Source organism: Agrobacterium rubi TR3 = NBRC 13261, from assembly GCF_000739935.1.
Classification (GTDB): Bacteria; Pseudomonadota; Alphaproteobacteria; order Rhizobiales; family Rhizobiaceae; genus Agrobacterium; species Agrobacterium rubi.
In genome coordinates this window covers 115,344-173,014 of the sequence record NZ_BBJU01000016.1, presented here as the reverse complement: position 1 = coordinate 173,014, position 57,671 = coordinate 115,344, and the positions used below count along the sequence as shown (strand labels likewise).

Here is a 57,671-nt window from a genome sequence, read left to right as displayed (position 1 = left end):
CAAAGGGCAGGCCGACGAGGAAGGCGTTGTCGCCTGGAAGGGCTGCAAAGGCGAGGCCGATAAGCGCAACGACGGGCGCGTGCCACATCTGCCGGTAATAATCGAGAATGCTGCCCTGAGCGCTGCCCTGGATGCTGGCTGCGGTGCGCCATTCCAGCATCAGCTTGCCGCTGACGAAGAGGCGATAGAGCGAGCGGACAATGGCGTCGGCCATCATGCAGGCGCTGTCGGCGATGAAGACGATACGCAGGGCGACCTGCGCGTTTGTCGCGCGGATTTCAGACCACAGCGTGTGGAAATGCGCCTGCGGCACGATATCCGTGGAGCGTGGTACTAGACCGGCAAGCAAGGAAATCGTCGGTGCGACGAAGAGCGAGAAGATCAGCAGGATCTGCCAGATCAGCGCGCCGACCGGACCCATGAAGTACCAGCCGAGAACGGACGCGGCAAACCAGGCAATCGGTGTGAGCGAACGGCGCAGGTTGTCGATCATCTTCCAGCGACCGATGCCGGTCACGCCGCGCTTCATGTCCATGATGTAAGGCAGAAGCTGCCAGTCGCCACGCGCCCAGCGGTGCTGACGCGAGACTTCGACTTCGTAACGGGTCGGGAAGTCTTCGACCAGTTCCACGTCCGTCACCAGAGCGCAACGGGCGAACGAACCTTCGAGAAGGTCGTGTGAGAGCACGGCGTTTTCATCGATGCGACCCTTCAAGGCAGCCTCGAAAGCGTCCACGTCATAAAGGCCCTTGCCGGTGAAGGTGCCTTCCGAGGTCAAATCCTGATAAACGTCCGACACGGTGAAGACGTAAGGGTCGATACCGCGGTTGATGGAAAAGACGCGCTGGAAGACCGAGGCGTCCTTGCCGGTGGTGAGCGACGGTGTCACACGCGGCTGGAGCAGGCCGTAACCATGGACCACGCGCCCCGTCTCAGGGTCGTGGACCGGACGGTTGATCGGGTGGTGCATCTTGCCGACGAGCTTGGTGACGGCGTCGCGCATCAGGCGCGTGTCGGCATCCAGCGTCATGACGTATTTGACGTTCGGCGGCACCATGTTGGCGCCGTTGAGGAAGGTCGTGTCCTTGTCGCCGCGCAGCAGCATGTTCAGTTCATGCAGCTTGCCGCGCTTGCGCTCCCAGCCCATCCAGCTGCCTTCTGCCGGATTGTAGAGACGACGGCGGTGCAGCAGGAAGAAACGTGTCTTGCCATCGAAAGCGTAGCGGGAGCTGAGCGCTGCCACTTCGCGCTTGGCATATTCGAGAATTTCGACGTCTTCGGCCGACTGTTCGTGCGGCGCATCGCGCCAGTCGCTGATCAGCGAGAAGTAGATTTCCCCGTGCGGATTGGCGAGGTAATGGACTTCGATGTTGCGAACCATCTCATCGACGCTGTCGCGGCTGGTGATCATGCAGGGAACGGCGACGAGCGTGCAGGCGTCCTGCGGAATGCCTTCCTTGAATTCGTATCCCACGAGGCGGAACGGTTTGACGAAGGACGTCACGACCGTGTTGAAGAGACCTGTGGCGCCTTCAGAAGCAGGCAGAGCAAACATCAAAAGAAACGCCGTGATGACATACCAGGGCATGCCAGCGTCTGCGAGGAACCAGCCAACGATGACCAGAGCCAGCGCAGTCAGAGCGATAACCGGGACCGCGACGGAGGCCCAGTTGAACTTGCTCATGAAGCGGACGATGCGTTGGGAGACCAGCGGATTGTACTTGATCTTCCGTTCCAGCTCTTCGCGGCGCTCGCCGATCAGGAAACTGCCAACGTTGGGCGCATGCGGTTGCTTTTCGCTGGAGTTGGCCGCTTCGGTGACCATATCGACGGCGGCTTGCGCCACTTCGATTTCCGTCTTTGGCGAACGACGGGCCAGAAGCTCGACCGTGTTGCGATAGGTGTTGCGCGAACCGAAATCGAGCGTTTCATAGTCGGTCTGCTCGCGCAGAACCTTGTCGATGTGGCTGACTTCCTCGAACCAGACGGACCATTCGGTATCGTCGATTTCGCGCAGGCTCTTGACGATGTTGCCCATCGTCACATTGCCGGATGCCAGGCGGTTATGTTCCGCCATCATGATGTTTTCGGCGTCGGTGCCGGTGCTGTGCAGGCGCTCTTCAAGCCAGTTCAGCGCAAAACCGGAGGTCTGCGAACCGTTTCTGAGGCGATACAGGAACTGGGTGGAGAAGGTGGGGTCGCTGACGAGAGATTCGATTTGCTTGAGCAGCGCCGAGGATGTTTCGGCCTCGTTGAGACGAATGATCTCATCGACGACTTCGTTCGCCTTCTGGCGCATGCGGCGCGACCGCTCGACGCGAATGGAAATGCGGCGCAGATTCTCGATAAGGACAAAACGCAGGATCGACGGCAGAGCCCAGAGCTCGCCGATCTGCAGGGTCTTCGATGTCTGGTACCCCTCGACCAGCGCCGTCATGCTTTCGCGGGAAATCGTGCTGTGGGTGTGGGCGACATAGAGCCAAGCCAGCGCCATGACGCGCGGTATTTCGGACTTGCCGACCTTGATCGTCGGAAGCTGACGATAGAATTTGCGCGGAAAGTCGCGGCGGACTTCCTGAATGGCCTCTTCGATCACATAATGGTTGTCCAGCAACCATTCGGCAGCCGGGGTAATGTTTGCCCCGTTTTCCGAATCCACCGCGGTCGAGCGATAAACCCGCAGGATTTCCTTTTCGTTTTCACGATGGCGGGCGAAGAAGTCGAACTCCATGAACCCGGGTAAATCTTCGGCGCCGGATTTGGAAAGCTCGGCCCCGCAATTCCTCAACTCATCAATCGTGAAGTAGGCGGAACGGATCGAATCATTGTGATCGATCTGCTTTGCTTCTGAATCACGGGCGGCGGCGGTCGGCGTAATATGAAATGACATCGGCTCGTATTCTGCACTCTTGTGAAGGGGTGGCTTGTCTTAACCGGGATTTGTTTCAGATTGCTATTCGGTATTGAAACAACTTGGCAGCTTTATCTCGTGCTGATCCTGAACCTTGTCTGAACCATCGCGAACCAGCGAACGATGATCTGCGTAATCTTGGTTTGCCCATCAACATGGCATTTTTCCGCAACGGACGTTTATGCCGTCAACGCAATCAACTGCTTTAAAAGGATTGGAAAGAGTGTCGCGGGATCGCGCTCTTGCATTCATGAAACACGTCGCAAACTCCCCATCAGCGAAACACGTCATGCCCTGCCTTATCCGATCTTGTCCTGAACCCCGTGGCGGCCGCTTTATAAAAAGAGCGGATGCCGCCTGAGATATGGAATGATTAAAGGCGCTTTCTGTTCCATGCCACCTGTCGCCGTTTCGTGCAAGCGCCGATATGCCTGTACGTGTCGTGCCTTCCGTTGATGGGTCCGTCCTGTTATTAGAAAACGTGCCTCCATGCCCCTCCTGACATAGGCTACCGGACCCGACCATGACGATACAGCCCAGCACCCTGAATGCTTTTTCCAACCATATGCCGGACGTGAAAGCGATCCGTCATCACCTGCATCGGACGCCGGAAATCGGGCTCTCCGAGTTCAAGACATCGGATTTCATCGCCGCGAAACTGGAAGAGATGGGGTATGAGGTGACGCGGGGCCTTGCGGGAACGGGTATCGTCGCCACTTTGCGAAACGGTGAAAGCGGACGCTCCGTCGGCATCCGCGCGGATATCGACGCGCTGCCCATTCATGAAGAGACCGGTGCGGATTATGCCAGCCAGAACCCCGGCGTCATGCATGCCTGCGGCCATGATGGGCATACGGCCATGTTGCTGGGTGCCGCGAAGATCATCGCCGAGCGGCGCAATTTCGACGGCACGCTGCATCTGATCTTCCAGCCGGCGGAAGAAAATTTCGGCGGTGCGCGGATCATGATCGAGGACGGTCTGTTCGAGCGCTTTCCCTGTGATGCGGTGTTTGCGCTTCACAATGATCCCGGCCTGCCCTTTGGGCATTTCGTGCTGCGTGATGGGCCGATCATGGCGGCGGTGGATGAGTGCAAGATCACTGTCAACGGTTACGGCGGCCACGGTGCGGAGCCGCAAAGTGCGCTGGACCCGATCGTTGCGGGTGCCAGCATCATCATGGCGCTGCAAACCATCGTATCGCGCAACATCCACCCGATGACGCCGACGGTGGTGACGGTGGGTGCGTTTCATGCCGGGATAGCCAGCAATGTCATTCCCGAAACGGCAGAGATGCTGCTGACGATCCGCTCGTTCGATCCGCAGGCGCGCGACGAGTTGGAAAAGCGCATCCGGCTGATCGCCGAAGGGCAGGCGGCAAGCTATGGAATGCGTGTCACGCTCGATTATCAGCGCGGCTATAATCCGACCGTCAATCACACGCGCGAAACCGATTACGTCACCGATCTCGCAACCCGTTTTGCTGGCGCCGACAAGGTGGTCGAGATGCCGCGTCCGACGATGGGGGCGGAGGATTTTGCCTATATGCTGGAAAAACGGCCGGGCGCTTATTTCTTTCTCGGGTCAAAGCGCACGGATAACGACCCGCCGCTGCACCATCCGAAATATGATTTCAACGACGATATCCTGCCGATCGGCACGGCATTCTGGGTGGAACTTGCCGAGGATTATTTAAAGGCGGAGTGAGCAGCAAAGAAAAAAGCTTCCCAGTGGGAAGCCTTTTCATGTGATCCGGTCGGGAGGGGTCAGGGGACCAGACCGAAGATGACCGCTGCGACAAAGGCAAAGCACAATCCGACAATGGCGGTGTGGAGTGTGGCTTGCCAGCCGTTGGGCTGTGCAGGCGATGGCGTAAAATCTTTGATTTTTCCAGCCTTGGAATAAGACATCGCATCCTCCCTCGTGAACGTTTGACCGGATCATCCGGTCCTGTTCGCTCGACCAAGAGAATATCGCTATTTCCCAGTCTTTCTGTAGAGATAAATTTCTATATGTTGGCCTCATCGGGGAAAATACAGATCGCGACTTGCCTCCCAACACGCATCGATCTACCCGATCTGTTGATAGCAACGCGCAACCACACGTCCGGTTCAACACAAAATTAACGTTTGGACGAATTGGCAGATATCGACGTCACCATCATCGCAGCAGGGGATCAGATTTCACGACCCGATGATCCGGCCGCCGATTTTCGCATCGACGGGCCGGAGGTGCATGGTGTCAGCGGTCTCGTCAATCTCTTCGGCATCGAAAGCCCGGGGCTGACGGCGTCTCTCGCCATGGCCGAAGAGGTGTTTTTCCGTCTCGGCTGATCAGGCAAAGCGCGACAGTGCCGAGGCCATTATGCTTGGATCGACATTGCCTCCGGACGCCACTGCGATCACCGTTTCCGTTCCCAGTTCCGCGCCGTGAAAAAGCGCTGCCGCCAGCGCGACCGCGCCACCGGGCTCGACCACCACCTTCAACCGCAGGAAAGCCAGCACCATGGCGCGCAGCGCCTCGTCTTCCGTCACCGCAATGCCGCTGCCGCAGCGCGTTTTCATGAGGGGAAAGGTGATGTTGCCGGGTTGAGGTGTCACGATCGCATCGCAGATGGAGCCGGACAGCGCTTTATTCCGTTCGATATTGCCTGACGCCAGAGAGCGGGCAACATCGTCGAAGTGTTCCGGTTCGCAGGGCCTGACGGTATATCCCGGCGTTTTGGCTTCCAGCGCGAGCGCAATGCCGGATGTCAGCCCGCCGCCGCCGCAGGGCACGAGGACATCTGCCGCCTCGATCCCGTATTCGGCACCCTGTTCGGCAATTTCGAGGCCGACCGTTCCCTGACCGGCGATGACCAAAGGTTCGTCATAGGGCTTGATGAGCGTCAGATTGCGCTCCTGCGCAAGCCTCGCGCCGATGGCGTCGCGATCTTCGTTGGCGCGATCGTAGAGAACTACCTCGGCACCGAAAGCCCGGGTGTTGTCGATTTTGATCTTCGGGGCATCATGCGGCATGACAATGACGGAGGGAACGCCGTGCAGAGCGGCTGCAAGCGCCACGCCCTGCGCGTGATTGCCGGAGGAAAAGGCGATGACGCCGCGGTGGCGCGCGTCGGGCTCGATGCCCGAGACGGCAGACCATCCGCCCCGAAACTTGAACGATCCGGTGCGTTGCAGGCATTCGGCCTTCACGAAGATTTTTCGACCGGCGATGTCGTCCAGGAAGGGCGATGACAACAAGGGAGTGCGAATTGCCTTAGAGCCGATGCGCTGACGCGCGGCCTCGATCATCGAAATATCTGTCATGCTGTTTCCGTCTGCTCATGGTCTTCGCAAACCAGCATAAGCAGAAATCGGGATCGTGAAAGAGGCAAAAAAATCCCCGGACGGTGCCGGGGATCATTTTTTCGATCAGTTCGATCAGGCCAGCGTGTAGGCGGTTTTCACCGTGGTGAAAAACTCGCTGGCGTAGCGACCCTGTTCGCGAGGACCGAAGGACGACGCTTTGCGGCCGCCGAAGGGAACGTGGAAATCCACGCCCGCTGTCGGCAGGTTGACCATGACCATGCCGGCTTCCGCATTGCGCTTGAAATGCGTCGCATGCTTCAGGCTGGTGGTGGCGATGCCGGAGGACAGGCCGAACGGCGTGTCGTTGGCAGCAGCCAGCGCCTCATCGTAATTCTTGACGCGGATGACGGCGACGACGGGTCCGAAGATTTCTTCCTGCGAGATGCGCATGCTGTTGGTCGCTTCGGTAAACAAAGCAGGCTGAAGGAAGAAGCCGGGCGTGTCGCGCTTGAGGACTTCACCACCGAAGGCAAGCTTTGCGCCCTCTTGCTTGCCGATTTCGATGTAATCGGTGTCCTGCTTCAGCTGCTTTTCATCCACGACCGGGCCGACATGGGTGTTCTTGTCCAGCGCATTGCCGACATTGATCTTGCCCAGACGCTCGGTCAGTGCCGCCACGAACTTGTCATGGATGCCTTCGGTGACGATGAGGCGCGACGATGCCGTGCAACGCTGTCCGGTGGAGTAGAAGCCGGAGTTGGCGGCGGCCTCGACGGCAACGTCCAAATCGGCGTCATCCAGAACCACAAAGGGGTTCTTGCCGCCCATTTCCAGCTGGAATTTGCGGTTGAACGGCAAAGAGGAGGCGGCAACGCGCTGGCCCGTGCCGGTGGAACCGGTAAAGGTGATGCCGGACAGATGCGGGCTGTCGAGCATGGCCTGACCGACGACCGAGCCGCGACCCATGACGAGGTTCAAGACACCCTTCGGCAGGCCTGCGCGGTGTAGAATGTCGACGATGGCCCAAGCGCAGCCGGGAACAAGATCGGCAGGCTTGAAGACGATGGTGTTGCCATAGCAAAGTGCCGGGGCAATCTTCCAGGCCGGAATGGCAATCGGGAAATTCCACGGCGTGATGATGCCGATGACGCCGAGCGGCTCGCGGGTAACTTCGACGCCGATATTCGGGCGCGCCGACGGAATGACCTCACCGGCAAGACGCAGGGCTTCGCCTGCAAAGAAATCGAAGATTTGCGCAGCACGGATGGTCTCACCGATGCCTTCGGCCAGAACCTTGCCCTCTTCGCGGGCCAGCAGCGCGCCAAGCTCTTCCTTGCGGGCGAGAATTTCATCGGCGGTTTTTTTCAAGATGGCGTGGCGTTCCAGAATGCCGGAGCGCGACCATGCCGGAAAGGCTGCCTTGGCGGCATCAATCGCCTGCTTTGCGTCTTCGGCGCTGGCCTGCGCGTAAAGGCCGACAACCTCATTGGTATCGGACGGATTGATGTTTTTCGAAGTCTCGGCTCCGATCCACTCGCCGCCGATAAGGTTTTGATGGATGCTCATGAACATGCTCCCTTTCACGCTGAAGCGGCCTTATACGCGCCACTTCGCCTTTTATGAACGACCTTCCGGTCATCGATTGATGACGCGACATCACAGAATTCGCTGTCGCCGCACGCGATAATCCCATGTCATATGATCTCTTGACGAAGGCAAGCATATGACAGGATCGTCAAATAATGTCCATCGACATCGATTGGAGACTGTGACTTCGGTAAATTCAAGCCTCACGCGTATGACTATAAATATTGTGGTTGTCATACATTCGCGCGAGTCGGTACTATGGCCGCATCATCACAAACGGGAGGAAGCGTGTGGCTGATAGAGAGATTCTCGATGCGACCTTGATTTTGCCTGAGGACCACGAGCGCGCGGTTCTGATCGGTCGCGTCTGGTCGAAATCAGACGATGGTCCGTGCCCGGTTTTTTACAAGGACGGTGTGCTTTACGATCTGTCGACGCTGGCGCCCACCGTTTCGGAGCTGCTCGAGAAGCCGGATCTGGTCGCGTCGCTGTCGTCGGTGCTGGAGTTCCCGGCGCTTGGAACGCTGGATGCCTTTCTGGACGGCTCAGCCGGCGAGTTGCTGGCGCCCAACGATCTCCAAGCCGTGAAGGCCGCCGGTGTGACCTTTGCGGATAGCATGCTAGAGCGCGTCATCGAGGAGCAGGCGAAGGGCGATCCGCTGCGGGCGCAGGATATTCGCCAGAAACTGGCACCTGTCCTGGGCGATAATCTGAAGGGCGTGGAGGCGGGCTCCGACAAGGCCGCCGAGGTCAAGGCGCTGCTTCAGGAGATGGGTCTGTGGTCGCAATATCTCGAGGTCGGGATCGGCCCGGATGCCGAGATATTCTCCAAGGCGCAGCCCATGTCGTCGGTCGGCTGCGGTGCGCTGATCGGTGTTCACCCGAAATCGCAGTGGAACAACCCGGAGCCGGAGGTGGTGCTGGCGGTGACCTCGGAGGGTCGCATCGTGGGTGCCGCGCTGGGCAATGATGTGAATTTGCGGGATTTCGAGGGGCGATCGGCGCTGCTGTTGAGCAAGGCCAAGGACAACAATGCCTCCTGCTCCATCGGTCCATTCATCCGGCTGTTTGACGACAGCTTCACGCTTGAAGACGTCAAGGCAGCTGATATTTCCCTGTCCGTTAAGGGCAAGGACGATTTTAGCATGACCGGCGTCAGCGCCATGCGGGCCATCAGCCGCTCGCCGGAAAATCTGGTCTCGCAGCTTTTGAACCGCGACCATCAATATCCCGATGGCGCCGTGTTTTTTCTGGGAACGATGTTTGCACCGGTCAAGGACCGTCACGGGCCGGGCTTGGGCTTTACCCATGCCAAGGGAGATCGGGTGGAAATCTCGTCGCCGAGGTTGGGCAAACTCATCAACTGGGTGGCCAGCACATCGGAGTGCCCGCCATGGACGTTCGGCACGGTGGCGCTGATGCGCAATCTGTCAAAGCGGGGATTGCTCTGATTTTATCGGATTTCACCCGAAAAAACACCCGGCGACCGTAAAGTCGTCGGGTGTTTTTGTGTGATGGCAAAAGCCTGCTCTTTACGCCGCCTTTGCCCTATTCTGCCTGTTCTCGATGAGATCATCGACGACGGCGGGGTCTGCCAGTGTCGATGTATCCCCCAGCGCGCCAAAATCATCCTCTGCGATCTTGCGCAGGATGCGGCGCATGATCTTGCCCGAGCGGGTCTTGGGCAGGCCCGGCGAGAACTGGATCTTGTCAGGCGTGGCCACAGGGCCGATCTCGTTGCGGACATGCTTGACCAGTTCAGCGCGCAGCGCATCGTCTCCTGTCTGGCCTGCCATCAGCGTGACATAGCAATAGATGCCCTGTCCCTTGATGGCGTGCGGATAACCGACGACGGCGGCTTCGGAGACCAGATTGTGCGAGACGAGGGCTGATTCCACCTCCGCCGTGCCGAGGCGATGGCCGGAGACGTTGAGAACGTCATCGACACGACCGGTGATCCAGTAATAACCGTCCTCATCGCGACGGCAGCCATCGCCGGTGAAGTATTTGCCCTTGTAGGTTGAGAAGTAGGTTTCGATAAAACGCTGGTGATCGCCATAGACCGTGCGCGATTGCCCCGGCCAGCTGTCGGCGATGCACAGGTTTCCGTCGGCTGCCCCTTCCAGCACCTTGCCCTCGGCATCGACCAGTTGCGGCTGGACGCCGAAGAAGGGGCGGGTGGCCGAGCCGGGCTTGAGATCGGTCGCACCCGGCAGCGGCGTGATCAGAATGCCGCCGGTCTCCGTCTGCCACCAGGTGTCGACGATCGGGCTCTTATCCTCGCCCACCACATGGTAATACCATTCCCACGCCTCCGGGTTGATCGGCTCTCCCACCGTGCCGAGAAGGCGCAGGCTGGAGCGCGAGGAGCGTTTGACGAACTCGTCGCCAGCCCCCATCAGCGAACGAAGGGCCGTCGGGGCCGTATAGAAGATGTTGACCTGATGCTTGTCGATCACCTCCCAGAAGCGGCCCTGATCGGGGAAGTTCGGCACGCCCTCGAACATCAGCGTCGTCGCACCATTGGCCAGTGGCCCATAGACGATATAGGAATGGCCCGTCACCCAGCCGACATCGGCCGTGCACCAGTAGATATCGCCATCATGGTAGTCGAAGACATATTCATGCGTCATCGACACATAGACGAGATAGCCGCCTGTCGTGTGCAGCACGCCCTTGGGCTTGCCGGTGGAGCCTGACGTATAGAGAATGAACAGCGGGTCTTCCGCCTTCATCTTCACCGGCTCGCAGTGTGGTTTAACCGAGGCGATTTCCTGATGGTACCAGAGATCGCGGCCCGGTGCCCATGTGGTCTTGCCGCCGGTGCGGCGCACCACCAGCACCTTGTCGACCATCACCTGCTGCTTGGCGGCGATGTCGATGGCCTTGTCGGTGTTGTCTTTGAGCGGGATCGGCTTGCCGCCGCGCACGCCCTCGTCGCAGGTGATGACGAAGGTGGACTGACAATCGACGATGCGGCCCGCCAGCGCATCGGGCGAGAAGCCACCGAAGACCACCGAATGCACCGCCCCGATGCGGGCGCAGGCCAGCATCGCATAGGTGGCTTCCGGCACCATCGGCATGTAGATCGTGACACGGTCACCCTTCTTGACGCCGTGCTTCTTCAGCACATTGGCCAGACGACACACGGCATCGTAAAGCTGGTTATAGGTGATCTTCCTGTCGATATAGGGATTGTCGCCCTCCCAGATGATCGCGGTGCGCTCGCCATGGGTCTTCAGGTGACGGTCGATGCAATTGTAGGAGACGTTGGTCAGCCCATCCTCGAACCACTTGATCGGGACCTTGCCCTTGAAGGATGTGTTCTTCACCTTGGTGTAGGGCTTGAACCAGTCGATCCGCTTGCCATGCTTGCCCCAGAACGTCTCCGGGTCCTCCACACTCTCACCGTACCATTTGAGATAACGGTCGTTGTCGATCAGCGTGTGCTTCTTGCTGGATTTGGAAACCGGGTAGATTTTGGCAGACATGAATTCCTCCTCAAGGCCGTCTCGTCTTTCATGGTTACCGGAGAACTCCTTCTCTCCAGTCATGTGCCAGATTCATAGCAGTTCGGTGACCTCAGGCAATTAGACAAAGGTCATTTGTGTCGCAAAGAATTGCAATTCTGATGCAATCCGGTTATAGACCGCTCATATCCCGGAAATTAGTGGTTTAACATCCACGTCCCGCGCCCCCGGAGCGGACGGACAGAAGGACTGTATCTATGGCTCAAACATTGCTCATGCCGAAAGCGACGGCCGTCTGGCTGGTGGATAATACCGCATTGTCGTTCGAGCAGATCGCCACGTTCTGCAAACTGCACCCGCTGGAAGTCAAGGCTATCGCCGATGGCGAAGCGGCGCAGGGCATCAAGGGTCTCGACCCGATCTCGACCGGACAGCTGTCGCGCGACGAGATCGCCAAGGCCGAAGCCAATCCTGCCCACAAGATCAAGCTGTCCGAACCAAAGGTTCGCGTGCCGGAATCCAAGCGTCGTGGTCCGCGCTACACGCCTGTGTCCAAGCGTCAGGATCGTCCCAACGCCATTTTGTGGCTGGTGCGCAATCACGCCGAATTGAAGGACGCGCAAATCTCGCGTCTCGTCGGTACCACCAAGTCCACCATCGAACAGATTCGCGATCGTACGCACTGGAACTCGGCCAACCTGACACCGATGGACCCTGTGACACTTGGTCTCTGCAGCCAGATCGATCTCGACCTTGAGGTCGAACGCGCATCGCGTGGCCGCCCACTGCCAACTGCCGAAGAGATCGACGCAACCTTGCAGCCAGCCGCAGCCACCGAAGGCCTTGGCTACAAGTATGAGCGCGAAGAAGAAAAAGAAAAAGAAATCGACGCCAACGCCGTTTTCGCCAAGCTCAGCTCGCTCAAGTCTTCCCGCAAGGATGACGACGAAGACGACACTTACTGATTTCTTTTTTTAAAGACCAGAATAGACAAAGCCCCGGCATCAACCGGGGCTTTGTTCGTTTCAGGGGCTGGGTTTACTCGCCGTAAGCGATCAGCAAATCCTTGGCATCGATCTGATCGCCGGGTTTGACCAGCACCTCGGCCACCTTGCCGTCGCGCTCCGCATGAAGCGCCGTTTCCATCTTCATCGCTTCGATGGACACAAGCACATCGCCAGCTTTCACATCCTGTCCTTGGTTGACGAAGACGCGGGAAATGACGCCCGGCATTGGCGCGCCGACATGGGCGGCATTGCCGGGTTCGGACTTGCGGCGCACGGCGGAACCGGATGCGCCATGGGCGCGATCCGGTACCTTGATGCGACGCGGCTGGCCGTTGATTTCGAAGAACACCGTGACCATGCCCTTGTCATCGATGCCGGAAGACGCCTGATTGACGATGACAAGCGTCTTGCCGCGCTCGATATCCGCAAAAAGTTCTTCACCATCCTGCATGCCGTAGAAATAGGCGGGCGTCGGCAGAACCGAGACCGGGCCGTAGGTTTCAGAGGCCAGCGCGAAATCGGTGAAGACCTTCGGATACATCAGGTAGGAGGCAAACTCGAAATCATCGACCGGACGCTCCAGCTTGGTTTCGATCTCCTTGCGCTCGGCATCCAGATCGGCATCTTCCAGAAGCGAACCGGGACGAACCGTATAGGGCTGCTCGCCCTTCAACGCCTTTTTCTGGATAGCCTGCGGCCAACCGCCCGGTGACTGGCCGAGATCACCCTTGAGCATCGAGACGACCGAATCGGGGAAGGAGACTTCCTTCTCCGGGTTTTCGACATCGGCCACGGTCAGGTCCTGCGAGACCATCATCAACGCCATGTCGCCAACGACCTTGGAAGACGGTGTGACCTTGACGATATCGCCGAACATCTGGTTGACGTCGGCATAGGTCTGCGCCACCTCGTGCCAGCGGCTTTCGAGACCCAGCGAGCGGGCCTGTTCCTTGAGATTGGTGAACTGGCCACCCGGCATTTCGTGCAGATAGACTTCCGAGGCCGGTCCCTTGAGATCGCTCTCGAAGGCCGCGTACTGGCCGCGCACGGCTTCCCAATAGAAGGAAATGCGGCGAATCCATTCCGTATCGAGACCCGTGTCGCGATCGGTGCCCTTCAGCGCTTCCACGATGGAGCCGAGGCATGGCTGCGATGTGTTGCCTGAGAGCGCATCCATCGCCGCATCCACGGCATCCACACCCGCCTCAACTGCCGCAAGCACGGTGGCTGCAGAGATGCCGGACGTATCATGCGTGTGGAAGTGGATCGGCAGGCTGGTCGCTTCACGCAGCGCCTTGAACAGAACCCTTGCGGCAGCAGGCTTCAGCAGACCCGCCATGTCCTTGACGGCGATGATATGCGCGCCCGCCTTTTCGAGTTCGGCAGCGAGGTTGGTGTAATATTTGAGGTCGTATTTCGGGCGGGCAGAGTTTAGCAGATCGCCGGTATAGCAGATGGTCGCTTCGCAGAGCTTGTTCTCTTCTGCGATCGCGTCCATCGAGACGCGCATATTCTCCACCCAGTTCAGGCAGTCGAACACGCGGAACAGATCGACGCCGCCCTTGGCCGCCTGACGGACGAAATATTTGACGACATTGTCTGGGTAGTTCTTGTAGCCGACGCCATTGGCGCCGCGCAGCAGCATTTGTAGCAGCAGGTTGGGCGCGCCTTCACGCACCAGCGCCAGACGCTCCCACGGGTCTTCGGTCAGGAAGCGCATGGACACGTCGAAGGTCGCACCACCCCAGCATTCCAGTGACAAAAGCTGCGGTAGGGCCTTGGCGTAGACGCTGGAAACGCGAGCAATGTCATGGGTGCGGACGCGGGTTGCGAGCAGCGACTGGTGGCCGTCGCGCATGGTCGTATCGGTGACCAACACACGCTTTTCATTGCGCATCCACTCGGCAAAGCCCTTTGGACCGAGCTTGTCGAGGAGCTGCTTGGTGCCGTCGGGTGTCGGCTGGTCGATATAGGGCACGATGGGTGCCGGTGCATTGGCGGCAGGCTTGACGCGACCCTTGGTTTCGGGATGGCCGTTAACGGTGACATCGGCCAGATAGGTCAGAAGCTTGGTCGCACGGTCCTGGCGTTTGACCTGCTCGAACAGCTCCGGCGTCGAATCGATGAAGCGCGTCGTGTAGGTATTTCCGACAAAGCTCGGATGGCTGATGATGGCTTCGAGAAATGTCAGGTTCGTCGCCACGCCGCGAATACGGAATTCGCGCAACGCACGGTGCATGCGGGCAATGGCCTCGTCCGGCTGCGGTGCCCAGGCCGTGACCTTGACCAGCAACGGATCGTAATAGCGGGTGATGATCGCGCCCGAATAGGACGTGCCGCCATCCAGACGAATGCCGAAACCGGACGCCGAGCGGTAGGCGGTGATGCGACCGTAATCGGGAATGAAATTGTGTTCCGGGTCCTCAGTGGTGATACGGCACTGAAGCGCATGTCCGTTGAGGCGAATGTCCTTCTGCGCCGGGACGCCGGATTCCGGCGTACCGATGGTCTCGCCTTCGAGGATGTGGATCTGCGCCTTGACGATATCGATGCCGGTGACGACTTCGGTGACCGTATGCTCCACCTGAATACGCGGATTGACCTCGATGAAATAGAATTTTCCGGTATCGGCATCCATCAGATACTCGACCGTGCCAGCACCGACATAATTGGTGGCGCCTGCGATCTTCAGCGAGTAATTGGCCAGTTCCTGACGGCGTTCTTCCGACAGGTAAGGGGCTGGGGCGCGCTCGACCACCTTCTGGTTACGGCGCTGGATGGAGCAGTCACGCTCGAACAGATGCACGACATTGCCGTGGGTATCGCCGAGAATCTGGCTTTCCACATGGCGGGCGCGTTCGACCAGCTTTTCCAGATAGACCTCGTCCTTGCCGAAGGCGGCCTTTGCCTCACGCTTGGCTTCTGTTACCTCGCGGGCAAGGTCTTCCTTCTTGCGGATGGCGCGCATGCCGCGACCGCCACCGCCCCAGGATGCCTTGAGCATCACAGGATAGCCGATCTCCTCGGCCATGCGCTCGACCTCGGCCATATCGTCGGGCAGCGGCTCTGTGGCTGGAACGACGGGAACGCCAACGGAAATGGCGAGATTGCGCGCGGCCACCTTGTTGCCGAGGCGACGCATCGTATCGGCGGTCGGCCCGATGAAGATCAGACCCGCCTCGTTGCAGGCCTCCACGAATTCAGGGCTTTCCGACAGAAGGCCATAACCGGGATGGATGGCGTCGGCACCCGAAAGCTTGGCGACGCGAATGACCTCCTCGATCGACAAGTAGCTCTCGATCGGTCCCATGTCTTTTGCCAGATGCGGGCCGCGACCCACTTGATAACTTTCATCGGCCTTGAAGCGATGCAGCGAAAGTTTGTCCTCTTCAGCCCAGATCGCGACCGTTTTTATGCCAAGCTCGTTGGCGGCACGGAACACACGGATCGCAATCTCCGAACGATTGGCGACAAGGATTTTCGATATTTTCAAGACGGCCTCCCAAACCTCGCAAGCAAATGCATTTGCTGCATTGCGAAATTAAGCAGTAAATGCAGCGCTTGGAAAGGGCGTTTTTGTCCTCGTCCGTACGGATCGCTCATGGAGCGAAATTTACGAGATAATGCCGTGACGAAGTGCAAGGGCCACAACATGCTGACGATTTTTGGCGTCGAGCTTGCGCTGTATGCCATTGATGTACCAGTCTGCCGTATGGCTTGAGATCGACAGTGTCTTGCCGATTTCAGGTGATGTCTTGCCTTGCGCCAGCAGCATCAACACGTCCAACTCGCGACGCGTGAACTGGGTGATCGACAGGTCGGGAATGGACAGCAGGTCGTTGGATTGGCCTGCAAATTCCAGCAATCGCCAGAACGCCACGCGCATGGCCGTGTCGATGATGAAGAGTTCGGAATCGGAAAACAGCCGCCCTTCGCCCAAAATGAAGGAGCCACCGAGCAATCCGCTGCGCCCATGGACGGGGAAGGCATAGGCTTCGCGCAGGCCGAACCGGGCAGCATCCTGAAACAATTTGGCGGCACGTTTTCGCTGGGTTGCCTGCGGCAAGAGACCGACGACATCACGACAGCGAAACGGTTGATGCAGAAGTCCGAAGGACCGCTTGACCGGATCAATGCCACCGTATTTTTTTTCGACGTAAACTTCCCGCCAGCCCTCCGGCAGATGATCGGCCAGAACGTTTCCCGTCAGCGTCAGGTCGTCGGCATCACGGCGCACGACCCTGTAATATTCATAGCCAAGGCTGCGGGTCAGTTCGTGGAAAATGGTGAGGAACTGGTGCTCCGTTGTGGCCTCGCTGCACACGGTCAAAAACTGAAAAACATTGTGCATTGAAGCTGATACCCTGGAATAAATAAAACAACCTCTAACTGTTGAGAGGGGCGATGAGCCCTGAAACACGCGTGTCACGCGGGTTTATCACCAGCGTTACGTTGTTCCCAATATGGTTAGCAATATTTAAAGCTGTAATGCCAATTGTTGTATTGTGTCCGCATTTTTTCGACAGTCAACCAAAACGACACACATATGCGGCAATTGACGCGCGTAAGGCCCAATTTTGAGACTAAAGTCTCGGTGGCAACCGTTTGTCTTTCCGGGATGCGCTGGATTTGAGCCTGTCTGCTCTTCAAGGCACCCGGAATGCCGGTCTCCGTCTTCAAATTGCTCGATAAATTTAAATCGCCTTCCGGTTTACCCGTGGCCGTTAAGCGCCCATTCATGTAGAAACAGCCATAAAACAATGACTTGAATATCTGCGTCGTTGCATAAAGCGATGCGGGTTTCGCGCTGCAAAAGCGCTACACGACGGATACGAAGACAGGATTTGGGAATTGACACTGTTTCAGGTTTATACTCGCGCCCTGCGATACCTCGCCGATAACAAGTGGCGTGTCACCATCGTCGTCATCGCCAACATTATCCTCGCTGCAATCACCATTGCCGAGCCGATCTTGTTCGGGCGCATCATCGATGCGATCTCGTCCGGTTCGGATGCGACCAATATCTTGATTCTCTGGGCAGCCTTCGGTGCGTTCAACACCGTCGCCTATGTTGCCGTGGCGCGTGAGGCCGATCGCCTCGCCCATGGCCGACGTGCGTCTTTGCTGACGGAAGCGTTCGGTCGGATCATTTCCATGCCGCTGTCATGGCACCATCTGCGTGGCACCTCGAATGCGCTTCACACGCTTCTGCGCGCCAGCGAAACGCTGTTCGGCCTGTGGCTGGAATTCATGCGCACCCACTTGGCGACATTCGTGGCGCTGGTCTTGCTCATCCCAACTGCCATTTCCATGGACCTTCGCCTCAGCTGCGTCCTGATTGCGCTGGGCACCGTCTACTGGTTCATCGGCAAATGGGTGATGGAGCGCACCAAGGAAGGCCAGGCTTCTGTCGAAGAACATTATCACTCGGTCTTCGCTCATGTGAGCGATTCCATCAGCAACGTCTCGGTGCTGCACAGCTACAACCGCATCGAAGCGGAAACCAAGGCGCTGAAATCCTTCACCGAACGCCTGCTGAGCGCCCAGTATCCGGTGTTGGACTGGTGGGCCTTTGCCAGTGCGCTAAACCGCACGGCCTCGACCCTGTCCATGATGATCATCCTCATCATCGGCACGATCCTCGTGAAGAACGGCGAACTGAAGGTCGGTGACGTCATTGCCTTTATCGGCTTTGCCAACCTGCTCATCGGCCGTCTCGACCAGATGCGCGCCTTTGCGACGCAGATTTTCGAAGCGCGTGCCAAGCTTGTTGATTTCTTCAAGCTGGAAGATTCCGTGCAGGAGCGGGAAGAGCCAAGCGGTGCCATCGAACTCGGCCAGGTCTCCGGCAAGGTGGAATTCCGCAACGTCGACTTCGGCTTTGCCAACACCAAACAGGGTGTCCACGACGTGTCCTTTACGGCGAACGCTGGCGAGACCATTGCAATCGTCGGCCCGACGGGTGCCGGCAAGACGACGCTCATCAATCTGCTCCAGCGGGTCTATGACCCCAATGGCGGACAGATTCTGGTGGATGGTACCGATATCTCGACGGTCACGCGCCAGTCGCTGCGCAACTCGATTGCCACGGTTTTCCAGGATGCCGGTCTTCTCAACCGCTCCATCCGTGACAATATTCGCCTTGGCCGCGACAGCGCGACTGACGACGAGATCACCCAGGCAGCTGCCGCTGCTGCTGCGACCGACTTTATCGACAGCAGAGCGAGTGGTTATATGACCCAGGTGGGTGAGCGCGGAAACCGTCTGTCCGGCGGCGAACGCCAGCGTATCGCCATTGCCCGTGCGGTGTTGAAAAACGCGCCGATCCTGGTTCTGGACGAGGCCACCAGTGCGCTCGACGTGGAAACCGAAGCCCGCGTCAAGGACGCCGTCGATGCACTGCGCAAGAACCGCACGACCTTCATCATCGCCCACCGCCTGTCGACTGTGCGTGATGCCGATCTGGTGTTGTTCATGGACAATGGTCGGATCGTCGAAAAGGGCACCTTCGATGAGCTGAGCATGCGTGGCGGTCGTTTCTCATCGCTGCTGCGTGCCAGCGGTCTGCTCAACGACGACGAAAAGACCGGAGCGCCTGTTCTGTCTCTGCCTGCCAAGTCAGCCTGATCGGCGGATTTCCGGCCTGAATATCGACAAATAGAAACCCAGGATGTGGAAGCATCCTGGGTTCTTTCGTTTCAATCATGTCGCTCGTCGGAACGGAGTTTGTCAGCCGTACTGCACCAAGTTGGCGCTTTGTCAGATCATCCGTTCTGTGTCAGCGGCGAAATCAGCACTTCGACGCGGCGGTTCTGGGCGCGGCCGTCTGCCGTTGCGTTGGAGGCGATCGGCTGCGATGGGCCAAAGCCCATGGTGGAGATACGTCGCTGGTCGACGCCGCCACGATCACCGAGATAGTTTGCAACGGATGCTGCACGACGTTCCGATAGGCCCTGATTATGCGCAAGGCTGCCTGTGGAGTCTGTGTGACCGTTGATGTCGATATAGGTCTTGTTGAACTTGTTCAGCACGATCGCGACCGAATTCAGGGTCGGGTAGAATGGCGGAATGACTTGATCCTGATCGGTGGCGAAGGTGACGTTGGACGGCATGTTGAGAACGATGCTATCGCCGCGACGCGTGACGGACACGCCCGTGCCCTGAAGCTGCTGGCGAAGCTCGGATTCCTGATTGTCCATGTAGCCGCCGATGGCGCCACCGGCCAAAGCGCCGATACCGGCACCGATCAAGGCATTGCGACCCTTGTTGCCGCCACCGATGGCAAGACCACCAACAGCACCTGCGAGAGCACCGATACCGGCGCCGCCAGCCATGTTGGATACCTTCTGCTCACCCGTATAAGGGTCGGTGGTGGTGCAGGCGGAGAGATAGGTTGCGGCAAGCGCAAGAACGACAAACTTCTTGATCATGAATTCCAGAGCTCCGTGAGTTTCGGACGGTAAGACACATAAATTCCGGCATTTTCACGGTCGTGATTTATTCCGCCGCGTCCTTTCGGCCGAAACGCTTTTCGATATAGTCGATGACCAGCGCCTCGAAATCCTTGGCGATCTCGGGACCGCGCAGGGTCAGCGCCTTTTCGCCATCGATGAAGACGGGGGCGGCAGGATTTTCGCCGGTGCCGGGCAGCGAAATGCCGATATCGGCATGTTTGCTTTCGCCGGGACCGTTGACGATGCAGCCCATGACGGCGACGTTGAGCGCTTCCACGCCCGGATATTTGTCGCGCCAGACCGGCATGTTCTTGCGAAGGTCGTTCTGAATGTTTTGCGCCAGTTCCTGAAACACCGTGGAGGTGGTGCGCCCGCAGCCGGGACAGGCTGCAACGACGGGAATGAACTGGCGAAAGCCCATGACCTGAAGGATTTCCTGTGCCACCTGTACTTCGCGGGTGCGGTCACCATTCGGCTCAGGGGTGAGTGACACGCGGATGGTATCGCCGATGCCGTGTTGCAGAACGTAACCCATGGCGGCGGAAGAGGCGACGATGCCCTTGGAACCCATGCCTGCTTCGGTAAGGCCGAGATGCAGAGCATGGTTGGAGCGCTCCGACAGCATGGAGTAGACGGCAATCAAATCCTGCACCTGGCTGACTTTTGCCGACAGGATGATGCGGTTGCGGGGCAGGCCGATGTCTTCGGCAAGTTCAGCGGAAATCAGCGCCGACTGGACGATGGCTTCGCGGGTGACCTGACGGGCCGACAGCGGGAAGCCTTGGTCTTTGTTCTTGTCCATCAAGGTCGTCAGCAATTCCTGATCGAGCGAGCCCCAGTTGACGCCGATGCGCACAGGCTTGTCATAGCGGATCGCCATTTCGACGATATCGCCGAACTGTTTGTCCTTCTTGTCCTTGAAGCCGACATTGCCGGGATTGATGCGGTATTTGGCGAGCGCCTCAGCACAGGCGGGATGATCTGCCAGCAGCTTGTGGCCGATATAATGGAAGTCGCCGACCAGCGGTACATCCAAGCCAAGGCGCAAAAGGCGATCACGAATCTTCGGAACGGCAGCGGCGCTCTCATCTCGGTCGACGGTGATGCGCACGATCTCGGAGCCTGCGCGGAACAGGGCCGCGACCTGCTGGACAGTGGCGTCGATATCGGCGGTATCCGTATTGGTCATCGACTGCACGACGACCGGCGCGCTACCACCGACAATCACGCCACCGACATCGACAGCAACGGAGGACCGGCGCGGCTTGGGATCATAATCGGCGTGTGACGTCATGGTTTTCTCTGGCAATTGCGGTCAATCTGATCATTCAGGTGGAACAAGGCGCGCGCCTTGTCAACATCGAAGCGATCAACTCCACTTTTACCGCAATCATGGCGAAATTCGAGACTTGTCGATGGCAGGCATCTCACTTTTGCGAAATTGGGATATCAATGCCCGCTTGCGCCATCCGCATGGCGAGCGAGTTTCGACAGCATGAGAACCACCACATGCAGAAGCGGCAGGCCGATGAACACGGCGGCCAGACCCGTATGCTCGGCAATGAAGCCGATGGCGGACGGTGCGACCAGAATGCCGGAATAACCCATGGTCGTCACCACCGACAGAGCGATGCCCGGTGCCATGCCCGGCATGTTGCCTGCCGCCGAAAAGGCAATCGGCACCATGTTGGAAATGCCGATGCCCGCAATGGCAAAGCCCGCAATGGCAATGAAGGCATTGGGCGCGAAACCGGCAATCAGAAGGCCGACGATCGATATGCTCGAACAGAATTGCAGCGTGCGGACAGCACCGAACCGGTCACGCACCAAATCGCCCGCAAAGCGCATGACGGCCATGGTCAGCGAAAAGGCGGCAAAGCCGAAGCCTGAGAGTGTGACGGATGCGCTGAGCTCATTGCGCAGATAAAGCGCGCCCCAATCGAGGATGGCACCTTCCGGGATCATCGAAAACAACGCCATGATCCCGATGATCCACGGCAGCGGTGTCATCGGAAGGCCACCCTTGGGGCGCTCTTCTTCCGGGTGGGGGCGATCCACCTGCACCCGTGGCCAAGCAACGGCAAGCATGGCGGCTGCGAGGATGGTGAGTGTGATGGCGTGGCCGTAGATGCCGGTTTTGGTGATCAACAGACCGCCAAGACCCGCACCAAGCAGGCCGCCCAGGCTCCAGAATGCGTGGCAGGACGACATGATGGCGCGGCGCATGCTGCGCTCCACCACAACGGCGTTGGCATTCATGGCAACATCCATGGCACCCGTCAGCCCGCCGAACAGGAAGACGGCGATGACACCGGCCCAGAGCGAATTTGCGAGCGTGATCAACAACAGCGTCGGCACCATGATGAGGGCGACGGTCAGGGTCACGGTTCGCGACCCGAGACGGCCGATCTGTGAGCCGGCAACGGGCATGAAGGATAGCGAGCCCAAGCCGTAGACAAGGATGACGAGACCCAGCGTGCTTTCGCTGAGCGCAAAGCGTCTGGCGAATTCCGGGATCATCGGTGCCCATGAGCCCATCATGAAGCCGTTCATCAGGAACAGCAGGGAAACACCGAGGCGTGTTCGCGTCATATAGGGTAGGCGGGCGGTCGTTGGCGTGGCAGTGCCGGTCATCGGGACTGGTCCTTCGATAAGTGCATGGGAGATGACATGCCGGACGTTGATCCGGCCTGATGAATGTTGACGCCGGTGTCCGCCAGACTGCCGATCATGTCGCGATCGGCGTCTTGTTCCAGCACGAGGGTGAGCGTGGAGGACAGCGATGCGACATGAAAAGCCGCAGGCGTGCCCAGCTTCTCCGAGGTGATGGCGGCAAGCGTCTTTGCGCTGGCCTCACAGGCAAGACGCTTGAACGCGGCGTCTTCATAGATATCGGCGCACAACCCGTTCAGCGTCAGGCCGCAGACGCCGACGATGCAGAGGTCGGGCCGGATTTGCTCCAGCTGGCGAATCGCCGTGGTATCGATGGCAGCGCCCACCGCAGGATCGACCCTGCCGCCGATCAGAATGAGTTCGATGTCGGCATGTCCTGCCAGTTCTGCGGCGATGGCGGGCGTGTTGGTGATGGCGGTGAGCTTCAACCCTGTCGTCAGGTGTTTTGCAATCGCCAGATTGGTGGAACCGGCATCGATAAAGACCGTCATACCCTCCTGCAAAAGGGAAGCTGCCATTCGGCCCAACACCGCCTTGCGGTCCGGCATTTCCGTCATGCGGGTTTTCAACGGCACTGTCTTGCCAGACGCCAAAAGCGCACCACCATAAACACGCTCGCATTCCCCGCGCGCCGCCATCTCGCGCAAATCACGCCTGACGGTGTCTTCCGAGACATCAAATGTCTGCGCAAGCTCCTGCGCCAGCACACGGCCTTGCCGTTGCAGCTGGGCATAAATCAACGCCTGTCTCTCGCTGACAAAATGGTCTGGTTTGTTCATTCGGAATCAATCGGCTGAATCGTGCATAAACATGCATAAAGCGGCGCGGGCCATAGATCAAGCACCAATTGCCGTTGGACGATTCGGGGGGCTTAGCGCGTGGTGTCTGGCGGTCAGTTTTTCCGTTCAGCGACGAACTTTGCCGTTTCGATCAGTATCGATGCCCGTTCGCCATAGGGAGCCAGCAATTCTGTGGCTTGCGTCACCAACTCGCTTAGGCGCGTTCGCCCCCAATCGGCGCCCCGCAGAGCCACCAAGGTGCCCTTGCCGCGCGCTGCGTCCTTGCCGGTTGCCTTGCCCATGGTGGCGGCGTCCGAGGTCAGGTCGAGAAGGTCGTCGGCGAGCTGAAAGGCGAGGCCGATTTTTTCGCCGTAGCTGCGCAGACGCTTTTGCTCGGAAATATCGCTTCCGGCGATGATCGCGCCTGCCTCACAGGCAAAACGGATCAGGGCACCGGTTTTCATCGCCTGCAATGTAATGACGCCGTTTTCGTCGGGTGCTTGCTTCTCGGCGGCCAGATCAAGCGCCTGGCCACCCGCCATGCCGCCGATGCCAGCCGCCCTTGCCAGTGCCAGAACGAGGGTGGCGCGGCGGTCATCGGGCAGGGTAGTATCCTGGGATGCGATGATGTCGAAGGCCAGCGTCAGCAGGCTGTCACCTGCCAAAATGGCCGTGGCTTCATCGAATTTTTTATGAACCGTCGGCTGGCCGCGTCGCAGATCGTCATTGTCCATGGCAGGCAGATCGTCATGCACAAGCGAATAACAGTGCAGGCATTCCAGTGCTGCGCCGACATGCAATGCCGCGGTGGGATCGCCACCGAGGAGAGCCGCCGTCTCGATGACGAGAAAAGGCCGTAACCGCTTGCCACCGTTCAAGACACCGTGGCGCATGGCATCCAGAAGGTTTTCCGGTCGGGTTATCTCATCGCTGCGTGGTTTGCTGGACAGGAGATCGCCAAGCAAGGCTTCGGTTCTTGCCGCATTGTCGCGCAGCCGGGTCTCGAATGTCATCTTGCCTGTTTCCTTACCCTGTCAGGTGACGGTTGGCTCTTTCGCATGGGGAAAAAAGGCTGGCAATCGTTTTTGTGAGGAGGATGTGGAACTTCGTTATCGACAGTAGCCTTGATGGCGTATGCGGAATATGAAAGGCTTTGACAGGTAGCCAAGTGGGGGCCAGGTTTTTGAGCAGCACGCCGGATAGCGAGACGGATCACGAGACGCTTTCCGAAAGCGGGAGTAGGCCAAAGGTGGATGTGCGAAGCCTCGTGAGACGTGTTTTGCTGGTCATCATTGCGCTCCTGGTGTTGCCCTATATTATGATTCCGGTCTATGCGCTGCCTTTCATGCGTCCGGTTTCGACGCCTATGCTGGCCGAATTGCTGACATTTCAGGGCTATGATCGCCGCTGGGTGCCGCTCGAGAACATCTCGCCACGCCTCGTGCAATCGGTGATGATGTCTGAAGACGGGCAGTTCTGTTCGCACGGCGGCGTGGACTGGAACCAGATGCAGACGGTGGTCAACAGCGCCTTGGAAGGTGAATCCACCCGCGGTGCCAGCACCATTCCCATGCAGACGGCCAAAAACCTGTTTTTGTGGAACGGTCGGTCCTTTCTGCGCAAAGGCCTGGAGCTACCACTCGCCGTCGTGTCCGATTTCATCTGGTCGAAGAAGCGGATGATGGAGATTTATCTCAACGTGGCCGAATGGGGGCCGGGCATCTACGGCATCGAAGCGGCGTCGCAATATCATTTCAAGGTACCGGCCTCGAAACTCAGCGCGCGACAGGCGGCACTTCTGGCGGTTGCGTTGCCCAATCCTATCGACCGCGTTGCTGGGAAACCCGGCAGAGGCATGCAGCGTCTGGCCGGGCTCATCGAGAGACGAGCCCGCGCTTCGGGCGGCTATGTCGGCTGCGTGCTGGACTAAGTCGCCTCAGCCCTTCGTGAAGATATAGTCGGTTTCCTGGCGAAGCGTTTCGCCGGGGCGCAGGATGGCGTCGGGGAAACCATCGTGATTGATCGCATCAGGCCAAATCTGGGTTTCGAGGCACAGACCTGCGAAAGGCCCGTAGCGGCGACCTTCGAGACCGGGCGCGCCGGTGTTCAGCTTGAAGGCGGAGTAGAACTGCACGCCGGGTTCGGTGGTGTGCACCTCAAGCGCGACGTTCGAGGCGGGCGCATAGACGCGTGCGACCTTGCGTTTGGCAACGCGCTCTGACGAGAGGCAGAAATTGTGGTCGTAGGTCACCTGCTCGCCGTTTTCCTGACGCTCAACGGCAACGGGCTTGCGCAAATCGAAGACGGTGCCTTCAACAGCCCGGATTTCGCCGGTCGGGATCTGTCGCGCGTCGGTCGGCAGATAATGGTCGGCGGCGATTTCGATTTCGTGACCGAGCGTATTTTCCGCACCGTCGAGATTGAAATAGGAGTGCTGGCAGATGTTGGCGATGGTCGGTTTGTCGGTCGTTGTTTCATAAACCACCGACAGAACACCGCCTTCGCGGATCGTATAGGTCGCCGTCACTGTGCAATTGCCGGGATAACCGGCGCGGCCATCGGGATCGATGATTTGCAACACGACATGGTTGGGGCTGTGTTCCATCAGCAGCCAGTTGCGCTTGCCGATGTTGTCGCTGCCGCCATGCAGGTGGGTGACGCCCTTTTCGTTCAGCTCGAGCTGATAGGTCTTGCCGTCGATATTGAATTTGCCGCTATCGATTCTATTGGCGTTGCGGCCCGGCGTGGCACCGAAATAGGACGAGTATTTCGGGTAATCGTCGAAATGATCGAAGCCGAGAACGAGCGGCGGCTGGTGACCTTCGAGGCGCAAGTCCTGGATCACAGCGCCCCAGGTCATGACGTTTGCCGTCAATCCGCCAGCGGAAATGGTGACACGTTCGACCTTTTCTCCCGATGCCGTCAGTCCGAAATTTTCCCGTGTGCCAGCTTCGCTCATCGTCTCATTCTCCCAGTCAATACTCTGGGCCGGACGTTGCTTTATTTTCCGGCCCCACGCAATTGCAGAATTTTCACTCTGCGGCTTGGGCTTGGACTTTTCCGATCTCCTCCAGATCATACGGTGTCGTCTGGTAAATCTCGTTGATCCAGTTGCCGACGAACAGATGCGCGTGGCTGCGCCAGCGGTTGAGCGGGGTCAGAGCCGGGTCGTTGTGCGGGAAATAATCATGGGGCACCTTGATCGGCACGCCTGCATCCACGTCGCGGAAATACTCGTCAGCCAGCGATGTGGAATCATATTCCACATGGTTGAACATATAGAGCCGCTTGCCTTTCTTCTCGTGCACGAGGCAAACGCCCATTTCCTCGGATTCCATCAGGATTTCGAGGTCGGGATGTTTTTCGATGTCGGCGCGGCGCACTTCGGTCCAGCGGGAAACCGGGACCTGAAAGTCGTCCGAAAAGCCGTTAAGGTAGATGGAGGCGGGGGAAAGATTGCGGTGGCGGTAGACGCCAAAGGCTTTTTCCTTCAGCTCGTGCTTGGGCACATCATGGAAATGGTAGATGGCCGCCATCGCGCCCCAGCAGACATTGAGCGTCGAGTGAACGTTGGTTTCCGTCCATTCGAAAATCTTCTGCATCTCGTCCCAGTAGGTCACGTCCTCATAGGTCAGCTTTTCCACCGGTGCGCCGGTGATGATGAAGCCATCGAACTTGCGGTGACGCACCTCTTCCCATGTCTCGTAGAAGGACAACAAATGCTCTTCCGGCGTGTTTTTGGCGCGGTGACCGCCAATGCGCACCAGCGACAATTCGACCTGAAGCGGCGACGCGCCGACCAGCCGCGCCATCTGTATCTCGGTCTTGATCTTGTTCGGCATGAGATTGAGAAGCCCGATCTGCAGTGGGCGAATATCCTGCCGGATGGCCGCCGTTTCGGTCAGCACCCGCACCCCCTCTTGGATGAGGGTTTCGAACGCAGGCAGCGTATCGGGAATTTTAATCGGCATGTCGAACTCACTTCCGTGGTGGCGAGGGCCATAAACACAAAAAAACCGGCAACGAAATCGCAGCCGGTCCTCGGAAATCGACGTGTTTCCTCGACCATTTAGCGACTTCTTTAAAGTGGCTGCAAGCCGGTCGGCAAATCACCACTGACAGGTGTCATAATCCTGTTGGTTCGGAAAATCAATATCGGCGCTCAGCCAAGCGTTTCGGCCTTTCCATCGGCTACCGTTCCGGGCTATGGCAGGGCATGACGACCAGCCATTTCACCATCCTGCTCGGCGGCAACATCACCGTGACGGATCGCCTGCAAAAGGCGGTCGCGGATACGCGCGTAATTGCAGCCGACAGCGGCATGCGGCATGCGGACCCGCTTGGGCTTGCGCCGGAACTGTGGGTCGGTGATTTCGATTCCTCCGATATGGCTTTGCAAGAGCGGTGGCCGGATGTCGAGAAACAACCGTTCCCGGCGGCCAAAGGTGTGACAGATGGCGAGATTGCCGTGTCCGAAGCCTTGGCACGCGGCGCAAAGCGGCTGACACTGGTGGGTGCGTTGGCGGGAGAGCGATCGGATCATGCTCTGTTTCATCTGCTCTATGCGGTCTCGCTTGCCGAGCGCGGCTTCGAGGTGGTGCTGACATCGGGTGATGAAGAGGCGTATCCACTGATGGAAGGCACGTTCGAGCTTGATCTTCCCTCGGGGTCGCTGTTTTCGGTTGCCGGTTTCACGGCGCTGGAGGGGCTCGATATCGACAATGCCCGCTATCCGCTGGCCAATTTCGCGCTTGCTTTCGGCTCGTCGCGCACTATTTCCAACGTGGCGGAAGGGCGTTTAAGCCTTCGCCTTCAAAGCGGCAAAGCCATCGTGCTTGCCCGTCCTTATGATTTGACCGGAGCCTGAACCCTTGGCACCCCCTATTTTAAAACTCGACGACATTACGCTGACTTTCGGCGTCACACCGCTGCTCAACGGTGCGAACCTGCAAGTGGAGCCGGGTGATCGCATCTGCCTTGTCGGCCGCAACGGTTCCGGCAAATCGACGCTGATGAAGATCGCCGCCGGTCTGGTCGAGGCGCAGTCGGGAGAAATCTTCCGGCATCCATCTGCTACCATCCGGTATCTCGATCAGGCGCCGGATTTTGCGGGTTACGAGACGGTTCAGGCCTATGCGGAGGCTGGTCTTGGGCCGGGAGATGACGCTTACCGGGTGACCTACCTGCTCGAACATCTGGGGTTGACGGGCCAGGAGCATCCGTCGAGCCTTTCGGGTGGTGAGGCACGGCGTGCTGCGCTCGTGCGTGTCATGGCGCCCGAGCCCGATATTCTGATGCTGGACGAGCCAACCAACCATCTGGATTTGCCGACCATCGAATGGCTGGAAGGCGAATTGCAGCAGACGCGCAGCGCGCTCGTCTTGATTTCGCATGACCGTCGCTTTCTGGAAAAGGTTTCCACCGCCACCGTCTGGCTGGATCGCGGCCAGGCGCGTCGCCTCAGCCGTGGTTTTGGCCATTTCGAGGAATGGCGCGACAAGGTGCTGGAAGAGGAAGAGCTGGAACAGCACAAGCTCGGCAAGGCCATCGAGCGCGAAGAACACTGGATGCGCTATGGCGTGACGGCGCGCCGCAAGCGCAACATGCGCCGCGTGGGTGAACTGCAGGCAATGCGTGCCGACTATCGTGGCCACAAGGGGCCGACAGGTTCCGTGCAGGCGACGGCGGCCGAGGGACGCGAGTCCGGCAAGCTCGTCATCGAAGCGGACCAGATCACCAAGGCCTATGGCGAGCGCACCATCGTTGCACCCTTTTCGCTGCGTGTTCATCGCGGTGATTGCATTGGTTTCGTTGGCCCGAACGGTGCCGGCAAGACGACACTTTTGAAGATGCTGACAGGTCAGTTGAAGCCAGATAGCGGCTGGGTCAAGCTCGGTACCAATCTGGAAGTCGCGACGCTGGACCAGAAGCGTGAGGATTTGAACCCGAACGATACGCTGGCGCATTATCTGACCGACGGTCGTGGTGAAAACCTCTTGGTCAATGGCGAACTGAAGCACGTCACCGGCTACATGAAGGATTTTCTGTTCCAGCCGGAGCAGGCCCGCACGCCGATCCGCAATCTGTCCGGTGGGGAGCGTGCTCGCCTGATGCTGGCGCGCATTCTGGCCCGTCCGACGAACCTTCTGATCCTTGATGAGCCGACCAACGATCTCGACATCGAAACGCTCGACCTGTTGCAGGAAATCGTCGCGGGCTTTTCCGGCACCGTCATTCTCGTTAGCCACGATCGTGACTTTCTCGACCGGACCGTGACCTCCACCATCGCGCCTGCCAACCCGGATGCACCGGATGGTCGCTGGATCGAATATGCCGGTGGCTATTCCGATATGATGGCGCAGCGCAAGGGTGCGTCGGACGAAAAGAAGAAGGCCGAAAAGCAGGAAAAGGCGAAGTCCGCCTCAAGTGCCGGGTCTGAGCCCGCAAAGGCCAAGGGCAAGCTCTCCTTCAAGCAGAAATTCGCGCTCGAAAATCTGCCCAAGGAGATGGAGAAGACGCAAGCTGAAATCGCCGAGCGCGAACAGCGCATGGCCGACCCCAATCTGTTTGCCAAGAACCCGACGGTGTTCAACACGCTGGCCAACGAGATGTCCAAGCTGCGCGAAAAGCTCGAGACCATGGAAGAAGAGTGGCTGGAGCTGGAAATGCTGCGGGAGGAGCTGGAAAACTAAAAGACCGAAGCATGGTGTCGGAACGACGCCACCTCATCCGTCTTTGACAGGAAAGCGAAATTACGTTTTGCTGCTTTTACACGGAGGAGTTCAGATATGCGCATGATTTTCGTCAACCTGCCCGTCAAGAGTATCGAGATTTCGAAAGCGTTCTTCACGGGGCTCGGCTTCAGCTTCAACCCTGAATATTCGGACGAGCGAGCACTCTGCATGGTCGTGGAGGAAAATATCTTCGTGATGTTGCTTCAGGAGGAGCGATTTCGGGATTTTATCAACGGTGACATTGCCGATGCGACCAGTACCAAAGAGGTATTGACTTGTCTTTCGGCCTCGAGCCGCGAAGAGATCGATACTATGATCGCTACTGCGCTTGCCTCGGGCGGTACCGAATGGAAACCGAAGCAGGATCATGGTTTTATGTACGGCGGCAGTTTTCAGGACCCGGACGGCCATGTCTGGGAATTGGTGCATATGAGCGCGCAGGCTTAGACACCAGCCATCTTGCTAATTCACCGATCACCGATTACACATTTGCCCAGATCTAACGGGGTGCTGTGTCCTATCTGGGACATGGCTGAGAGGCTTAGCCAACCCGAAGAACCTGATCCGGTTAACACCGGCGGAGGGATTAGACGGCTTCCATCCAGACGCCTGTTCCCCGTTGCCCAATTCGAGGAGGTGCTGTTGATGTATCGTCGTTTATTCCTGCATTCGTTGATTGCCGCGTCGTTGCTTGTGCCAGCTGTCGCTGTCGCGCAGGATAAGAAGACGCTGACCGTCTACACCTATGAGAGCTTCGTTTCCGAGTGGGGACCGGGGCCAAAGGTCAAGGCTGCGTTCGAAGAGACCTGCAATTGCACGGTCAATTTCGTCGGTGTCGCGGATGGTGTGGCGCTTCTCAACAGGCTGAAGCTGGAAGGTCCAAGCTCAAAGGCCGATGTCGTCGTTGGGCTCGATACCAATTTGATTGCTGAGGCCAAACAGACCGGACTTTTCGAGCCATCGGGTGTCGATACATCGGCTGCCAAAGTGCCGGGTGGTTTCACAGACGATGTCTTTGTGCCCTATGATTACGGCCATTTCGCCGTTGTTTACGACACGCAGACGCTCAAAAATCCACCCAAGAGCATGAAGGACCTGGTCGAGGGCGATCCCTCGCAGAAGATCGTCATTCAGGACCCGCGTACCTCGACGCCTGGCCTCGGTCTGCTGCTGTGGGTGAAATCCGTCTATGGCGACAAGGCCCCGGAGGCTTGGGCGAAACTCAAGAACCGTGTGCTGACCGTCACCCCCGGCTGGTCGGAATCCTACGGCCTGTTCACCAAGGGCGAAGTGCCGATGGTGCTGTCCTATACGACGTCGCCCGCCTATCACATGGTGTCGGAAAAGACGGATCGCTATCAGGCTGCCAGCTTCGAAGAGGGGCATTATATCCAGATCGAAGTGGCTGGCATCTTGAAGAACGCGCCGGAAAAGGCGCTGGCGAAGCAGTTCCTCGCCTTCATGCTGACGACTGGTTTTCAGGATGCCATTCCGGAAAACAACTGGATGATACCGGTTGCTGCCACGTCTGCGCCGCTGCCGGATGCGTTTTCCAAGCTGGTTCAGCCGTCCAAGACGTTTCTGATGTCGCCGGACGAGGTCGCAAAAAACCGCAAGGCCTGGATCGATGAATGGCTCGCGGCCATGAGCGTGAAGTAATCACCCACGATGATGGAGCGTCGTGATCGTCGCAGGTTTATCTTGACGGGAGCGGTGGCCTCTGCCGCCGTTCTTGCCTTCATGGGCCTTGCAGTGGCGGCGCTGTTGTCCTTCGATACGGGGGCAGCATCCGCGGCGTTGTTCGATGCCTATACGCTGCGCATCTTGCGCTTCACGCTTTGGCAAGCGACGCTGTCGACGGCTTTGTCCATATCGCTCGGCCTGCCGGTGGCCCTTGCGCTTGCCCGGCAACGGGACTTTCCCGGCCGCATCTGGATCATCCGCCTGATGGCTGTGCCGATGGGGCTACCGGTCATTGTCGGTGCTCTCGGGCTCATCGCGATCTGGGGCAGGCAGGGCATCTTCAACACGTTTCTCTTGTCGGCCGGGGTGGAGCAACCCTTCAGCATTTACGGCTTGTCGGGCATTCTCATTGCCCATGTGTTTTTTAACCTGCCGCTGGCGGTGCGGTTTTTTCTGGCCGGGCTGGAGCGGGTACCGTCGGAATATTGGCGAATGAGCGCGAGCCTTGGTCTTGGGGCCGTCTCGACGTTTCGGTTCATCGAGTGGCCCGCCGTCTCACGGTTGCTTCCCGGCGTTGCAGGGCTGATCTTCATGCTGTGCGCCACGAGTTTTACGCTGGTGCTTCTGCTGGGTGGCGGGCCTGCGGCAACCACGATCGAGGTGGCGATCTACCAGGCGCTGCGCTTCGACTTCGATCCGCCACGTGCCATCGCGCTGTCGCTGATGCAGATTGCCATGACGGGCGCTCTCCTGGCTGGTCTTGCACTGCTGCCCTCGACGGACGCCGAGGCGCCAAGCCAAGGCAGGGCCATCAGGCGACTGGATGGCGAGAGGTTTGGTTCACGCCTGTGGGATATCACAGTGATTGTTCTGGCACTGCTGCTTGTCGGGTTGCCTCTGGTTGCCGTTGCAACGTCGGGCATCTCATCCGATCTCTGGCGGCTTTTGACTGCGAATACCTTTCGCCGCGCGGCGTTGACGAGCCTGTTGATCGCGCTCATCTCTGCCTCGCTTGCCCTTTTTGTGTCCGTCGCTCTCATTCGCGCCCGCCAGGCCATTGCCTCCCGGCGACATGTAGGGAAACGGCTGAGCGCACTGTCCACAGCCATGGGTGCTGGGTCTTCACTGGTACTGCTGGTGCCGCCGGTGGTGCTGGGCAGTGGGTGGTTCCTGCTGTTGCGTCCTTATGGCGATGTTGCCCTGTTTGCGCCGGGGCTGGTTGCGGTCATCAATATGCTGATGGCGCTGCCCTTCGTCATGCGCGTGCTGGAGCCCGCCTTCATCACCCATCAGTCCCGCACGGGTCGCCTTTCCGCCAGTCTCGGTCTTTCCGGTTTTTCCCGGCTTCGTATCGTGGATTGGCCGGTTTTGTGGAGGCCTGCGGCCATGGCGTTTTCGTTTGCGATGGCTTTGTCGATCGGCGATCTGGGCGCGGTTGCGCTCTTCGGCTCTGAAAGCTTCGTGACTTTGCCGTGGCTCGTCTATAGCAATATGGGCAGCTACCGCACCCATGACGCGGCGGGGTACGCGTTCATTCTCGGCGTCATCTGCCTGGCATTAGCAGCCGGCGGCGTGTCGCGCCCATCATCGAAAGTCATTGCATGAGCGCGCAGGAATGGAGTGTCAGGCTCGACAATGTGACCCTGACGCTGGGTCATCAGGAGTTCTTGCTCGACTGCGGGTTCGAACGCGGCAAGGTTACCGCTGTCGTCGGTCCCTCGGGCTCTGGTAAATCCACACTTCTCAACCTTGTCGCAGGCTTTGAGGCGCCGGATGCCGGGCGGGTGCTGATCGATGGTCACGACATGCGCGGGCTCGATCCGTCGCAAAGACCGGTTTCCCTCATTTTTCAGGACAACAATCTCTTTTCGCATCTGGATATTGTCACCAATGTCGGGCTGGGCGTCAGCCCGTCCTTGCGGCTGTCTAGCGAGGATAAAGCCAGAATCAGCCAAGCGCTGGAGCGCGTCGGTCTTGGCGGTTTCGAAAAACGTATGCCGTCCACCATGTCCGGTGGGGAGCGGCAAAGGGCGGCGCTGGCGAGAGCCTTGGTGCGTCAACGTGCCGTGATGTTGCTGGACGAACCCTTTGCAGCCCTTGATCCCGGTCTGCGCTCCGGCATGGCAGCACTTTTGAAACAGCTTCATGCGGATATGCAAAACACCGTTCTTCTGGTGACGCATCAGCCCGATGACATCAGACGTCTCGCAGATGCGGTGATTTTTCTTTCGGACGGTCGCGTTTTGTATAAGGGTTCGGTCGAGGATTTCTTCGCTGCAACCCATATCGACGCGATATCGACGTTTCTATCGGGCTGAGGGAAGAGGCTTGCGTCACAATTTCGACGCGGGTCGCTGTCAAGTCTGCAAAATCACATAGACGACGCGCTAATTTTGCACTTGCGAATTTTAAATAACTGCTTGAAAAATAACGATGCGACCACGTATTCACCTTGAAAATGTTTTACAAGATGGATCGTTCTCATTGTTTGAGCATTCAAGCGTCCGCGTGGGTAATATAGTATACTGGTCTGCAGTTAACGGATGATCAGGAACGTTAGGAGCAGACAAGCGTAATGGTGACGTGTGTGAAGGTCCGGAAGGGCCACACCTCCGCTCAAAATCTATGGCAGAGGGGCAAGACGGTGAAGCGCGGTTTGGCGCTGGTTACCGCTGGCCTCCTCTTGTCGTCGTGCCAGTCGCTTTTCAGTCCGTCTTATCAATCTACGCTCAAGCCGTCTGACAATCCGCAGACCGTGGAGCAGGTGCAAAAGGACGACCCGCGCGCGCAGATGGGTGCGCGTGAGCATCCCCGCATCGTCGCAAGCTATGGCGGGGAATATCACGATGACAAGACCGAGCGTCTGGTTGCCCGCATTGCCGGCGCGCTGACGGCGGTTTCTGAAAATCCGCAGCAATCCTACCGCATCACCATCCTCAATTCCCCCGCGATCAATGCCTTTGCGCTGCCGGGTGGTTACCTTTATGTGACGCGCGGGCTTCTGGCGCTCGCCAATGATGCGTCAGAAGTTGCCGCTGTTCTGTCCCACGAAATGGGCCATGTGACTGCCAATCACGGCATCGAGCGGCAGCGTCGCGAAGAGGCCGAGGTCATTGCCAGCCGGGTGGTCGCGGAGGTGCTGTCCAGCGATCTGGCTGGGAAACAGGCTCTGGCGCGCGGCAAGCTGCGCCTTGCGGCCTTCTCCCGGCAGCAGGAATTGCAGGCCGATGTCATCGGTGTGCGCATGCTGGGCGAAGCGGGTTACGACCCCTTTGCCTCGCCGCGTTTCCTCGATTCCATGGCGGCCTATGCACGCTTTACCTCGGCTGACCCCGATAGCGACCAGAGCCTCGACTTCCTGTCCAGCCACCCGAATACGCCGCAGCGTATCGAGCTTGCGCGACGCCATGCCCGTGCCTTCGGGCAGGAGGGGCAAGTGGGCGACAAGGGGCGCGACTGGTTCCTGAACGGAATCGATGGCCTGCTGTACGGAGACAGCCCGCAGGAGGGCTATGTGCGTGGCAACACCTTCCTGCATGGCAGCCTCGGCATTCGCTTCGATGTCCCGGAAGGGTTTCAGATTGACAACAAGGTCGAGGCCGTCTTGGCGACAGGCCCGGGCGAAATGGCTATCCGTTTCGATGGCGTGGCGGATCCCAAGCAGACGACGCTTGCCAATTATCTGACCAGCGGCTGGGTTGCGGGACTGTTGCCGGAAACGGTGAAAGAAACCGAAATCAACGGCCTGCCTGCGGCAACCGCTCGCGCCAGTGCGGATAAATGGGATTTCGATGTCACCGTCATTCGCGTGGGACAGCAAATCTTCCGCTTTTTGACTGCTGTGCCGAAGGGCAGCACGCAGCTGGACAGCGTTGCCAATGTGCTGCGCTCCAGCTTCCGCAAGATGACGCCTGCGGAAATTACCGCACTGAAGCCTCTGCGCGTCAGGGTGGTGACCACCAAGCCGGGAGATACTGTTGCCACGCTGGCGGCGCGGATGATGGGCACGGATCGCAAACTGGAACTGTTCCGCGTCCTCAATGCCATGAGTTCGACAGCGGTCATTCAGCCAGGCGAACGGGTCAAGATCATTGCTGAATGAAAAAACCCGACCTTTGAATTGAAACCCTTGAAGCTTACAATCAGCGTTCGGGGATGCAATTCAAAGGTCGGGTTCTCTAAAAGGTAGTCTCGAAGCTGGTTACGCAGCTTCTTCCTGTGCTTCTTCGTCTTCCACAGACTTGCCGCGCTTTGGTCCCTTGTTGAGGTTGATCTCAACGAGACGAACGGCTTCCGTTTCGGACATCTTGTTCACAGCAGCGATTTCACGGGCCATGCGATCAAGAGCAGCTTCATAGAGCTGACGCTCGGAATAAGACTGTTCCGGCTGATTTTCGGCACGATAAAGGTCACGCACGACTTCAGCGATGGCGATCAGATCGCCGGAATTGATCTTGGCATCATATTCCTGCGCGCGACGCGACCACATGGTGCGCTTGACGCGGGCTCTGCCCTGAACAACTTTCAGTGCGCGCTCGACAAAGTCTTCCTCGGACAGCTTGCGCATGCCGATGCTGACAGCCTTGGCGACTGGAACTTTCAGGCGCATCTTGTCTTTTTCGAAATCAATGACGAACAGTTCGAGCTTCATGCCCGCGACTTCCTGTTCTTCAATGGACGAAATGGTACCGACACCATGAGCGGGATAAACGATCGCTTCGCCGGTTTTGAAACCGTGACGCGCTGGAGATTTTTTTGGCTGGGTCGTCATTCGTTCTAAAAACTCCCTGTTACATACACCCGGGGTTTCCGGGGGTCGGGTCGGTCAGGCCCGGATGAGACGGGGGAACCGTCAAGTGACTTCATACTGGTACAGACGTGCGCTCAAAGATATGTCACCTTGCAACCGGCAGGTTGACAACACAAACAATCGATATGTCACGGAAACCGCGTGCAAGTGATGAGTTGCTTTCGTGGTGTTTTTGGGCACGCAAATGCCACGCTGTGGATCAGTTTCTAAGGTGTACCACAAAAATACGACGAAATCAATAATTTGCTTCCACCGTGACCATCGAGTCACAATAGGGTCGCTTTGACCTTAACACAAACCGGCCGATGGATGCTTTTTGATTCGCCACTGGAAGCTGTAGGTTGCGGTTTCAATCGAATAAAATATGGGTGAAGCATTTAAAGCATTGATTGCCACTTAAACTCTTCATAATTCCGCGCCAATATCCGATTCGAATTTGATGAAAATGAAGATTTTTTTCGATTTTCATTGATAAACCCTCACCCTTTGGGAGGAAAAAGGCAAAATGGGCTACCGGAACAATCCAAAACGCGACAAACAACTCGAAAAAACCAGAAAACTGGCGGAGGTGTCGGGTAAGCCCTTTCTAGACCCGGAGGCGATCTTCGGTCGGGCCAGTACGGATGATATCCAATATTATTCCCCCGACATGCTAGCTGCAGCCGCTCGCCATACGTCGGATGAACTGTCACGCTGGAAAAAAGACACGCCCTATATTGGTATCTCGCAAGTAGAAGGCGTCGCGCCGCGCGATATTCCTGTGACTGTTCTGACCATCATCGGTCGCAACATGCCGTTTCTGTACGATTCCGTCATGGGTGAAGTGACCAACAGCTACCGTAGCCTTTATCTTGCGGTTCACCCCATTCTTATCGCTGATGCGCGTGCTGCCGGTGGATATCGTCTGGCAGATTCCGATATCGACGCGCCTCAGGACAATATCAGCCTGATTCAGCTTCACATCGCGCCGGTTACTCCACAGGCAGGCGAGGCGCTGGAAGAACGTCTCCGCTTCGTTTTGTCGCAGGTCCAGTCCGCCTATAGCGACTGGACGCCGATGGTCTCAAAACTGGATGAAGCGCTGAGCGAATTGAAGGAGCGTGCACCCACCCGTCGCAAGTCGGGGCGCGATGAGGCGGTCGCGTTTCTGGAATGGCTGCGCAACGACAATTTCACCTTCCTCGGCATGCGTGACTACAGCTATTCCGGCAAGGGCAAGAATGCCGTCGTCGAACGCGGCGACGGCAGCGGACTTGGGACGCTGACCGACCCGAAGGTGCGCGTCCTGCGCCTCGGCAAGGACGCGGTGACGACGACACCGGAAATTCTGGCCTTCCTCGACGGTCCGGATTTTCTGATCGTCACCAAGGCCAACGTCAAATCCATCGTCCACCGTCGCGCCTATATGGACTATATCGGCATCAAGCGTTTCGATGAGGATGGCAATGTCGTTGGCGAATTGCGTATCGTCGGCCTGTTCACGGCGACGGCCTATACGCATTCGGTCAAGCAGATCCCGCTTCTGCGCGCCAAGGTCGCCGAGGTCGAGCATCACTTCGGTTTCGATCCCAACAGCCACTCCGGGCGCATTTTGCACAACACGCTGGAATCCTATCCGCGTGACGACCTGTTCCAGATCGATGCCGATCTGCTGATCCGCTTCATCGAGCAGATCATGGAACTGAGCGACCGTCCACGCGTGCGCGTTCTGCCACGCATCGACCGTTTTGACCGCTTTGTCTCCGTTATTATTTTCGTGCCACGCGAAGAGTATAATTCCTACGTCCGCGAAAAAATGGGTGAGTATCTGTCCGAGGTTTATGACGGGCACATCTCGGCTTATTATCCGGCCTTCCCGGAAGGCGCTGTCGCGCGCGTCCACTTCATTGTCGGGCGCACCAACGGCAAGACGCCGCGTGTGGCACAGGACAAGCTCGAAGATGCAGTCAGCGATATTGCCGCACGCTGGATAGACCACTTCGTGGCGCTTTCCCCCTCCGGTGCGCCGGTTCTGGATGTCGATCAGGCGTATCAGGAAGCATTCACGCCGGAAGAAGCGATTATCGATCTGCCGGATATCGCCGCGACCGCCGGTGGCGAGCCTGTCAGAATCGAATTCTACCGCCGTGACGATCAGGCCGACGGCGTTCTCTCGCTGAAGATTTTCCACCGCGACGGTCATCTGCCGCTATCGCGGCGCGTGCCGTTGCTGGAAAATCTGGGTTTCAGCGTCATCAGCGAGCGCACTTTCGATGTTGGCGTGGTCTCAGGCGACGACACACGCACCATCGTGCTGCATGATATGGAACTGAAGGTCCAGCCGGGCGTGAAGCTCGATCTTGCAATCTACGGGCCACGGCTCGAAGAGGCGTTTCTGGCGGCGTTCGACGGTACTGTCGATAACGACAATTTCAATCGCCTGATCGTGGCTGCGGGTCTTGGCGTGCGGGAAGTGTCGGTTTTGCGGGCCTATGCGCGTTACCTGCGCCAGACGGGCATCGTCTATTCGCAGGAGCATATTTCCGAAACGCTGTTCAAATATCCTGATATTGCGGCCAAGATATTCGAGCTGTTTTCCCATGGCTTCGATCCGAAGATGGGAGAGAAGCCGCGCCTTCGCAAGCTTCTCGATCTCCACAAGTCCATCGAAACGGCGCTGTCGGGCGTTCCCAATCTGGACGAGGACCGCACCCTTCGCCGTTATGTGAATGCGGTGGATTCGACGTTGCGCACCAACTATTTCCAGCGCAACGAGGATGGGTCTCCAAGGGCGATGCTGGCCTTCAAATTCGATCCCAAGCTTCTGGATGGCTTGCCTGACCCAAGACCGTTCCGGGAAATCTTCGTTTATGGCACCGAAGTCGAAGGTGTCCACCTGCGCTTCGGCAAGGTTGCCCGTGGCGGGCTTCGCTGGTCGGATCGTGGACAGGATTATCGCACCGAAGTGCTGGGGCTGGTCAAGGCACAGCAAGTCAAGAATGCGGTGATCGTGCCTGTCGGTGCCAAGGGTGGCTTTTACCCGAAGACCCTGCCGGTTGGCGGTAATCGCGATGAAATCTTCAATGCGGGCAAGGACGCCTACAAGACCTATATCCGCACGCTCCTGTCCATAACCGACAACATCGTCGGCGATGATATTGTCGCGCCTGCCGACACACTCCGGCTGGATGGTGACGACCCGTATTTCGTTGTTGCAGCCGACAAGGGCACGGCAACCTTCTCCGACACCGCAAATGGACTGGCGCGCGATGCCGGGTTCTGGCTGGATGATGCCTTTGCCTCGGGTGGTTCTGCCGGTTATGACCACAAGAAAATGGGCATTACCGCACGCGGCGCCTGGGAAACGGTCAAGCGGCATTTCCGCGAGATGGACATCGACATTCAGACGACACCGTTCAAAGTGGTCGGTGTGGGGGACATGTCCGGCGACGTGTTCGGCAATGGCATGCTGCTGTCGGAAAAGATCGAGCTGATTGCAGCCTTCGACCACCGCGACATCATCATCGATCCGACCCCCGATACGGACAAGTCCTTTGCCGAGCGCAAGCGCCTGTTCGACCTGCCGCGTTCCAGCTGGCAGGATTACGACCGGTCCGCGCTGTCGCAAGGCGCGATGATCATCTCCCGCTCGGAAAAATCCGTATCGCTGACACCCGAAGCGGTTGCGGCGATCGGCATCGACAAATCCGTTGCCACGCCGTTCGAGATCATGACGGCGATCTTGAAGGCTCCCGCCGATCTTCTCTGGTTCGGTGGCATCGGCACCTATGTGAAGGCAGCGGTGGAAACCAATGCCGAGGTGGGGGACCGCGCCAATGATCCGATCCGCGTCAATGCGACGGAAGTTGGCGCCAAGGTGATCGGTGAAGGTGCCAATCTCGGCATCACGCAAAAGGCGCGCATCGCCTATGCGCTGGCCGGTGGCCGATGCAATTCCGATGCCATCGACAATTCGGCGGGTGTCAATTCTTCCGACGTCGAGGTCAATATCAAGATTGCCCTGGCCTCTCCCGTCAATGACGGTCGCCTGACCTTGCCCAAACGCAACCAGTTGCTTGCCTCCATGACCACGGAAGTGGGCCATCTTGTTCTGCGCAACAATTATCTCCAGTCGCTTGCGATCTCGCTGACCGAGCGGCGCGGTACGGAAAATCGTGAGGAGCTTGGCCGCCTGATGGGTGCCATGGAAGCTGCCGGGCAATTGAACCGAAAGGTGGAAACCTTGCCGAACGATGCGGAATTCGGCGAGCGCTATGCCGCCGGTAAACCGCTGACCCGGCCCGAGATCGGCGTTCTCCTGTCCTATGCCAAGCTCACCTTGTTCGATACGCTGGTGGCCAGCACGTTGCCGGACGAGCCTTATCTTCAGCATCTTCTGACGGAGTATTTCCCAAGCAAGATGCAGAAGACCTATGCGGGCGACATCACCAGCCATCGCCTGCACCGCGAAATCGTCGCGACCTCGCTTGCCAACCAGGTTGTCAACCGCGGCGGTCCGGGTTTCGTGCAGAAACTGGTCGATGCCAGCGGTCTTCTGGCACCCACGGTCGTCAAGGCGGCGATGATCGTGGAGGACGGGTTCGGTCTGAAGCGCCTGTGGAGCGAGATCGACAAGCTGGATGGACAGATTTCCGGCGCTGTGCAGAACGGGCTTTATGCCGATGTGGCGCGCATCTATACCGATGCGACGCGGCTTTATCTGCAAACGACGACATCAGCCTCCGAGTCTATGGCGGATGAGGTCGAGCGGCTGAAGACGGCGATCAAGACGCTGTTTGCAGGTGCGGCCAAATACAAGGACGAGATCGGCTTTACCGAGATTGAAGGCGTCGCACCGGCATTGATCCGCGAGTTGGAAACGCTGTCCCTGCTGGTCTATGTGCCGGAAATCATGCTGATTGCGGGACAGGCAAACACGACGCTTGCGCGGGCAGCCGAAAGCTATGCGGCGGTGTCTGCCACCTTCCGCGTGGCAAGGCTGCTGGATGCAGGCCAGCGTGTAACGCCAGCCGACCATTATGAAAGCCTTGCCCTCTTGCGCAGCCAGGACCAGATTTCCTCGTCACGCCGCCGCATCGTCATCTCGGCGCTGACGGAATATGCCAAGGAAAAGAACCCGGTGCAGGCCTGGTATGCAGCTGACCGGGTGCGGGTCAACCGCATCGTGTCGGAACTCGGGGGCTTGAGCGACAGTGGCGAGACGAACCTTGCCCGCCTGACGGTTGCCGCCGGATTGCTTTCGGATATAGTCCAGGCGCGAAACGTCTGATATCAGACGCCAACTGCCCGGTATCACAGCCGGGCAGTTTACTGGTTTCATAATGGCCGAAAGGGTGACGAATGGCCTCCTCTTCCCTTGCGACCGGCCAAAGCGTGACGAAGCGTGGCATCTGGGGCTGGATGCTGTTCGATTGGGCGGCTCAACCCTTTTTCACCGTCGTCACGACTTTCATTTTCGGCCCCTATTTCGTTGCCCGGCTGACGGCGGATCCGATTTCCGCGCAGACGACCTGGAGCAACATGGCGACGATATCCTCCGTCATCATCGCCATCTTCTCGCCGATCCTCGGTTCCATCGCCGATCAATCCGGCTCACGGAAACCTTGGATCGCGTTTTTCGCGACGCTGAAGATCGCAAGCCTCGCGATGCTGTGGTTTGCCGCACCCGGGTCTGCCATCATCTGGCCGGTGACCTTCATGATCGTCGCGTCGATTGCGGCTGAGTTTTCTATCGTCTTCAATGATTCCATGATGCCGCGGCTGACCACGCCGGAAAATGTCGGGCGCATTTCCAACACAGCCTGGGGTCTCGGCTATCTCGGCGGCATGGTGGTGCTGATCTTCGTGGTGTTGTTTCTGGCGGCGGCACCTGACAATGGCGTGACGATCCTCGGCATTCCGCCGCTTTTCGGGCTCGATCCGGCGGCTGGCGAAGACGCCCGTATCACCGGCCCGATCTCCGCACTGTGGTATTTCGTTTTCATTCTGCCGATGTTTTTCTTTACGCCAGATGTCAAGAAGGGCTTGCCCTTCGGAAGGGCGGTTCAATCCGGCATGACGGAGCTGAAGGCGACCTTGAAGGAATTGAGAGGCCGCCCCGCCATTACGCGATTTTTGATCGCGCGGATGCTGTATCAGGATGGCGTCAACGGTGTCTTGATCCTGGGGGGTGCCTTTGCAGCGGGCCTGTTTGGTTGGGGCACGCTCGAAATCGGCATCTATGGCATCATTCTCAACATAGTGGCGATTGGCAGCTGTATTGCTGCGGGCTTTGTCGATCAACGCTTAGGATCGCGAAACACGGTGCTGATCAGCCTTGCTCTGTTGTTGGTGGCGACGGTCGGTATCGTCTCGACCTACACCGATTCTACCCTGTTCGGCCTGCTGGCGCTTCCCGTTTCCACGACGGAAGGGCTGTTTTCCAGCTCGGCAGAGAAGGCCTATCTTGTCTATGGCATCCTGATCGGCATTGCGTTTGGCCCGGTTCAGGCGTCGTCGCGCTCCTACCTCGCACGCAACGTTACCGTTGCCGAGGCAGGTCGCTATTTCGGGATTTACGCCCTGTCAGGCCGCGCCACCAGCTTTATGGCGACGCTGTCCTTTTCCCTCGTCACCTACATCAGCGGCTCGGCACATCTGGGCATGGCGACGCTGACGATCTTCCTCGGCGCCGGCTTCCTGTTGCTGCTGCGCGTGCCTGAAAAAACCAGAACCGTTCAGAGCTGATCGAGTTTGGTCTGAAGCGTGCGCAATTGCGCCTTCAGTTCATCGATTTCGGAAGCATCAGGCTTCTTTGCCTCCTTCTGCGCAGACGGCATAGGGAAGGGCGTAAACACCTGCATGGCCTGGCGAAACAACTCCGTGTTGCGCTTGACCTGCTCCTCCATGAAACCGAACGGCGTGGAGAAATTCTTGTTGGATGTGTCGCCGAATGCCTTGCCCATATGCTCCTGCATCTGGCTCTGCTGCTCGGAAAAGGTCTTCATCGAATGTTCGAGGAAGGTCGGCACCACCATCTGCATCTGGTCGCCATAATAGGAAATGAGCTGGCGTAAAAAGGCGGTGGGCATCAAGGTGTTCCCGGTCTTGCCTTCCTGTTCCATGATGATCTGCGTCAAGACGGCGTGGGTGATGTCTTCGGATGTCTTGGCATCCTGAACCTTGAACTCTTCGCCGCGTTTGACCATCTTGGCGAGGTCTTCGAGCGTCACATAGGTGCTGGTGCCGGTGTTATAGAGCCGCCGGTTGGCATATTTCTTGATAACGGTCTCGCCGCTGTGTTTGGCCATGCTCGCCTCCTCGCGATCCTGGTATTTTCTTCTTATCAGGTGTTTTTGCTCTTCCCGTCTTTAAGTTTATGCTCAAATCAACCGGCGTGACAAATGTTTTGTGCGATGCAGCAGTCAATTTTTTGCGCAGCATTTGTCACCAATGCGGACTGTTAAGTTCCTAAGGAGCCGGGGGTGTGGAGATGGTTTGACTTGGCCTCAAAGCTTTGACAATCTCGCGCCGCAAAATGGGAGATATGGAATGACCTCGTCCTCGATCGTTATTGCCAGTGCTGCGCGCACGGCAGTCGGCTCTTTCAACGGCAGCTTTGCCAACACGCCTGCCCACGAACTGGGCGCGACGGTCATCAAGGCCGCGTTGGAGCGGGCGGGCATTCAGCCAAGTGAGGTGGATGAAGTCATTCTCGGGCAGGTGCTGACGGCAGGCGAGGGGCAAAACCCGGCGCGTCAAGCCGCGATGAAGGCGGGTATTCCTCAGGAAGCGACGGCTTTTGGGATCAATCAGCTTTGCGGTTCGGGCCTGCGCGCGGTGGCACTTGGCATGCAGCAGATTGCGACCGGTGACGCATCGATCATCATCGCAGGCGGTCAGGAGTCCATGTCGATGGCGCCGCATTGCGCGCATCTGCGTGGTGGCGTGAAAATGGGTGATTTCAAGATGGTCGATACCATGTTGAAGGATGGCCTGACGGACGCCTTCTACGGTTATCATATGGGCATTACCGCCGAAAACATTGCCCGGCAATGGCAGCTTTCGCGCGATGAACAGGACCAGTTTGCCGTGACCTCGCAAAACCGCGCCGAGGCCGCGCAGGTGGCCGGACGATTTGCTGACGAGATCATCCCCTTCATCATCAAAGGGCGCAAGGGCGACGTGACCGTCGATGCCGACGAATATATTCGTGTCGGCGCCTCGCTGGATACGATGACAAAGCTGCGTCCTGCTTTCGACAAGGACGGAACGGTGACCGCAGGCAACGCCTCTGGTCTCAACGACGGTGCTGCTGCCGTGCTGTTGATGAGTGAAGCCGAAGCAGAAAAGCGCGGGCTACGGCCTCTGGCGCGCATCGCATCCTGGGCCACCGCGGGCGTCGACCCGCAGATCATGGGCACAGGCCCCATTCCCGCATCGCGCAAGGCGTTGGCGAAAGCCGGGTGGTCGGTTTCCGATCTCGATCTGGTCGAGGCGAACGAAGCCTTTGCGGCGCAATCCTGTGCTGTCGTTCGTGATCTGGGGCTTGATCCCGAGATCGTCAACGTCAATGGCGGGGCGATCGCGATCGGCCATCCCATTGGTGCTTCCGGCGCGCGCGTTCTCAACACGCTGCTTTTCGAAATGAGGCGCCGCAGCGCGAAAAAGGGGCTGGTGACGCTGTGCATCGGCGGCGGCATGGGAATCGCCATGTGCCTGGAAGGCCTCTGACCTCACCATCATCGAAATGCCACTTTGGCCCCTCTAAAGGCTGACGCAGAGAAACAAAGGAGGCCTTGAGATGAGCCGTGTTGCGTTGATAACGGGCGGGACGAGCGGAATCGGTGCTGCCATTGCCAAGGCATTTCACGCCGCTGGCTACAGGGTTGCCGTCAATTATGCATTCACCGAAGCGCGCGCTGCGCATTTTCGCAGCGAAACAGGAATTCCGGCCTATTGCTGGGATATCCGCGATTATGATGCCTGTGTTGCAGGCATTGCCCAGGTCGAGAGCGATCTTGGCCCGATCGAAGTGCTCGTCAACAATGCCGGGATTACCCGCGACGCGATGTTTCACAAGATGACGCCGCAGCAATGGCGTGAGGTGCTCGACACCAACCTCACAGGCGTCTTCAATATGACGCATCCCATATGGCCAGGCATGCGCGAGCGCGGCTTTGGGCGTATCGTGAACATCTCCTCCATCAACGGCCAGAAGGGCCAGGCGGGCCAGGTGAACTATTCTGCTGCCAAGGCTGGTGACATCGGCCTGACAAAGGCGCTGGCGCAGGAGGGTGCTTCGCGCAACATCACCGTCAATGCCATCTGCCCCGGCTATATCGGAACGGAGATGGTGCGCGCCGTGCCCGAAACTGTGCTGAATGAGCGCATTCTTCCGCACATTCCCGTCGGGCGTCTTGGGGAGCCCGAAGAGATTGCCCGGTGTGCGCTGTTTCTGGCTGCCGACGATGCGGGTTTCATCACGGGGTCGACGTTAACTGCCAATGGCGGCCAGTATTTCGTGTGAGGGTCGGCACGTCAGTAAACTTTCCGTGATCACTTGTTTTCATTTTGCCGCGTTGACGAAAACTTGAAAGCGTCCCGGCGTCCGGTAGCAGATGCTAACTGAATGAAAAGACGAGGATTTTTGTTAAGTTTAGAACGAGTCTAATATCTGCTGCAAAGTTTGGCCGCATCTTTTTCTTGACACCCACTGTCCTGTTTTGGTTTAAGAATGAAAACAACGTGTTGCGTCATACAGGCAATGAACCATGCTCGTTTGCAGCTGTAACTACATCACCGATAACGACATTCGCGACGTCATCAATGAGATGCTCGACGAGGACTGTTGGCAGCTTATTGTGCCGTCGAAAGTGTATCACGCGATGGCCAAACGTGGCCGTTGCTGCGGCTGTTTCCCGACCGTTGTCGAACTGATCATCAAGACGACAGAAGAATATCATGCCCGTCGCCACTCGACGGAGGCCGACGTTTTTGATTTTATGTCCCGCCTGAGACAATTGCATGAAGACAACAGGAGAGCGGACATTGAAAGGCGACACAAGAGTCATCGAGCAGCTTAACGAGGCTTTGTTCCTCGAACTCGGTGCGGTCAACCAATACTGGCTGCATTACCGACTGCTGAACGACTGGGGCTACACAAAGCTCGCCAAGAAAGAGCGTGCCGAATCCATCGAAGAGATGCAGCACGCCGACAAGATCATCGACCGTATCATCTTCCTCGATGGACATCCGAACCTTCAGACCGTCGCACCGCTGCGAATCGGCCAGAACGTCAAGGAAGTGCTGGAAGCGGATCTCGCAGGCGAATATGACGCACGCGCAGCGTACAAGAACTCGCGCGATATCTGTCATGATGCCGGCGATTACGTTTCGATGAAGCTGTTCGAAACGCTGCTGATCGACGAAGAAGGCCATATCGACTTCCTCGAAACGCAGCTCGATCTTCTCAACAAGATCGGCGAAGCCAAGTACGGCCAGCTCAATGCTGACTCTGCCGACGCTGCTGAATCCGAATAATATCGGTCATTATCGAATGAAAAGGCGGCTCTTCAGCCGCCTTTTTTGTTTTATCGATCAGAGAGATGCCGGAATTCGGCGACGACCTGTTCGTACACGCCGCGTTTGAACGGCACGATCAGGTCTGGCAGGCTTTCCATCGGTTTCCACGCCCATTCATCGAATTCGGCCTCGTGGCCGGTCGGTGGAGGGTTGATCTGTATTTCGCTTTCATCGCCCTCGAAGCGAAACGCAAACCAGCGCTGTGCCTGACCGCGATATTTGCCGCGCAGACCGATGCCGATCAGTTGTGGCGGCAGATCATAGTGTATCCAGTCGCTGGCTTCAGCGAGAAGCGACACGGTCTTCATGCCCGTCTCCTCGTAGAGCTCGCGAATGGCGGCCACAAGCGGCTTCTCGCCTTCGTCTATGCCACCCTGCGGCATCTGCCAGAGTTGGGGTGAGCCGTCGAATTCCGAGTTCCCTTGCGAAATCCGCCGCCCGGCCCAGACCAGCCCCTCAGCATTGAGAACCATGATTCCGGCACAGGGGCGGTAGGGTAGATCGTCCGCTTTGATCGTCATTTTGGACCTTCGATGGATGGAGTGGTGTGGCCAACAGATTTACGGGCCGGCCTTGTCGGAAACAAGTGCGGAGACGCCGACGATTTCGATGCCTCGCCCGGATGCTTCCACCGACCATTTGGAAATGGCTGCGATGCTTTCGTCAAAAGCGGAAGCCACCCCGATGGCGGAACCGTTCCGGCGCGCGATGCGCTCCAGATCGTCCAGCTTGCGCAAGATGGCGTTCTCATTGACCTGGTCATCCAGCTGCAAGTCGGCAAAACCGACAGAGGCCGATTGGGCCTTGGCAATCGCTGCGCTTTTCGACTGCGCTGAAGAGCCGTCGTCCAGAAACAGCAAGCCGCGTTTGCCGATGTCGCGCATCACCGGCTCCAGGGCTTTCTCATCGGCCATGAACCGCCCACCGAGATAGTTCATGATGCCGGTATAATTGGTGATCTTCGCCATGGAGCGGTGCAAGCGCTCCATATTGAGTTTGGCGGGACCGGCAACGAGCAAGGTGTCGGGTCCGGGATTGGTGCCAGGGTAACCGAAGGGTTCGAACGGAACCTGAAGCAGGATTTCATGGCCTTCCCGACGGCTTTCCTGCATCCAGCGTTGCAGGCTGTTGCCGCTGGCGGCGAAACCGAGTGTGACGTCCGGCGGCAGGTCGCGGATGGCCTTTTGGGTGCCGGTCTGGCTGAGGCCAAGGCCACCGACGATGATGCCGATGCGCGTGCCCCTGGCCCCAGACCATGGCCTTGCATATTGCTCCATCGGGCGCAGTCCGTCGGCGCTGATCTTTGGTAGCCTGCCGAAGGCGGAGTCTTCGAGCAGTTCCTCATTGGGTTGGGCTGCCATGCGCGGGTCTTGCCCGTAGGTCTGGCCGCTCATCAAAACCGGATTATTGCTGTCGCGCTCACGCGGCGAATAGACGGAGACGACTTTGCCGTCTGCCATGGTGCTTCTCTGCACATTCGCGCCAGACCGACCGCTTTGGGGCGTCAGCGCGCCATCGGTCTGGTCCGTGCTGGCAGCTTGCGTGGTCGTTTCGGACGATGTGCCTGCGGCCGTTATATGGACATCAGGTGCGGTCGAACTTCCCTCCAGATTGCCGGGGGAAAGCGCCGTGTAGACCGACAAACCGCCAATGCCACCGACGCCCAGCACCAACAGAGCCGCAAGCGCAGAAAAGCGCCGGAACGACCCGGCGCTTTTTTTTCTCTGTCGACCCATGAGCGGTTTGCGCAGGTCTGAAGGCAATGATCTATCCGTGTTTGACGGCGAGCATGGTGGGAAGGCATCGGGATGACCCGATGCGCTCACATCTTACTGCTTGTTGACGACAGCCTTTTCAGGGTTTGGCGGGAAAGAAGCGTCCGTCTTGGTGCCGTGGAAGAGATCCAGCGCGTAGTTGAGCTGGATATCGTCCTTGGCTTCCGGCGGAACGTAGGCTGCGGAGCCCGAACCCTCTTCCGTTTCGCTCTGGCCCTGAATGTGGCCACGCAGGCTGGATTCGCCTTCGGCACGCACGCGTCCCTGAAGCTCTTCCGGCAATGGCTGATCCACCTTGATATCAGGCGTGATGCCCGTACCCTGAATGGACTTGCCCGATGGCGTGTAATAGAGCGCCGTCGTCAGACGAAGCGCACCGGTATCGCCCAGCGGAATGATCGTCTGGACGGAGCCCTTACCGAAGGACCGTGTGCCCAGAACCGTCGCACGGCGCAGATCCTGCAGCGCACCGGCCACGATTTCCGACGCAGAGGCCGAGCCGCCGTTGACGAGAACAATCACCGGCTTGCCATCTGTCAGATCGCCAGCCGTTGCGTTGAAGCGACGGGTTTCTTCCGGGTTACGACCACGGGTCGAAACAACCTCGCCACGCTCCAGGAAAGCGTCGGACACGTTGATCGCCTGATCGAGCAGACCACCCGGATTGAGGCGCAGGTCAAGAACGTAGCCCTTCAGCTTGTCGGCCGGGACGTCTTCCTTGATCTTCTTGATTGCCTTTTCGAGGTCATCATAAGTCTTTTCCGTAAAGGAGATGACGCGCAGATAACCGACATCGCCACCTTCGACGCGCGATTTCACGGCGCGAACGGCGATGATTTCACGCATTACGGTGATGTCGAGCGGCTTATCAGCGCCCTGGCGAATCACCGTCAGCTTGATCGGCGTCTTCACCGCACCACGCATCTTTTCGACGGCTTCTTCAAGCTTGAGACCACGGACCGGGGCACCGTCGATTTCGGAGATATAGTCGCCAGCAAGAATGCCTGCTTTGGCAGCAGGTGTGTCATCCATCGGTGAGATGACCTTGACCAGCTCGTTTTCCATCGTCACTTCGATGCCGAGACCGCCGAACTCACCCTTAGTCTGGGAGCGCATGTCGGTCGCATCCTGTGCATTCAGGAAGCTCGAATGCGGATCGAGCGAGCTCAGCATGCCGTTGATGGCGTTTTCAACCAGCTTCTTATCATCCGGTGGCGTCACATATTGGGCACGCACGCGCTCGAACACGTCACCAAAAATCGACAGCTCCTTGTAGGTCGAAGGGCCGGCAGCCTGTGCCGGCATGCTGGCCGAGTAGATAACGCTCATCGCTGTGGCACCCATAAGTCCACCAATGAGGAGAAGTGAAGCCTTACGAATCATTGCGCGCCCTTCCGGTATTTTTCACGGTCCACCATGGTTGAGAATCAACTGGTACGCCGTCTTTTCTAAATTCAATGTAAAGTGTCGGCTTGTCAGTTTCCAGCGCCAATGCAGCAGCACTTGCCACTCTTTTTGCGCCCATGGACGCGATCGGTTCGCCGGAGAACACGAACATGCCCTGCCTTGTCCTCACATTGTCCATGCCTGTCAGCACCAGATGATATCCGTCACCGGCATTGAGAATGATCATGCGGCCATAACTGCGAAATTCCCCGGCAAAAACCACGAAACCATCAGCAGGCGCCGTTACCAGTGCCTCCGGGCCGGTTGCAACCACGATCCCCTTGGAAAAATGCCCGGTTCCGTCGGCGTCGCCGAACTTTCGCAGCACATCTCCGGAGACCGGCATGGCCAGCTTACCCTTCAGACTCGAAAACGGATATGCGGGCGCAATGCGGTTTTTATCGGGCATTCCGGCGTCGGTTTGGGCCTGCACTTTGTCGCGGTCAGCCTGGGGTAAAGCGGCCAATCGCTCCTGTTCCTGACGCTCTTTTTCCTTGGCGTCACGCACCGAGGAAATTTCGCTTTCAAGCGATGAAACCAGCCCTTCGAGACTGGTCGCCTTGCTCGCAAGTTCTTCAGAACGCTTACGTTCTGACTCAAGGTCGCTCGCCGTCTGGGTGTTGCGCTTCTCGTTTTCGAGACGCAAAAGATCGAGCCGTTTTTCCTCTTCGAGGCTTGCCGTCATCGTTACCGTCAGCTGTTCTTTTTCGCTGGCGATGGCCTGGCGCAGGTCGGTCAACTCTTTGAGAGCAGACACCAGCTTTTCGGTCTCCGAACGGATGCCTGGAACGACAGCGCCGAGAAGGATGGCGCTGCGCACCGATGCCAGCGCATCTTCCGGCGAAACGAGGAGAGCAGGGGGGGGATTGCGGCCCATGCGTTGAAGTGCTGCGAGCACTTCAGCCAGCACGCCGCGCCGTTCTCGCAACGACGCCTTGACGCCGTCTTCGCGAACACCGAGCTTGGCAAGCCGATCTTCGCCATCGCTGATCTTGCCTTCGAGGTCCTTGCGACGGGCAGCCGAGGCGATCAGCTCATCCTTGATGCGTGCCGTGTCCTGATTGAGCGCGGCAATGCTGTCCTGAAGCTGGCGGGATTTGTCTTCGGACAGGCCGATGCTATCGACCAGCTCCTGCAAATCCTGCCTGTTCTGGTCACGGCGTTTTTCCAGAGCATCGAGGTCACTGGGCTGGGTATTGGTGTCCTGAACGGCAGGCGGGGGTGGAACATCCTCTTGCGAAAATGCGCCGACAGATGGATAGGACGCAAACATGCAGGCAGCCAGAATCACGCCCGGAAGCGCTGTGTGCCTGTGTTTGCTGCCGTTACCGTTCATGAAACATGTCTAACCGTCGAAGAGATTGGCGACCATACGCTGCTTCGCCGCTTTGCGCCAATAGGCACGTTACGGCAGGCAATTTGATGGCCGAATTTGTGGTGCAACGTGTGGCGCAAAAACGTTAGACGCGGTGATATGGATGGCCGGACAGGATCGTCACGGCACGATACAGCTGTTCGGCAATCAAAATTCGCACCAACTGGTGCGGCCATGTGAGCTTTCCCAGGCATAAGGTGGCAGAGGCTTTGTCGTATAACGACGGATCGAGACCGTCCGCGCCACCGATGGCGATCATCAGGTCGCGTTTGCCGCTATCGCGCATGTTGCCGAAGAGATCAGCAAAGGCCGGGCTGTTAAGCGCCTTGCCGCGTTCATCCAGCAGAATAAGGACTGCGCCATCTGTCAGATGCTTTTCCAGCATGGCAGCTTCTTCCCGCTTGCGGGTATCGGCATTCGAAGCGCGGCTTTCGGCAACCTCGATGATGCGGGCAAATTCCAAGCCTATGGCAGGTCCGGTCTTGGCGAAACGGTCCAGATAGCGCGACGCAAGATCTTTTTCAGGGCCGGATTTGAGCCGTCCCACCGCAAAAATCGAAATCCGCATTCACACATCCATCCGTATCGCAAACGTCGTCATTTGCGTTTCTATCAGGACAGGCTGCGGATTTCTATGCGGCCGATGCGGTGCATCGGCCTTGAAACCGCATCAGTGCAGCGTTTCTTCCTCGATGTCGGGAGCGGCCCACATCTTTTCGATGTTATAGAACGCTCGGACTTCTGGACGGAACACATGGATGATGACATCGCCCGCATCGATCACGACCCAATCGCCGTTCTCGAGGCCTTCGATACGCGAATGGCCGAAGCCCTCGTCCTTCATATCGGACATGAGATGTTCGCAGATCGCCGAGACATGCCTGTTGGAACGCCCGGACACCACAACCATGTAGTCCGCAAGCGCCGATTTTCCGGCAATGTTCAGGTAAACGATGTCTTCTGCTTTGGAGTCCTCGACACTGGCGAGGACGGTTCCGAGGGCACGACGGGCAGCATCAACGCCACTCTCCATGCTCTTTGGGATAGCGCTGAAAGCTCTTCCCTTGGTGTGTACTGTTGTCAGTGGTTTTCCTTTCCGAAATGACAAACCAGATACTGTGCAGCGATTCTTCACGCCACACAGTAAAGTTGGCATCAAAGCGTTAAGTTTTCAAGATGTGGGAGAGGCTTGTATGCCTCATACTTCATCTACGATCGTTGCGCAAAGCAGTGGAACTCAGCGTCGAGCGTGGCCCGTGGATGAAAACCCAGGCGGGCGCGGTTTTTGTCCAGAGAACACCCGCATCGTCTTCGTCCACGCGGGCATGGCTGAAGGCCTGCGCCATGGTGGAGGAGAGATAGGCAAGCGTTGCGCCTGGCCTGTCGATGACGGCAATCGGGAAGGTCTCGGCGATCTTGCGCCATTTCTGCCAGCGATGGAAATTGCGCAGATTGTCGGCACCCATGATCCAGATGAACCGGACATGCGGGTTCTTCGCCTTGATCAGCCGCAGCGTATTGGCGGTGTAGGTGACACCGAAGGATTGCTCGAAGGCGGTCACCTTGACGCGTGGGTCCGAGATCAACTCCTCACAGGCGTCGATGCGGTTTTTGAGGGGGGCGAGGTCGGCCCTGTTCTTCAGCGGGTTGCCGGGCGTCACCATCCACCACAGCTGATCGAGACCCAGCCGTCGCAGAGCAATTTCGGCAACCAGCGCATGGCCCGCATGGGGTGGATTGAAAGACCCGCCGAACAGGCCGATGACCATGCCGCGCTCCGTGTGCGGCATGGTAAGGTAACGTTTGTCCAGACCACAATCGTCAGTCACATATCAGGTCCGCGTCTGGCCGGTGCCATGCACACGGTATTTGAAGGACGTCAGCTGCTCGACGCCCACGGGGCCGCGCGCATGCATCTTGCCGGTGGCGATGCCGATTTCCGCGCCCATGCCGAATTCACCGCCATCGGCAAACTGCGTGGAGGCATTGTGCAGCAAAATGGCCGAATCGATCTCGTTGAAGAAGCGTTCGACCACTGCGGCATCTTCAGCAATCACAGCTTCGGTGTGATTGGACGAGTAAGTGCCGATATGCGCGATGGCACCGGAAATTCCGTCCACGACATCAACCGAAATGATGGCGTCGAGATATTCCGTGCGCCAGTCTTCTTCCGTCGCTGCGATCACACCTTCGACAGCGTTTTGCACCGCTGCCGAGCCACGCACTTCGCAACCGGCGTCGCGCAAAATCCTCACCAGCGGTTCCAGATGCGTTGACACGGCAGAAGCATCGACCAGCAGCGTTTCGGCCGAGCCGCATATGCCGGTGCGGCGCATCTTGGCGTTCAGTACGATGTTTTTCGCCATCTCCAGATCGGCAGACTTATCGACATAAACGTGGCAGATGCCTTCCAGATGGGCAAAGACCGGAACACGGGCTTCCGACTGAACACGCGCCACGAGGCTTTTGCCGCCGCGCGGAACGATGACATCCACCGTGCCGCCGAGCCCGCCCAGCAGACTGCCGACGGCAGCGCGATCCGTAACAGGCACGAGTTGAATCGCATGCTCTGGAAGTCCCGCGATCTTCAGGCCTTCCACGAGGCAGGCATGGATAGCGCGCGATGAATATTGCGAATCCGAACCACCGCGCAGGATCACAGCATTGCCCGCCTTCAGGCACAGCGCACCGGCATCCGCCGTGACATTCGGGCGGCTTTCATAGATGACGCCGATGACGCCGAGCGGCGTGCGGACGCGTTCGATCTTCAGCCCGTTGGGACGATCCCAGGCTGCGATGACCTCTCCAACAGGATCGGCAAGGGCCGCGATGGAGCGAATGCCCTCGGCGATCCCTGCGATCCGCGCATTGTCGAGTTTCAAACGGTCGATGAAGGAGGCGGCAACGCCTGAAGTTTCAGCCGCCGCGACATCCCTGGCATTGGCGTCGAGGATTTTGGACATCGAAGCCTCGATGGCAGAGGCCATAGCCAGTAGCGCGCGGTTCTTCTGATCCGCACTGGCGATGGACAACGGTCGCGAAGCAGCTTTTGCCTGAGCGCCGATGGACATCATCAGCGTTTCAATATCATGGCTCTGCTTCACGGCCTGTTCAGGCATCGACCTCATCCTTATTTGCATTTTTCAGTTTGACGGAAAGACCCGTCATGACCAGATCGTCGCGATGAATCATCGCTGCGCGACCGACATAACCGAGGATCGCCTCGATTTCGTTGGACTTGTGCCCGTTGATCTGGCGCGCCTCGTCGTCATCGTAGCCGGCCAGACCGCGGGCGATTTCCCGACCTTGCGCGCCGATGATGACAACCGCATCACCGCGGCCGAAATTGCCCTTCACCAGGGTCACACCGGCGGGAAGAAGGCTCTTGCCATCATAGAGTGCCTTTTCCGCACCGGCATCCACATGCAACTCGCCGACCGGCTGAAGCTGTCCGGCAATCCAGGTCTTGCGGGCCGTGACGGGCGTTCCCGACGGCGCAAACCAGGAGGAGCGCGCGCCGTTTTCGATGGCTTTCAACGGGTTGAGCGTTTTGCCCGACGCGATGATCATGCCGCAACCGGCGGCGGTTGCGATCTTACCTGCATCGATCTTGGTGCGCATGCCGCCGCGCGACAGTTCGGACGCCGCCCCACCCGCCATGGCTTCGATCTCAGGCGTGATCTTGGCAATCGTTTCCAGAAACTGCGCGTCGGGATCGAGATGCGGCGGGGCGGTGTAGAGCCCGTCGATGTCCGAGAGCAGCACCAAGATGTCTGCCCCTGTCATCGTCGCCACGCGCGCCGCCAGCCGGTCGTTGTCGCCGTAGCGGATTTCCGTCGTCGCAACCGTGTCGTTTTCATTGATGATCGGGATCGCGCCGATTTTCAGAAGCTGATTGATTGTCGCACGGGCGTTGAGATAACGGCGACGCTCTTCCGTGTCGGACAGCGTCAGCAGAATCTGGCCCGCGACGATATCGTGCTTGGAGAGGCTTTCCGACCACGCGCGTGCCAGCGCGATCTGGCCGACGGCTGCTGCCGCCTGGCTTTCCTCCAGCTTCAGGGCACCGGATGGTAGACCCAGAACGGTGCGCCCCAGCGCGATAGCGCCGGAGGAAACCACCTGCACATCGGCACCATTGGCCTTCAGCGCTGCGATATCCTCGCAGATCGCATCCAGCCATTCCTTCTTCAAGCCACTCGCGCGGTCGACCAGAAGGGCAGAGCCGATCTTGATGACGATGCGGTGATGGCTACCGAGAGGTTTTCGCGCCAATGTCGAAATCGACGTCATAGGCGGTCGTCTCCATCCTCGATCTCGTCTTCTACGGGCATGGAGCGATCCGGCATGGCGGTATGTCCGCCACGGCTGTCGGACACGATAATGTCGCGAAGCTCACGAAGAGTTTCGAGCATACCGATATGGGCCGCAGCAGACAGAAGAAGCGGCGGACGACCGCAGGCCTTCTCTAGTTCCTTCGCCTTCTTCTTCAATTCCTTTTCGTCGAGCACGTCGATCTGCGAAAGTGCCACGATTTCAGGCTTGTCGGTCAACCCGCCTCCATAGGCAGCAAGCTCACGTTTGACGGTCTTGTAAGCCTTGCCGACATTCTCTTCCTGCGCCGAAACAAGGTGCAGCAGAACACGGGTGCGCTCGACGTGACCGAGGAACCGGTCGCCGATACCAACGCCTTCATGCGCGCCTTCGATCAGGCCCGGAATATCGGCCAGAACGAATTCGCGGCCATCGATGGTCGCAACACCCAGATTGGGGTGCAGCGTGGTGAAGGGATAGTTGGCGATTTTTGGACGCGCACGCGTAACGGTCGCGAGGAACGTAGATTTGCCAGCATTGGGGAGGCCCACCAGACCTGCATCGGCAATCAGCTTCAGGCGAAGCCAGATCATCTTTTCCTCACCCGCAAGGCCGGGGTTGGCATGCGTGGGAGCCTGATTGGTCGAGGACTTGAAATAGGCATTACCGAAGCCGCCATTACCACCCGCAGCCAGACGGAACCGCTGACCTTCCTTGGTCAGATCGATAATCAGCGTTTCATTGTCTTCTTCAAAAATCTGCGTGCCAACGGGTACGCGCAACACGACACTGGCACCTTTTGCGCCGGTGCGGCCCTGGCCCATACCATGCTGGCCGATGGTGGCCTTGAAGTGCTGCTGGAAGCGAAAGTCGATCAGCGTGTTGAGACCATTGACGACCTCCACCCACACATCGCCACCACGCCCGCCATCACCGCCGTCAGGGCCGCCGAATTCGATGAATTTTTCGCGCCGGAAGGAAACCGCGCCGGCACCGCCGTCGCCGGAGCGAATATAAACTTTTGCTTCATCGAGAAATTTCATCGTCTTGGCCGTTCTGTCAACTTAGTGGCAATTCCAGCAAAGGTTTGCGGACTTGCTTTTAAAAAAAGGATCTGTCGCTCCAAATATAGGCGCAGGCTCTCAAGGTCAAAGATTATCGTGGCGGGAAAGCCGATAGGGCAAGGCCGGTCTGCGATAAAACCGGCCTTGTTTGATGTTGTTTACGGTCGCGGCCTTCGAAAAGCCTCTGCCGTCAATGCGGTATCCAGATGCGTCACCATGCTTGCGCGTGCAACGGCATAGATTTCATGGCATCCGATGATCTGAAAACCGAGCTTCTCCTGCACCCGCAGTGACGCGGGGTTATCCGCAAACATGCCGGAATAAAGCACCTCTTCCGGCATCTGCTGAAAGAAATGCTCGACCACGCTGGCCACTGCCTCGGTCATAAGGCCCTTGCCCCAATGGGCACGGTCGAGCCAATATCCGAGACGCCACTCGCCATGAAGCTCTTCGATCGAGACGACGCCGATCAGCGTATCGTCACCGCAGGTGATGGCAAAATCCCAACCCTGCCCTGCTGTTCGCAGGATCAACCACTCCAGAGCGTCCTGCCTGTAATAGGGTGCCGGGACACGCGCGAGCATGCGCGTGACCTGGAAGTCGCTGAGCGATTGCGCAATGCTTCCAGCATCCGAAAGGCGCTGCGGGCGCAGCACCAGTCGGCGGGTCTCCAGCGTCTGGATATGACTTGGTCTTGCCAGAGGGTTCTTCACCTGAGCCGTTCTCATCGCATATCTC

At 58.3% G+C, this 57,671-nt stretch carries 46 protein-coding genes, 1 pseudogene and 2 riboswitches (2 of these 49 cut by a window edge); of the genes and pseudogenes, 19 read left to right on the top strand and 28 right to left on the bottom strand.

Going from position 1 to position 57,671, the window contains the following annotated elements:
- Positions 1-2,890, bottom strand: partial view of a glycoside hydrolase family 94 protein gene (locus RRU01S_RS14165; RefSeq protein WP_045230917.1) — the start only. 5,603 nt of this gene lie to the left of the window's left edge; 2,890 of the gene's 8,493 nt are visible here — the first part of the coding sequence; the start codon lies at positions 2,888-2,890; its stop codon lies beyond the left edge, outside the window.
- Between the two features lie 544 nt (positions 2,891-3,434).
- Here RRU01S_RS14165 and RRU01S_RS14160 point away from each other — a divergent pair.
- Positions 3,435-4,616: a M20 aminoacylase family protein gene (locus RRU01S_RS14160; RefSeq protein WP_045230916.1), complete on the top strand. Its 1,182-nt coding sequence runs from the start codon at positions 3,435-3,437 to the stop codon at positions 4,614-4,616.
- Between the two features lie 59 nt (positions 4,617-4,675).
- Here the strand turns inward: RRU01S_RS14160 and RRU01S_RS26205 are convergent, their stop codons facing one another.
- Positions 4,676-4,819: a hypothetical protein gene (locus RRU01S_RS26205; protein ID WP_165572230.1), complete on the bottom strand. Its 144-nt coding sequence runs from the start codon at positions 4,817-4,819 to the stop codon at positions 4,676-4,678.
- Positions 4,820-5,086: 267 nt separating this feature from the next.
- On the opposite strand from RRU01S_RS26205, the pseudogene RRU01S_RS14155 reads away from it, so the two are divergent.
- A pseudogene (locus RRU01S_RS14155) lies at positions 5,087-5,242 on the top strand (FAD-dependent oxidoreductase); the annotation flags it as partial.
- Here RRU01S_RS14155 and RRU01S_RS14150 read toward each other — a convergent pair.
- Positions 5,243-6,217, bottom strand: coding sequence for a threonine ammonia-lyase (locus RRU01S_RS14150; protein ID WP_045230914.1), 975 nt, complete (start codon positions 6,215-6,217; stop codon positions 5,243-5,245).
- Positions 6,218-6,331: 114 nt separating this feature from the next.
- Complete coding sequence (locus RRU01S_RS14145) at positions 6,332-7,765, bottom strand: aldehyde dehydrogenase family protein (protein WP_045230951.1); 1,434 nt, start codon at positions 7,763-7,765, stop codon at positions 6,332-6,334.
- Positions 7,766-8,076: 311 nt separating this feature from the next.
- On the opposite strand from RRU01S_RS14145, the gene RRU01S_RS14140 reads away from it, so the two are divergent.
- A complete protein-coding gene (locus RRU01S_RS14140) occupies positions 8,077-9,237 on the top strand; it encodes a fumarylacetoacetate hydrolase family protein (RefSeq protein ID WP_045230913.1) in 1,161 nt (386 codons plus the stop codon).
- Between the two features lie 81 nt (positions 9,238-9,318).
- Here the strand turns inward: RRU01S_RS14140 and acs are convergent, their stop codons facing one another.
- Positions 9,319-11,277: an acetate--CoA ligase gene (gene acs, locus RRU01S_RS14135; protein WP_045230950.1), complete on the bottom strand. Its 1,959-nt coding sequence runs from the start codon at positions 11,275-11,277 to the stop codon at positions 9,319-9,321.
- A gap of 236 nt (positions 11,278-11,513) precedes the next feature.
- Here acs and RRU01S_RS14130 point away from each other — a divergent pair, with 236 nt between their 5' ends.
- Positions 11,514-12,221, top strand: coding sequence for a DUF1013 domain-containing protein (locus RRU01S_RS14130; RefSeq protein ID WP_045230912.1), 708 nt, complete (start codon positions 11,514-11,516; stop codon positions 12,219-12,221).
- 73 nt (positions 12,222-12,294) lie between these two features.
- Here RRU01S_RS14130 and pyc read toward each other — a convergent pair whose 3' ends face one another.
- Complete coding sequence (gene pyc, locus RRU01S_RS14125; RefSeq protein WP_045230911.1) at positions 12,295-15,756, bottom strand: pyruvate carboxylase; 3,462 nt, start codon at positions 15,754-15,756, stop codon at positions 12,295-12,297.
- 120 nt (positions 15,757-15,876) lie between these two features.
- Positions 15,877-16,614: a helix-turn-helix transcriptional regulator gene (locus RRU01S_RS14120; protein WP_045230910.1), complete on the bottom strand. Its 738-nt coding sequence runs from the start codon at positions 16,612-16,614 to the stop codon at positions 15,877-15,879.
- 500 nt (positions 16,615-17,114) lie between these two features.
- Between RRU01S_RS14120 and RRU01S_RS14115 the strand changes: the two genes are divergently transcribed.
- A complete protein-coding gene (locus RRU01S_RS14115) occupies positions 17,115-18,890 on the top strand; it encodes a glucan ABC transporter ATP-binding protein/ permease (protein ID WP_045230909.1) in 1,776 nt (591 codons plus the stop codon).
- A gap of 137 nt (positions 18,891-19,027) precedes the next feature.
- On the opposite strand, the gene RRU01S_RS14110 is transcribed toward RRU01S_RS14115, so the two are convergent.
- The 5 genes from RRU01S_RS14110 to RRU01S_RS14090 form a co-directional block, all read right to left on the bottom strand.
- Positions 19,028-19,693: a YiaD family glycine zipper/OmpA-like lipoprotein gene (locus tag RRU01S_RS14110; protein ID WP_045230908.1), complete on the bottom strand. Its 666-nt coding sequence runs from the start codon at positions 19,691-19,693 to the stop codon at positions 19,028-19,030.
- A 67-nt stretch (positions 19,694-19,760) separates the two neighbouring features.
- A complete protein-coding gene (gene ispG / locus RRU01S_RS14105; RefSeq protein WP_045230907.1) occupies positions 19,761-21,011 on the bottom strand; it encodes a flavodoxin-dependent (E)-4-hydroxy-3-methylbut-2-enyl-diphosphate synthase in 1,251 nt (416 codons plus the stop codon).
- 155 nt (positions 21,012-21,166) lie between these two features.
- Entirely contained in the window at positions 21,167-22,351 is a 1,185-nt protein-coding gene (locus RRU01S_RS14100) for an MFS transporter (protein WP_045230906.1), read from the bottom strand.
- Entirely contained in the window at positions 22,348-23,169 is an 822-nt protein-coding gene (locus RRU01S_RS14095) for a DeoR/GlpR family DNA-binding transcription regulator (RefSeq protein ID WP_081880079.1), read from the bottom strand. The genes RRU01S_RS14100 and RRU01S_RS14095 overlap by 4 nt, the downstream gene beginning before the upstream one ends.
- A gap of 113 nt (positions 23,170-23,282) precedes the next feature.
- Positions 23,283-24,182 (bottom strand): polyprenyl synthetase family protein, encoded by a 900-nt coding sequence (locus RRU01S_RS14090; protein WP_045230905.1) that lies wholly within the window; start codon positions 24,180-24,182, stop codon positions 23,283-23,285.
- A 170-nt stretch (positions 24,183-24,352) separates the two neighbouring features.
- Between RRU01S_RS14090 and mtgA the strand changes: the two genes are divergently transcribed.
- A complete protein-coding gene (mtgA, locus tag RRU01S_RS14085; RefSeq protein ID WP_045230904.1) occupies positions 24,353-25,099 on the top strand; it encodes a monofunctional biosynthetic peptidoglycan transglycosylase in 747 nt (248 codons plus the stop codon).
- Positions 25,100-25,105: 6 nt separating this feature from the next.
- Here the strand turns inward: mtgA and RRU01S_RS14080 are convergent, their stop codons facing one another.
- Entirely contained in the window at positions 25,106-26,128 is a 1,023-nt protein-coding gene (locus RRU01S_RS14080; RefSeq protein ID WP_045230903.1) for an aldose epimerase family protein, read from the bottom strand.
- Between the two features lie 73 nt (positions 26,129-26,201).
- Complete coding sequence (gene metA, locus RRU01S_RS14075) at positions 26,202-27,140, bottom strand: homoserine O-acetyltransferase MetA (protein WP_045230902.1); 939 nt, start codon at positions 27,138-27,140, stop codon at positions 26,202-26,204.
- A gap of 78 nt (positions 27,141-27,218) precedes the next feature.
- Positions 27,219-27,295: riboswitch (SAM riboswitch) on the bottom strand.
- A 90-nt stretch (positions 27,296-27,385) separates the two neighbouring features.
- Between metA and RRU01S_RS14070 the strand changes: the two genes are divergently transcribed.
- The 7 genes from RRU01S_RS14070 (at position 27,386) to RRU01S_RS14040 (ending at position 35,688) form a co-directional block, all read left to right on the top strand.
- The gene (locus RRU01S_RS14070) at positions 27,386-28,036 is read left to right on the top strand and encodes a thiamine diphosphokinase (protein ID WP_045230901.1); all 651 of its coding nucleotides are present in this window, start codon (positions 27,386-27,388) and stop codon (positions 28,034-28,036) included.
- Positions 28,037-28,040: 4 nt separating this feature from the next.
- Entirely contained in the window at positions 28,041-29,861 is a 1,821-nt protein-coding gene (locus RRU01S_RS14065; RefSeq protein ID WP_045230900.1) for an ABC-F family ATP-binding cassette domain-containing protein, read from the top strand.
- Positions 29,862-29,957: 96 nt separating this feature from the next.
- Positions 29,958-30,350 carry a VOC family protein gene (locus tag RRU01S_RS14060; RefSeq protein WP_045230899.1) on the top strand — a complete coding sequence of 131 codons (393 nt, stop codon included), beginning with the start codon at positions 29,958-29,960 and terminating at the stop codon, positions 30,348-30,350.
- A 46-nt stretch (positions 30,351-30,396) separates the two neighbouring features.
- Positions 30,397-30,506, top strand: a riboswitch (TPP riboswitch).
- A gap of 42 nt (positions 30,507-30,548) precedes the next feature.
- Positions 30,549-31,562 (top strand): thiamine ABC transporter substrate binding subunit, encoded by a 1,014-nt coding sequence (gene thiB / locus RRU01S_RS14055; RefSeq protein WP_045230898.1) that lies wholly within the window; start codon positions 30,549-30,551, stop codon positions 31,560-31,562.
- 9 nt (positions 31,563-31,571) lie between these two features.
- Positions 31,572-33,191 carry a thiamine/thiamine pyrophosphate ABC transporter permease ThiP gene (gene thiP / locus RRU01S_RS14050; protein ID WP_045230897.1) on the top strand — a complete coding sequence of 540 codons (1,620 nt, stop codon included), beginning with the start codon at positions 31,572-31,574 and terminating at the stop codon, positions 33,189-33,191.
- A complete protein-coding gene (locus RRU01S_RS14045; RefSeq protein WP_045230896.1) occupies positions 33,188-33,904 on the top strand; it encodes a thiamine ABC transporter ATP-binding protein in 717 nt (238 codons plus the stop codon). The genes thiP and RRU01S_RS14045 overlap by 4 nt, the downstream gene beginning before the upstream one ends.
- A 326-nt stretch (positions 33,905-34,230) precedes the next feature.
- Positions 34,231-35,688 (top strand): M48 family metalloprotease, encoded by a 1,458-nt coding sequence (locus RRU01S_RS14040; protein WP_045230895.1) that lies wholly within the window; start codon positions 34,231-34,233, stop codon positions 35,686-35,688.
- Positions 35,689-35,787: 99 nt separating this feature from the next.
- Here the strand turns inward: RRU01S_RS14040 and RRU01S_RS14035 are convergent, their stop codons facing one another.
- On the bottom strand, positions 35,788-36,357 hold the full coding sequence (locus RRU01S_RS14035; RefSeq protein ID WP_045230894.1) for a CarD family transcriptional regulator: 570 nt from the start codon (positions 36,355-36,357) through the stop codon (positions 35,788-35,790).
- A 544-nt stretch (positions 36,358-36,901) separates the two neighbouring features.
- Here RRU01S_RS14035 and RRU01S_RS14030 point away from each other — a divergent pair.
- Both RRU01S_RS14030 and RRU01S_RS14025 read left to right on the top strand, forming a co-directional pair.
- Positions 36,902-41,665 (top strand): NAD-glutamate dehydrogenase, encoded by a 4,764-nt coding sequence (locus tag RRU01S_RS14030; protein ID WP_045230893.1) that lies wholly within the window; start codon positions 36,902-36,904, stop codon positions 41,663-41,665.
- Between the two features lie 71 nt (positions 41,666-41,736).
- Positions 41,737-43,122, top strand: a complete 1,386-nt coding sequence (locus tag RRU01S_RS14025; RefSeq protein WP_045230892.1) for an MFS transporter — start codon at positions 41,737-41,739, stop codon at positions 43,120-43,122.
- Here the strand turns inward: RRU01S_RS14025 and phaR are convergent.
- A complete protein-coding gene (gene phaR / locus RRU01S_RS14020) occupies positions 43,113-43,685 on the bottom strand; it encodes a polyhydroxyalkanoate synthesis repressor PhaR (RefSeq protein ID WP_045230891.1) in 573 nt (190 codons plus the stop codon). The two genes, RRU01S_RS14025 and phaR, sit on opposite strands and share 10 nt — an antisense overlap.
- A 241-nt stretch (positions 43,686-43,926) precedes the next feature.
- On the opposite strand from phaR, the gene RRU01S_RS14015 reads away from it, so the two are divergent.
- The 4 genes from RRU01S_RS14015 (at position 43,927) to bfr (ending at position 46,917) form a co-directional block, all read left to right on the top strand.
- Entirely contained in the window at positions 43,927-45,108 is a 1,182-nt protein-coding gene (locus RRU01S_RS14015; protein ID WP_045230890.1) for an acetyl-CoA C-acetyltransferase, read from the top strand.
- A 70-nt stretch (positions 45,109-45,178) separates the two neighbouring features.
- Positions 45,179-45,904, top strand: a complete 726-nt coding sequence (phbB, locus tag RRU01S_RS14010) for an acetoacetyl-CoA reductase (protein WP_045230889.1) — start codon at positions 45,179-45,181, stop codon at positions 45,902-45,904.
- Between the two features lie 244 nt (positions 45,905-46,148).
- The gene (locus tag RRU01S_RS26760; protein WP_065700596.1) at positions 46,149-46,460 is read left to right on the top strand and encodes a (2Fe-2S)-binding protein; all 312 of its coding nucleotides are present in this window, start codon (positions 46,149-46,151) and stop codon (positions 46,458-46,460) included.
- The gene (gene bfr / locus RRU01S_RS14000; protein WP_045230948.1) at positions 46,426-46,917 is read left to right on the top strand and encodes a bacterioferritin; all 492 of its coding nucleotides are present in this window, start codon (positions 46,426-46,428) and stop codon (positions 46,915-46,917) included. Before RRU01S_RS26760 ends, bfr begins: the two co-directional genes overlap by 35 nt.
- A gap of 50 nt (positions 46,918-46,967) precedes the next feature.
- Here bfr and RRU01S_RS13995 read toward each other — a convergent pair whose 3' ends face one another.
- The 12 genes from RRU01S_RS13995 to RRU01S_RS13940 form a co-directional block, all read right to left on the bottom strand.
- Positions 46,968-47,480, bottom strand: coding sequence for an RNA pyrophosphohydrolase (locus RRU01S_RS13995; protein WP_081880078.1), 513 nt, complete (start codon positions 47,478-47,480; stop codon positions 46,968-46,970).
- A 39-nt stretch (positions 47,481-47,519) separates the two neighbouring features.
- Entirely contained in the window at positions 47,520-48,722 is a 1,203-nt protein-coding gene (locus RRU01S_RS13990) for a divergent polysaccharide deacetylase family protein (protein WP_045230887.1), read from the bottom strand.
- A gap of 66 nt (positions 48,723-48,788) precedes the next feature.
- Complete coding sequence (locus RRU01S_RS13985; protein WP_045230886.1) at positions 48,789-50,117, bottom strand: S41 family peptidase; 1,329 nt, start codon at positions 50,115-50,117, stop codon at positions 48,789-48,791.
- Positions 50,107-51,516 carry a murein hydrolase activator EnvC family protein gene (locus RRU01S_RS13980; protein ID WP_045230885.1) on the bottom strand — a complete coding sequence of 470 codons (1,410 nt, stop codon included), beginning with the start codon at positions 51,514-51,516 and terminating at the stop codon, positions 50,107-50,109. Before RRU01S_RS13980 ends, RRU01S_RS13985 begins: the two co-directional genes overlap by 11 nt.
- Before the next feature lie 124 nt (positions 51,517-51,640).
- The gene (rlmH, locus tag RRU01S_RS13975; RefSeq protein WP_045230884.1) at positions 51,641-52,123 is read right to left on the bottom strand and encodes a 23S rRNA (pseudouridine(1915)-N(3))-methyltransferase RlmH; all 483 of its coding nucleotides are present in this window, start codon (positions 52,121-52,123) and stop codon (positions 51,641-51,643) included.
- Positions 52,124-52,225: 102 nt separating this feature from the next.
- Entirely contained in the window at positions 52,226-52,711 is a 486-nt protein-coding gene (rsfS, locus tag RRU01S_RS13970; RefSeq protein WP_108722643.1) for a ribosome silencing factor, read from the bottom strand.
- 49 nt (positions 52,712-52,760) lie between these two features.
- On the bottom strand, positions 52,761-53,345 hold the full coding sequence (locus tag RRU01S_RS13965; RefSeq protein WP_045230883.1) for a nicotinate-nucleotide adenylyltransferase: 585 nt from the start codon (positions 53,343-53,345) through the stop codon (positions 52,761-52,763).
- A 42-nt stretch (positions 53,346-53,387) separates the two neighbouring features.
- Positions 53,388-54,674, bottom strand: a complete 1,287-nt coding sequence (locus RRU01S_RS13960) for a glutamate-5-semialdehyde dehydrogenase (protein ID WP_045230882.1) — start codon at positions 54,672-54,674, stop codon at positions 53,388-53,390.
- Positions 54,667-55,848: a glutamate 5-kinase gene (proB, locus tag RRU01S_RS13955; RefSeq protein ID WP_045230881.1), complete on the bottom strand. Its 1,182-nt coding sequence runs from the start codon at positions 55,846-55,848 to the stop codon at positions 54,667-54,669. Before proB ends, RRU01S_RS13960 begins: the two co-directional genes overlap by 8 nt.
- Positions 55,845-56,912: a GTPase ObgE gene (gene obgE, locus RRU01S_RS13950; RefSeq protein ID WP_045230880.1), complete on the bottom strand. Its 1,068-nt coding sequence runs from the start codon at positions 56,910-56,912 to the stop codon at positions 55,845-55,847. Before obgE ends, proB begins: the two co-directional genes overlap by 4 nt.
- A gap of 179 nt (positions 56,913-57,091) precedes the next feature.
- Positions 57,092-57,661, bottom strand: a complete 570-nt coding sequence (locus RRU01S_RS13945) for a GNAT family N-acetyltransferase (RefSeq protein ID WP_045230879.1) — start codon at positions 57,659-57,661, stop codon at positions 57,092-57,094.
- Positions 57,658-57,671 carry the final stretch of a GNAT family N-acetyltransferase gene (locus tag RRU01S_RS13940; protein WP_045230878.1) on the bottom strand. Its footprint extends 619 nt past the window's final position, so only the last 14 of its 633 coding nucleotides appear in the window; the start codon falls outside the window, past its right edge — the gene reads right to left on this strand; its stop codon occupies positions 57,658-57,660. Before RRU01S_RS13940 ends, RRU01S_RS13945 begins: the two co-directional genes overlap by 4 nt.

What these genes read in the sequence shown, in the direction of transcription:
- RRU01S_RS13965 (WP_045230883.1), bottom strand. Translation starts at nt 53,345, where the DNA reads ATGCCGCACACGGAGCGCGGCATGGTCATCGGCCTGTTCGGCGGGTCT.
- thiP (WP_045230897.1), top strand. Translation starts at nt 31,572, where the DNA reads ATGATGGAGCGTCGTGATCGTCGCAGGTTTATCTTGACGGGAGCGGTG.
- RRU01S_RS13985 (WP_045230886.1), bottom strand. Translation starts at nt 50,117, where the DNA reads ATGATTCGTAAGGCTTCACTTCTCCTCATTGGTGGACTTATGGGTGCC.
- rsfS (WP_108722643.1), bottom strand. Translation starts at nt 52,711, where the DNA reads ATGCCAACTTTACTGTGTGGCGTGAAGAATCGCTGCACAGTATCTGGT.
- RRU01S_RS14030 (WP_045230893.1), top strand. Translation starts at nt 36,902, where the DNA reads ATGGGCTACCGGAACAATCCAAAACGCGACAAACAACTCGAAAAAACC.
- RRU01S_RS26205 (WP_165572230.1), bottom strand. Translation starts at nt 4,819, where the DNA reads ATGTCTTATTCCAAGGCTGGAAAAATCAAAGATTTTACGCCATCGCCT.
- RRU01S_RS14160 (WP_045230916.1), top strand. Translation starts at nt 3,435, where the DNA reads ATGACGATACAGCCCAGCACCCTGAATGCTTTTTCCAACCATATGCCG.
- RRU01S_RS13960 (WP_045230882.1), bottom strand. Translation starts at nt 54,674, where the DNA reads ATGCCTGAACAGGCCGTGAAGCAGAGCCATGATATTGAAACGCTGATG.
- rlmH (WP_045230884.1), bottom strand. Translation starts at nt 52,123, where the DNA reads ATGCGGATTTCGATTTTTGCGGTGGGACGGCTCAAATCCGGCCCTGAA.
- RRU01S_RS14150 (WP_045230914.1), bottom strand. Translation starts at nt 6,217, where the DNA reads ATGACAGATATTTCGATGATCGAGGCCGCGCGTCAGCGCATCGGCTCT.
- RRU01S_RS14145 (WP_045230951.1), bottom strand. Translation starts at nt 7,765, where the DNA reads ATGAGCATCCATCAAAACCTTATCGGCGGCGAGTGGATCGGAGCCGAG.
- RRU01S_RS13945 (WP_045230879.1), bottom strand. Translation starts at nt 57,661, where the DNA reads ATGAGAACGGCTCAGGTGAAGAACCCTCTGGCAAGACCAAGTCATATC.
- phbB (WP_045230889.1), top strand. Translation starts at nt 45,179, where the DNA reads ATGAGCCGTGTTGCGTTGATAACGGGCGGGACGAGCGGAATCGGTGCT.
- RRU01S_RS14130 (WP_045230912.1), top strand. Translation starts at nt 11,514, where the DNA reads ATGGCTCAAACATTGCTCATGCCGAAAGCGACGGCCGTCTGGCTGGTG.
- ispG (WP_045230907.1), bottom strand. Translation starts at nt 21,011, where the DNA reads ATGACGTCACACGCCGATTATGATCCCAAGCCGCGCCGGTCCTCCGTT.
- RRU01S_RS14100 (WP_045230906.1), bottom strand. Translation starts at nt 22,351, where the DNA reads ATGACCGGCACTGCCACGCCAACGACCGCCCGCCTACCCTATATGACG.
- RRU01S_RS14080 (WP_045230903.1), bottom strand. Translation starts at nt 26,128, where the DNA reads ATGAGCGAAGCTGGCACACGGGAAAATTTCGGACTGACGGCATCGGGA.
- RRU01S_RS14070 (WP_045230901.1), top strand. Translation starts at nt 27,386, where the DNA reads ATGACGACCAGCCATTTCACCATCCTGCTCGGCGGCAACATCACCGTG.
- acs (WP_045230950.1), bottom strand. Translation starts at nt 11,277, where the DNA reads ATGTCTGCCAAAATCTACCCGGTTTCCAAATCCAGCAAGAAGCACACG.
- RRU01S_RS14025 (WP_045230892.1), top strand. Translation starts at nt 41,737, where the DNA reads ATGGCCTCCTCTTCCCTTGCGACCGGCCAAAGCGTGACGAAGCGTGGC.
- thiB (WP_045230898.1), top strand. Translation starts at nt 30,549, where the DNA reads ATGTATCGTCGTTTATTCCTGCATTCGTTGATTGCCGCGTCGTTGCTT.
- RRU01S_RS14095 (WP_081880079.1), bottom strand. Translation starts at nt 23,169, where the DNA reads ATGAACAAACCAGACCATTTTGTCAGCGAGAGACAGGCGTTGATTTAT.
- RRU01S_RS13995 (WP_081880078.1), bottom strand. Translation starts at nt 47,480, where the DNA reads ATGACGATCAAAGCGGACGATCTACCCTACCGCCCCTGTGCCGGAATC.
- RRU01S_RS14090 (WP_045230905.1), bottom strand. Translation starts at nt 24,182, where the DNA reads ATGACATTCGAGACCCGGCTGCGCGACAATGCGGCAAGAACCGAAGCC.
- obgE (WP_045230880.1), bottom strand. Translation starts at nt 56,912, where the DNA reads ATGAAATTTCTCGATGAAGCAAAAGTTTATATTCGCTCCGGCGACGGC.
- RRU01S_RS14015 (WP_045230890.1), top strand. Translation starts at nt 43,927, where the DNA reads ATGACCTCGTCCTCGATCGTTATTGCCAGTGCTGCGCGCACGGCAGTC.
- RRU01S_RS26760 (WP_065700596.1), top strand. Translation starts at nt 46,149, where the DNA reads ATGCTCGTTTGCAGCTGTAACTACATCACCGATAACGACATTCGCGAC.
- RRU01S_RS14035 (WP_045230894.1), bottom strand. Translation starts at nt 36,357, where the DNA reads ATGACGACCCAGCCAAAAAAATCTCCAGCGCGTCACGGTTTCAAAACC.
- RRU01S_RS14045 (WP_045230896.1), top strand. Translation starts at nt 33,188, where the DNA reads ATGAGCGCGCAGGAATGGAGTGTCAGGCTCGACAATGTGACCCTGACG.
- proB (WP_045230881.1), bottom strand. Translation starts at nt 55,848, where the DNA reads ATGACGTCGATTTCGACATTGGCGCGAAAACCTCTCGGTAGCCATCAC.
- RRU01S_RS13980 (WP_045230885.1), bottom strand. Translation starts at nt 51,516, where the DNA reads ATGAACGGTAACGGCAGCAAACACAGGCACACAGCGCTTCCGGGCGTG.
- RRU01S_RS14120 (WP_045230910.1), bottom strand. Translation starts at nt 16,614, where the DNA reads ATGCACAATGTTTTTCAGTTTTTGACCGTGTGCAGCGAGGCCACAACG.
- RRU01S_RS14060 (WP_045230899.1), top strand. Translation starts at nt 29,958, where the DNA reads ATGCGCATGATTTTCGTCAACCTGCCCGTCAAGAGTATCGAGATTTCG.
- metA (WP_045230902.1), bottom strand. Translation starts at nt 27,140, where the DNA reads ATGCCGATTAAAATTCCCGATACGCTGCCTGCGTTCGAAACCCTCATC.
- phaR (WP_045230891.1), bottom strand. Translation starts at nt 43,685, where the DNA reads ATGGCCAAACACAGCGGCGAGACCGTTATCAAGAAATATGCCAACCGG.
- RRU01S_RS14110 (WP_045230908.1), bottom strand. Translation starts at nt 19,693, where the DNA reads ATGATCAAGAAGTTTGTCGTTCTTGCGCTTGCCGCAACCTATCTCTCC.